We start from the raw sequence: 43066 nt of genomic DNA on the forward strand, positions 1-43066 counted from the left end.
AGACCCTCGCCGCCGCGCGGCGGGCCGCCGCGCCGCCGCCGGCCGCGCCGCGGGCCCGGTCCGCCGCCGAGTCGGCCTCCCGCTTCGGCACGTTCCGCCGCGCGGTACGTGGCGAGGAGCGCGCGGCACCGCCCGGCGACACCTCCGCGGAACCGCCCGTGGACACCCCCTCCCTCTCCTCTTCGCGCCCGAAGGACGACACCGAATGATCACCGACAGCACGCTCGACTGGCTGCTGGAGAACCTGCTCGCGAAGACCCCGGGGGCGCGGCACGCCCTCGTCCTCTCCCGGGACGGCCTGAAACTCTGCCGGACCCCCGAGTTGACGGTGGACCAGGCCGACCAGCTCGCCGCGATAGCCGCGGGCATCCAGAGCCTCTCCCAGGGGGCCTCGGTCGAGTTCGGGGACGGCACCGGCGGCGTCCGGCAGGCGATGACGGAGTTCTACGGCGGCGTGCTCTTCGTCGTCGAGGCGGGCGAGGGCGCGCATCTGGCCGTGGTGGCGTCCGAGGACGCGGACGTCGGCCTGGTGGGCCACAACGTGAACGAGCTGATCGAGCAGCTCGGCGACCACTTCAGCGCGCCGCCCCGCGGCGGCTCCGTGGGCGGCGCCGAGGCCCCGGCCGGTGCCGCCGCCGGTCCCGGCGCGGGAGACGGCACGACATGACCCCGCCGAGGTGGTCGCCGCGTGACGAGGACCCGGACCGGCTCTACACCGTCACCGGCGGCCGCAGCCGCTCCGCGGCCGCCGACGCGCAGGCGTTCGACCTGGTGACCCTGGTGGTGGCCGAGTGCGATCCGGCGCCGGGCATGCAGTCCGAGCACGTGGAGATCCTCCGGATCTGCCGCACCCCCACCGCGGTGGTGGAGCTCGCGGCCGATCTGCGGCTGCCGGTCTCCGTCGTCCGTATCCTGCTGGGCGATCTGCTCGCCGCCGGCCGGATCACCGCCCGCCACCCGCAGACCGCCGCGGCGGCGGACCGACTTCCCGACCCCGACATCCTGAAGCAGGTGCTCGTTGGACTCCGCAATCTCTGAGGACGGCGCCGGCGCTCCCGCGGAGCGGCCGCCGTTGCACGACTCCGCCGCCAACGGACTCAAGATCGTGATCGTGGGCGGCTTCGGCGTCGGCAAGACCACCATGGTCCGCGCGGTGAGCGAGATCCGTCCGCTGAACACCGAGGAGACCATGACCCAGGCGGGCGAGGGCATCGACGACCCGAGCGCCGTCCGGGAGAAGACCACCACCACGATCGCCTTCGACTTCGGCCGGATCGGCATCGACCACCGCACCGTGCTCTATCTCTTCGGTGCGCCGGGGCAGGAGCGCTTCTGGTTCCTCTGGGACCGGCTCTTCGCGGGCACGCTCGGAGCCGTGGTCCTGGTGGACACCCGGCGCCTGGAGGACTCCTGGTACGCCATCGACCGGCTGGAGCAGCACGGCACGCCGTTCGTGGTGGCCCGCAACGACTTCGGCGGGCCACGCCACACCCGCGAGGAGATCCGTGCGGCGCTGGACCTGGACGACGAGGTACCGCTGATCGACTGCGACGCCCGGTCCCGCGAGTCCAGCCGGGACGTGCTGGTCGCACTCGTCGACCACGTGTACGGGCTGGCCGCCGCCCAGGCGGAGCGCGCGGCGCTCCGGGCCGAGCCGCAGCCACAGTGAGCGGGCCGCCGGGGCCGTCGCAGCGCGCAAACATCCCCGGCCCGGTGCACTCGGCGGGCCCGCGGCCCGCGGCCCGGGGCTCGCGGCTCCGGCCCCGGCTCAGCGGGCCATGATCAGGCTCATCGCCTCCGAGCGGGTCGCGGAGTCCCGGAGCTGCCCCCGCACCGCCGAGGTGAGGGTCTTGGCTCCGGGCTTCCGGACCCCGCGCATCGTCATGCACATGTGCTCGCACTCGATGACCACGATCACCCCGCGCGGCTCCAGGATCTTCATCAGCGAGTCGGCGATCTGCGTGGTGAGCCGCTCCTGCACCTGCGGCCGCCGGGCGAAGACGTCGACCAGCCGGGCCAGCTTGGAGAGCCCGGTGATCTTCCCGGTGGAGGACGGGATGTAGCCGATGTGGGCGAAGCCCACGAAGGGGACCAGGTGGTGCTCGCAGGAGCTGAGCACCTCGATGTCCTTGACCAGCACCATCTCGTCGTGACCGAGGTCGAAGGTGGTGGTCAGCACGTCCTCCGGGTGCTGCCAGAGACCCGCGAAGATCTCCCGGTAGGCGCGTGCGACCCGGGCCGGCGTGTCCCGCAGGCCCTCGCGGTCCGGGTCCTCGCCGACGGCGATCAGCAGCTCGCGGATGGCGTCCTGAGCGCGCTTCTCGTCGAAGGTGCCTATGGAGCCCTCGCCGTCCAGCGTCACCGGATCGGTCATGTGTGCCTCGTTTCTCCTACCTGCGCAAAGCCGCGCCCCTCAGGGTAGAACCCGAGGGGCGCGGCAGGCATTCCGGCACCGGGCCGGAGCGCGGGTCAGCTCTCCGGACGCGGGTCCGGATGCGGTTCCTCCGTACGCTCGGCGGGCCGGGTGACCGAGTCCGAGGGACCGATCTCCTTGCCCTTCTCGATGGACGGCGGGGAGCCGTTAGCCGAGACCGCGGCCGGCACCGAGACCGGGGGCCGGGTCGACGGCGTACGACGCGTGGAGCCGGTCCACGCCGGGCGGGGCGGACGCTTGACCACCGGGCGGAAGATCTCGGCGATCTCCTCCTTGCCGAGGGTCTCCTTCTCCAGCAGCGCCAGCACGAGGTTGTCCAGCACGTCCCGGTTCTCGACCAGGATCTCCCAGGCCTCGTTGTGCGCCGCCTCGATCAGCTTCTTGACCTCCTCGTCCACCAGCCCGGCGACCTCCTCGGAGTAGTCGCGCTGGTGGGCCATCTCCTTGCCCAGGAAGGGCTCGGAGTTGTCGGAGCCGAACTTGATCGCGCCCAGCCGCTCGGTCATGCCGTACTGCGTGACCATCGCGCGGGCGGTCGCCGTCGCCTTCTCGATGTCGTTGGCCGCGCCCGTGGTCGGGTCGTGGAAGACGAGCTCCTCGGCCGCGCGGCCGCCCAGCATGTACGCGAGCTGGTCCAGCATCTCGTTGCGCGTGGTGGAGTACTTGTCCTCGTCCGGCAGGACCATGGTGTAGCCCAGGGCACGGCCTCTGGAGAGGATGGTGATCTTGTGCACCGGATCGGAGTTGGGTGAGGCCGCCGCGACCAGGGCGTGTCCGCCCTCGTGGTACGCGGTGATCTTCTTCTCCTTGTCGCTCATGATCCGGGTCCGCTTCTGCGGCCCGGCCACGACCCGGTCGATCGCCTCGTCCAGGAACTTGTTGTCGATGAGCTTGCTGTCGCTCCGGGCGGTGAGCAGCGCGGCCTCGTTGAGGACGTTGCTCAGATCCGCGCCGGTGAAGCCGGGCGTGCGGCGGGCCACGGCGCCGAGGTCGACGTCCGGGGCGACCGGCTTGCCCTTCTGGTGCACCTTGAGGATCTCCAGCCGGCCCTGCATGTCCGGCCGGTCCACCGCGACCTGCCGGTCGAAGCGGCCCGGGCGGAGCAGCGCCGGGTCGAGGATGTCCGGGCGGTTGGTGGCGGCGATCAGGATGACGCCGCCCTTGACGTCGAAGCCGTCCATCTCGACGAGGAGCTGGTTCAGCGTCTGCTCGCGCTCGTCGTGACCGCCGCCCATGCCGGCACCGCGGTGGCGGCCCACGGCGTCGATCTCGTCGACGAAGACGATCGCCGGGGCGTTCTGCTTGGCCTGCTCGAACAGGTCCCGCACCCGGGAGGCGCCGACTCCGACGAACATCTCCACGAAGTCGGAGCCGGAGATCGAGTAGAACGGCACCCCGGCCTCGCCGGCCACGGCACGCGCCAGCAGCGTCTTGCCGGTGCCGGGCGGACCGTAGAGCAGCACGCCCTTCGGGATCTTGGCGCCGACCGCCTGGAACTTCGCCGGTTCCTGGAGGAACTCCTTGATCTCCTGGAGCTCCTCGCAGGCCTCGTCGGCCCCCGCGACGTCGGTGAAGGTCGTCTTCGGCGTGTCCTTGGTGATGAGCTTCGCCTTGGACTTGCCGAAGTTCATCACCCGGGAGCCGCCGCCCTGCATCTGATTCATCAGGAACAGGAAGACGATGATGATCAGTACGAACGGCAGCAGCGACAGCAGCATGCCGACGAACGGGTTCTGCTCGGACGGCGCGATGGTGTAGCCGTCCGGGACGTCCTTGCTCTGGTATTCGGCCTGGAGCTGCTTGGCGAGGTCGACGCCCTGGTCGTCGATGTAGCTCGCCTTGATCTTGTCGCTGCCCTCGACCTTCTCGCCGTCCTTGAGCTCCAGCTTGACGATCTGCTCGTCGCCGGTCGTGAGCTCGGCCGACTTCACCCTGTCATCGTTGATCGCCTGGACGACCTGCGCGGTGTCCACCGTCTTGTAGCCGCCGGACGACCCGACGACCTGCATCAACACGACCACGGCGAGGACGGCCAGCACGATCCACATGACCGGCCCGCGGAAGTATCTCTTCACGTCCATCCACACGGAGCGGTTCGCGCCCCGTCCCTCCTGCCACAGTGAGTTGAAAAAGGCTTACCTTCGGACGGTACCTCAGCATTGTCACCCGGCGCGGCCGAGGACGGTCAACCGTCCGCTCTCCCACCCTCAACGCGGGGAGCGGCGGATCCGTTCCCGGTCCGTCCGAGTGGTGCCTGCGGCTCAGCCGCCGTAGACATGCGGAGCGAGCGTGCCCACGAAGGGCAGGTTGCGGTACTTCTCCGCATAGTCCAGACCGTAACCGACCACGAACTCGTTCGGGATGTCGAAGCCGACCCACCGCACGTCGATGGCGACCTTGGCGGCGTCCGGCTTGCGCAGCAGCGTGCAGACCTCCAGCGAGGCCGGCCCCCGGGAGCCGAGGTTGGACAGCAGCCAGGACAGCGTGAGCCCGGAGTCGATGATGTCCTCGACGATCAGCACGTGCTTGTCCTGGATGTCCGTGTCCAGGTCCTTCAGGATGCGGACCACGCCGGAGGACTGGGTGCCCGCGCCGTAGGAGGAAACGGCCATCCAGTCCATGGTGGCCGGCGTGGACAGCGCACGGGCCAGGTCCGCCATGACCATGACCGCACCCTTGAGCACCCCGACCAGCAGCAGGTCCCGGCCCGCGTACCGCTCGTCGATGGCCTCGGCAAGCTCGGCCAGCTTCGCGTCGATCTCTTCCTTGGTGATGAGCACCGACTGCAGGTCGTCGCCCATGTCTTTCTCGTCCACCCGTGCCGCTCTCGCTCGATGTCGGTGCCGGCCGCCTCGCCGCCGTCGCACGCGCGCCGGCGCCGGCTCAGCTCTGCCGGATGACCAGTCTGCCACCCTGCCGGCGGGCCTCGACCCGCCCGGGCAGGTTGATGGCCCGCTGGCCGCGCCAGGCGGTGATCAGCCGGTCGACCTCCTCCACGTGGCGGGCGAAGAGCGCCCCGGCGGGGGCGCCGGCGGCCACGGCGGCCCGCCGCAGCACCCGGCGCCGCACGGCCGCGGGCAGCGCGTACAGCCGGGCGACGTCCAGCTCGCCGGGCGCGCCCCGGTCGGTGCGCACGGAGCGCTCGGCCTCGTCGGTCCAGGCGTCCAGCGCGTCCGCGTCGTCCCGGGAGAGCCGCGCGGTGCGGGCGAGGGCCTCGACGACCCCCTTGCCGAGCGCCTTCTCCAGCATCGGCAGCGCCTCGTGCCGGACCCGGGAGCGGGTGAAGGCCGGGTCGGCGTTGTGCGGGTCGTCCCAGACGGGCAGCGACTGGACCATGCAGGCCTTGCGGGTGGTCTGCCGGTCCAGGGTGAGGAAGGGGCGGCGGTAGCGGCCGTGCGGGCCGGAGACCGCGGCCATGCCGGACAGCGAGCGGGTGCCGGAGCCCCGGGCCAGGCCCAGCAGCACCGTCTCGGCCTGGTCGTCCCGGGTGTGCCCGAGCAGCACGGCGCCGGCGCCGTGGCGCTCGGCGACGGCGTCCAGGGCGGCGTAGCGGGCGTCGCGGGCGGCGGCCTCCGGACCGCCGGACCGCCCGACGTGCACGGTCACGCACTCGACCGGGTCCAGGCGGAGGTCCTGGAGACGGTCGACGACCTCGGCGGCGCGGTCGGCGGAGCCGGGCTGGAGCCCGTGGTCGACCGTGACGGCGCCGGCGCGGACGCCCAGCCGGGGGGCCTCGAAGGCGAGGGCGGAGGCCAGGGCCATCGAGTCGGCGCCGCCGGAGCAGGCGACCAGAACGAGGGGGCCGGCAGGGGCGGCGGGGCGGCGGTCGGCGGCGGGGTCGTCGCCCGGACCGTCGGCGGCCCGCGGCGCTCCGTCGGGCAGGGCGTCGGGCAGGGCGGAGAGGACGTCGTGCAGAGTGCGGCGGACCGCCAGGCGTATCGCGGCGACCGCGGGATGGGGACCCATGTCCGATTCACTTCCTCGAGGAGAGTCTGGTCACGCTGAGTGTGTCGATGGTGACAGAGCCGAGTTGTGTTCCCCGAGCATCGCACGCGGACCCGTCGCTCACGGTCCCTCGGACGGGTGATTGAGACGTCCGTTCTGTGCAGCAATCCGTGCGGGAGTCCCGTGCGTTTGCGGCCCCCTCCCGGCACCCCGTCCACGCGGCCGCCTCATCCGCCTCGGCCGTCTCATCCGCCTCGGCCGTCTCATCCGCCTCGTCCGGTCTCGTCCGCCTCGGCCGGCTCATCCGCTCGTCCGGTCTCGTCCGCCTCGGCTGGCCCTACGGGCCCCGTCCGCCCCAGGCGCCCCCGCTCAGTCCGTCCTGCGGTGCACCCGGGCGATCCACCCGGCCGGCTCGGCGATCTCCGCCTTGGTGGGCAGGGTGTTCGGCGAAGTCCACACCTTGTTGAACCCCTCCATCCCCACCTCGTCCACCACGGTCCGTACGAACCGCTCGCCGTCCCGGTACTGCCGCAGCTTCGCGTCCAGCCCGAGCAGCTTCCGCAGCGCCTGGTCCAGCCGCCCGGCGCCGCTGGCCCGGCGCTTCTGGAACTTCTCCCGGATCTCCACCACCGTCGGCACCACGTTCGGCCCGACGCCGTCCATCACATAGTCGGCGTGCCCCTCCAGCAGGGACATCACGGCCGTGAGCCGCTGCAGGATCTCCCGCTGGGCGGGCGTCTGCACCAGCTCCACGATGCTGTGCTCGGTCCGCTCGCCCTCCTCGCCCTGCGGCCGGGCCCCGGTCAGCGACTGGGCGACCTCGCGCAGCCGCTCCAGCAGCGTGGAGGGGTCCACGTCCGTCTCGCTCAGGAAGGCCTGGATCTCGCCGCGCAGATGGTCCCGCAGCCACGGCACGGCGGTGAACTGCGTCCGGTGCGTCTCCTCGTGCAGGCACACCCAGAGCCGGAAGTCGTGCGGCGCGACGTCCAGCTCCCGCTCGACGTGTACGACGTTCGGTGCGACCAGCAGCAGCCGGCCGCCGCCGTCCGGGGCGGCCGGCAGCTCCCGCGTCGCCGGGGCGAAGGTCTCGTACTGGCCCAGCACCCGGGAGGCCAGGAAGGACAGCAGCATGCCCACCTCGACGCCGGTGACCTTGCCCCCCACGGCGCCCAGCACGGCCCCGCCGGGCATCCCGGCGCGGCGCTCCTGCATCTTGCCGAGCAGGGGGGACAGCAGCTCGCGGAAGCCGGCCACGTTGGCCCGGACCCAGCCCGGCCGGTCCACCACGAGCACCGGGGTGTCCTCGGCGCGCGCCGGCCGCAACCGGGTGAAGCCGCGCACGTGCTCCTCGGACGCCTCCGCGTGCCGCCGCAGCTCGGCGACCACCTCGCGGGCCTCGTCCCGGCTGATCTCGGGCCCCGGCCGCACCAGCCGGGTCGCGGTCGAGACCGCGAGATTCCAGTCGACCATCTCCACACCACCGAGGCTCGTCATGACTTCACGGTACGTCCCCGCGGCGCGCCGGGCCGGGTGAGCGACGAGACAGACCCGTTCCGGGGAGTCCGGTGCCCGCAGCCGGGCGCCGGCCGGTTCTCCGGGTGGGCGGGCACGTGGCGGCTCGTCGTGCCCGCGGGAGCCCTCGGGCCCGGCTACCGGTCGGCGGACCCGCCGGTGGACTCCCCGGTCTCTCCGCCGGCCGGCCGGAAGACGCACACCTGCACCCCCGTGCCGCTGGTGACCGTGGAGACCAGCTCCAGCGTGCGCAGCTCCCCGTCCTCCGGGAACACCTTCTTCCCGCCGCCGAGCAGCACCGGCATGATCATCAGCCGCAGCTCGTCGACCAGCCCCTCCCGCAGCAGGGTGCGCGCCAGCTCGGAGCTGCCCATGACGACCAGGTCCCCGTCACCGGCCGCCCGCAGCTCCCGGATCCGGGCGACGGCCTCGCCGCCGGGGAGGCGGGTGGAGTTCTCCCAGGTCAGGTCGGCGTCGGTGAGGGTGTCCGTGACGACGTACTTGCGGAGGGAGTTCATCCGGTCGGCGAACGGGTCACCCGCGCGCTCCGGCCACGCGGCCGCCATGGTCTGCCAGGTGCGGCGCCCGTAGAGCAGCCCCTCGGCCCCCTGCAGGGTCTCGTCGAAGGCGCCGCCCAGCACCTCCGGGTCGAAGAAGGGCTGCGTCCAGCCGCCGTGGGCGAATCCGCCGTCGGTGTCCTCGCCGGGGCCGCCCGGCGCCTGCACGACGCCGTCCAGGCTCATGAACTCGATGATGACGATGCGCACGGGACCGGCTCCTCTGCTCGCTCAGGTGAGTGTGCGACCGTACCGACTGCCGGACCCCCCGAGAATCATCGGTCCCGCGTCGCCCCGGGCTGTGACCCGTCTCACAAACCGGCCGGGCCGGGCGCCGCACCGCGCGCGCCGGGCACCGGCCCGGCTCAGCGGCAGCCGCAGTTCGCGAGGGCGGAGGCGAACCGGTCCAGGGCGGCCTGGGCGCCGTACCGGTCGGTGGTGCCGGTGGTGAGGAAGGCGAAGGCCAGCATCCGCCCGTCCGCGTCCACCACGGTGCCCGCCAACGCGTTCACCCCGGTCAGCGTGCCCGTCTTCGCCCGGACCAGGCCCGCGCCGCCCGCCCCGTCGTAGCGGCCGCCGAGCGTGCCGGTGAATCCGGCGACCGGCAGGCCGGTGACGGTCGCCCGCAGCTCCGGGTGCTCCGGGTCCGCGGCGACGCCGAGCAGCCGGGGCAGCAGCCGGGCGGTGACCTTGTCCGCCCGGCTCAGCCCGCTGCCGTCGGCGAAACGCGCCCCCTGCACCGGAAGGCCCAGCTCCCGCAGCCGGTGCCGTACGGCCTCGCCGGCGCCCGCGAAGCTCGCGGGCTCCCCCTCGGCCAGCGCGGTCTGCCGGGCCAGGGCCTCCGCCAGGTCGTTGTCGCTGTGCGTGAGCATCCGCTCGACCAGCGCGGAGAGCGGCGCGGAGCGGTGCACGGCCAGCTTCTCCGCCTCCTCGGAGGCGGTGACCTCGCGGGGCCGGCCGTCCGTCCGTACGCCGTGCCTCCCGAGCCGCTGCGCGAACTCCCGGGCGGCCTCGGCGGCCGGGTCGGCGGCCCGCGGCGCGGGCCCGTGCCGGCTGCCGTCCAGCCGCGCCTCCTCGACCATCAGCGGGCTGACGGGGGCGAGGTTGTTGTTCGGCCCGATGGTGTGCTGGACGGGGCCGCGGTAGAGCGAGGCGTCGTAGCCCAGCCGCACCGTCCCGCCGGCCCCCTCCGCGCGCAGCGCGCGGGCGGTCCGGGCGGCCAGCGCGTCGAGCTGCTCCTCGGTCACGGTGGGATCGCCGCCGCCGACCAGCACCACACGCCCGTCCCGGCCGGGCTCTCGCACCACCCGGGTGGCGATCCGGTGGGACGGGCCGCGGGCGTCGAGCACGGCCACGGCGGTGGCCAGCTTCACCGTGGAGGCCGGGGTGACCGGCCGGTCCGCGGAGGAGGCGAAGAGCTCCCGGCCGGTGACCGCGTCGACCACGGCGGCGGCCCGCACCCGTCCCAGCGCGGGGTCCTTCAGCAGCGGCCCGAGCGCGTCGGCCAGCGCGGAGGGGGTGGGGGGCGGCGGAGCGTTGTCCGCGGAGGTGCCGGGGTCCCCGGACGCGCCACCCGGCTCCGCGGCGGCCCCGAGCGCGGAGAGCACCTCCGGGGCGCTGGGCGCGGGCGCGGGCTCCCCGGGGGCGGCCGGGGTGTGGTCCTGGCCACTTGCGTCCCCCTCGGCGGCGGCGCGGGCGCGTTCGGCCGTACGCTGGCCCGAGTCCCACGGTCCCGCCACGGCCACCGCCGTGCACGCGACCGCCAGTCCCCCGGCGGTGGCACCCGCCGCCACCCGCCACGTCCGCCGCCGCTGCGGCGGAGTGGTCCGCCAGCGCCGCCGGACCACCCGTACGGAGCCGAGTACGGCGCGGCGCAGGAGGCGCGCCACGGTCTCGACGAACGCCCGGATCGCGGTGTCACGCACCTCGGACCAGCCCCTTTCGCGAGCACACACGTGCGTGGGGGACACTTAATCACCAGAACATGTGTTGATCACGGAGGAGCCTCCCTTGGAGTTCGACGTCGTCATCGAGATCCCGAAGGGGTCGCGGAACAAGTACGAGGTGGATCACGAGACCGGCCGCATCCGGCTGGACCGTCACCTCTTCACCTCGACCGTGTATCCCGCCGACTACGGCTTCGTCGACCACACCCTGGGCGAGGACGGCGACCCGCTGGACGCGCTGGTGCTGCTCGAGGAGCCGACGTTCCCCGGCTGCATCATCAAGTGCCGCGCCATCGGCATGTTCCGGATGACCGACGAGGCGGGCGGCGACGACAAGCTGCTCTGCGTGCCGGCGTCCGACCCCCGGATGGAGCACCTGCGGGACATCCACCATGTGAGCGAGTTCGACCGGCTGGAGATCCAGCACTTCTTCGAGGTCTACAAGGACCTGGAGCCGGGGAAGTCCGTCGAGGGTGCCAACTGGGCCGGGCGTGCCGACGCCGAGGCCGAGGTCGAGGCGTCCATCAAGCGCCTGGAGGCGCAGGGCGGCCACTGAGGTCTCCCCGGGGCGGCCTGGGGCCGCCCCGGAGACCGCAGCGCGGCCGGAGCGCCCGTGACGCTCCCGCGCCCGGTGCGGCACGCCGCACCGGGCGCGTGGTGCGTCAGGGCGTGACGACGTGCAGGGCGCCGGGGACGGCCTCGGCGGCGAGGGGCAGCGGACCCACGCGCTCGCCGTCGGCGAAGGCGCGCATCGACGGCGTGTGCAGCCGTACCCGCCGGGCCTCGTACGTCTGCACCCGGGGGTGCTCGACATGCGTCCCCCGGTACACCCGCGGGAAGACCCGCAGCAGCTCCGCCCGTCCCACCCCGGGCACCACCGTGATGCCGAGCAGCCCGTCGTCGGCCGCGGCGCCGGGGCAGATGCGCATGCCGCCGCCGTACGAGGCGGTGTTGCCGACGGCGATCAGGGCGGCCTCCAGCTCGTGCCGGACGCCGTCCACGTCGAGGGTGAAGGGGAGCGGGCGGAGCAGCCCCAGCTCGGCGAGGATCGCCAGGTTGTAGCGCATGCGGCCGCGGGGCCACCGCATACGGTTCGCCCGCTCGCTGACCAGGGTGTCGAATCCGCTGGTCAGCACGGTGCCGAACCACCGGCCGGAGCCGGCCGGCCCCGGGGCCCCGTCGACCCGGCCGAGGTCGAGCGTCCGCACCGCCCCGTCCAGCAGCAGGTCGGCCGCGGCGACCGGGTCGCGGCGGGGTATGCCGAGCGCGCGGGCGAAGTCGTTGCCGGTGCCGGCCGGGATCACCCCGAGCGCGGTCCCGGTGCCGGCCAGCGCCTGGAGCGCCAGGTGCACCATGCCGTCGCCGCCGACGACGGCGAGCACCTCGGTGCGCCCCGCGGCGACGCACTCCCGGGCCCGGGCGGCCGCGGCGCCGGCGTCGGGCGCCGCCAGCAGCCGTACCTCGGCGCCGCGGTCGCGCAGCCGCCGAGCCGTCGCCTCGGCGAGGCCGGTGCCGCGGCTGCGCCCGGCGACGGGGTTCACCAGCAGGGCTATGCGTCTGCCCGGTCCGGGAGCGGGGCGCGCGGGGGGCATCAGGCACCGTCCGGGATCAGCTTGCCCGGGTTGAGCACGCCCACCGGGTCCAGCGCCTGCTTGACGGCGCGCAGCATCTCCACCCCCACCTCGCCGACCTCCTCGGTCATCCAGGGCCGGTGATCGGCACCGACCGCGTGGTGGTGGGAGACGGTACCGCCGTGCGCGGCGACGGCGTCGCCCGCGGCCCGCTTGGCGGCGGTCCAGCGGGCGAGCGGGTCGTCGCCGCCGGCGGCGACGACGGTGAAGTAGAGCGAGGCGCCCTCCGGGTAGAGGTGGGAGATGTGGCAGGTCACCACGGGCGGCCCGGCCTCCGTGGCGAGGGCTCCGGTGAGCGCCCCGGTCACCTCGGCCCGCAGCTCCTCCAGCCGGGACCAGGTGGTGGCGGTCTCCAGCGTCTCGGCGAGCACCCCCGCGGCGAGCAGTGCGTCCCGCAGGTACGGGGCCGTGTACCGGCTGTGCCGCCAGTGGGCGACGGGCTCCTCGCCGAGGCGGCTGCCACCGGCCGCGGTGAGCAGCCGGGCGGTCTCCGCGTGGCGGGCGGCGACCTGCTCGGCGGTGCCCTCGTGGGAGACGACGGCGAGGCAGCCCCCGGTCGCGGTGGGCGCCTCCTGCGCCCCGGAGAGGGCGGCGTTGACGAAGGTCTCGGCCTCGTCGGAGAGCCGTACGACGGTGGGGAGCCCGGCGCCGTCCTGGGCCAGCCGCCGCAGCGCGGCGGCGCCGGTGGCGAAGTCGGGGAAGGACCAGGCCTCGTCGCGCTGCACCTCGGGGACCGGCACCACCCGGACGGTGACCTCGGTGACCACGCCGAACAGGCCCTCCGAGCCGAGCAGCAGCTGCCGCAGGTCGGGGCCGGCGGCGGAGCCGGGGGCCCGGCCGAGGTCGAGGGTGCCGCGGGGTGTGGCGGCGCGCAGCGAGAGCACCATGGCGTCGAAGCGGCCGCGCCCGGCGGAGGACTGCCCGGCGGAGCGGGTGGCGGCGTAGCCGCCGAGGGTGGCGTACTCGTAGCTCTGCGGCTGGTGGCCGAGGGTGAAGCCGTGCGCGGCGAGCAGTTCCTCGGCCTCCGGGGTGCGCAGGCCGGCCTGGAGGGCGGCCGTACGGGAGACCGGGTCCACGTGGAGCAGCCGGTTCAGCCGGCGCAGGTCGAGGGCGATCAGCGCGCCGAAGCGGCCGCGCAGCGGCTCGACGCCGCCCACCACACTGGTGCCGCCGCCGAACGGCACCACGGCCACCTCCTGCTCGGCGCAGACCCGGAGCACCGCCTCCACCTGCGCGTGGTCGGCGGGCCGCAGCACCGCATCGGGGGCGGCGGAGACCTCGCCGGCCCGGCGGCGCAGCAGGTCGGGCGTGCTCTTGCCGCCGGTGTGCCGGACACGGACGGCGTCGGAGGTGTCCAGGTGTGCCTCCCCGACCACCTCGGCGAGCGCGGCGCGGGCCGCCCCGGGCAGGGCGCCCGGCGGCACCCGCAGCTCCTCCTCGGCGGGCGCGGGCACGTCGTGCGGGGTGACGCCCAGCACGCTGCCGAGCAGGCCGCGGACGGAGTCGGGCAGTGCGGTGGCGCGGTCCGGGTCGCCCCAGGCGTACCAGGACATCTCGCCGACGGGGTGGCGGGGTCTTGTCATGCGTTACAGTCTTACATGTGATGTCAATCAGAAACGAGGGGTCGGACGCCGCCTCCGCAGGTTCCGCCTCGCCGGGGCCGGCTCCCCCGGGTCCCGCCGCGCCGGGAGCCGCCTCCGCAGGGCCGGTCACGGAGGCCGCGACCGCCGATGGGGCCTTCGAGCCGGCGCCGCGCGACCCGGTCGCCGACGCCCTGCTGGACGCCGCCCACCAGTGCATCGCCGCCTTCGGGCTGCGCCGCCTGACCCTCACCGACGTGGCCCGGCGCGCGGGGGTGAGCCGCCCCACCGTCTACCGCCGCTGGCGCGACATCCACACCCTCGTCGCCGACCTGCTCACCCGCGAGGTGCGGTCGGTCCTCTTGACCGCCGCCGAGGAGGCCGGCCGGCCCCCGCAGCCCGGCCGCACCCGGGAGCGGCTGGTCCGGCTCGCGGCCGGGCTGCTGCCCACCCTGCGCTCCCACCCGCTGCTCTCCCGGATCCTGGAGACGGAGCCCGAGGCCCTGGTCACGTACACCTTCCAGCGGCTCGGCTCCAGCCAGCGCGGCGCGCTGGAGCTGCTCCGGCCGGAGATCGCCGCCGGGCAGGCCGACGGGTCGATCCGCGCCGGGGCCCCGGAGGAGCTGGCCCGCATGGTGATGCTGCTGGTCCAGACGGCCGCCACCTCCTGGCGGCTGGTGGACGACGTGCTGCCGCTGGACCGGCTCACCGGGGAGCTGCGGCACCTGCTCGACGCCTACCTGCGGCCCGGCGGCACCGACGGACCGCCCCCGCCCGCCGAGGAGCCGACCCCATGACGACCACGCCCGCCCCCGCCTCCTCCCTGAACGCCGCACGCCGCGCCCGCGACCTCGACCGGCTCAGCGACCGCCCCGAGGTCGACCTGCTGGTCGTCGGCGGCGGCATCACCGGCACCGGCGTCGCCCTGGACGCCGCCTCCCGCGGCCTGTCGGTGCTGCTCGCCGAGCGGCACGACCTGGCCTTCGGCACCAGCCGCTGGAGCTCCAAGCTGGTGCACGGCGGCCTGCGCTACCTGGCCAAGGGGCAGCTCGGCATCGCCTACGAGAGCGCCCGCGAACGGCATCTGCTGCTGGCCCGCACGGCACCGCACCTGGTGCGGGCGCTGCCCATGCTGCTGCCGCTGCACGAGAGCGTCAGCCTGCCGCAGGCCGCGCTGACCCGTACCGGCTTCCTGCTCGGGGACGCGCTGCGGGTCGCCGCCGGCACCCGCCGCGGCACCCTGCCGCGCACCCGCCGGGTCTCCCGCGAACGGGTGCTCGACCTGGCCCCCGCCCTGCGCGCCCAGGGCCTGCGCGGCGGCCAGCTCGCCTACGACGGGCAGCTCGTGGACGACGCCCGGCTGGTGATCGCCCTGGCGCGTACGGCCGCCGCCCACGGCGCCGCCGTCGTCACCCGCTGCGCGGCCGAGGAGCTGCACGGGCGCGGCGCGGTGCTGCGCGACGGGCTGACCGGGGAGCGGCTCCAGGTGCGGGCCCGCGCGGTGGTGAACGCCACCGGCGTCTGGGCGGACCGGCTGGTGCCGGACGTGCGGCTGCGCCCGAGCCGGGGTTCGCACCTGGTGCTGCCCGGCGCGCTCTTCGGCGGACTGCGCAGCGCCCTCACCGTGCCGGTGCCGGGCGAGACCAACCGCTTCGTGCTGGTGCTGCCGCAGGACGGCGGCCGCGTCTACGTCGGCCTCACCGACGAGCCGCTGGACGGGCCGGTGCCGGACGTACCGGGGGTCCCCGAGGAGGACGTGACCTTCCTGCTGGACGTGCTCGGCAGCGTGCTGACCACCCGGGTACGCCGCTCCGACGTGTTGGGCGCGTACGCGGGGCTGCGCCCGCTGCTGGACGGCGGCCCGGGCCGCAGCGCCGACCTCTCCCGCCGGCACGCGGTGCTCACCTCCCCGGACGGCGTGGTCACGGTGGTGGGCGGCAAGCTGACCACCTACCGGCGGATGGCCGAGGACGCCGTGGACACCGCGCTGGCCCGCTCGGGCCTGACCGCCGGACCGTGCCGCACCACACGGCTGCCACTGGTCGGCGCCGGCTCCCCCGTCGCGCTGGCCCGGCTGCACGCCCCGGCACACCTGGTCGCCCGGTACGGCACCGAGGCGGAGGCGGTGGCCGCCCTGGCCGGCGTCGACAGCGACGGGAACAGCGGCCACAGCGGGAACGGCGGGGGCACCGAGGACGCCGGAGCGCTGCCGGAGGGGGTCACCGGCGCCGAACTGCGCTGGGCGGTCCGGATGGAGGGGGCCCTGGACGAGCAGGACCTGCTGGAGCGGCGCACCCGGATCGGCCTGGTCCCCGCCGACCGCGAACGCGCCCTGCCCGCAGCCCGCGCGGCCCTGACCGCCCCCTGACACCGCCGGCGCCCGTCACTCCGGGATGTTCTGCTCCGCCCACACCACCTTGCCGCGCGGCGTCCGGCAGGACCCCCAGCGGCGGCAGAGCATGTTGACGAGCTGCAGCCCGCGGCCGCCCTCGTCGCTCACGTCGGCGTGCTGGATCTGCGGCAGATCGGGGCCGGTGTCCGACACCTCCACCATCAGCCGCTCGTTCCGCAGCATCCGCAGCTCGCCGGGGCCCTGGCCGTACCGCAGCGCGTTCCCGACCAGCTCGCTGACCACCAGCTCGGTGACGTCGGCCAGTTCGGCCAGGCCCCACAGCCCGAGCTGCTCCCGCACCAGCCGCCGGGCGGTGGACGCCGCGGTGCCGCCCGCGGGCAGGTCCCAGACCCTCAGCTGCACGTCCGCCGACGGCTTGCACCCGGAGGCGATCAGCAGCACCGCCTCGTCGAACCGGCCGGCCCCGCCGGGCACCGCGGCGAGCAGCCCGCCCTCGTCCAGCCGCCGCCCGGAGAGCCCGGCGGTGGTCTCGCGCAGCCGCCGCAACTGCACGTCGACGTCGTCCACCCGGTTCTTCACCAGCCCGTCGGTGTAGAGCACCAGCCGGCTGCCGGCCGGCCCCTCCAGCCGCAGCGGGTCGTACGGGATCACGCCGGTGCCCAGCGGCGCACCGACCGGCACGTCCACGTACGCCGGGGTGCCGTCCACGTCCACCAGCAGCGGCGGCGGATGGCCTGCGCTGGCCAGGGTGTAGCCGGCGTCGGCGGGGTCGTAGACCGCGCACAGACAGGTGGCGACCTGATCGTCCTCCAGGTCACGGGTGGCCAGGTCCAGCCGGGCCAGCACCCGTTCCGGCGCGATGTCCAGGGTCATCAGGGTGCGGGCCACGGTACGCAGCCGGCCCATGGTGGCGGCGGCGGGCAGGCCGTGCCCCATCACGTCGCCGACCACCAGGGCCGTACGGCCGCTGGGCAGCGACACCACGTCGTACCAGTCGCCGCCCACGCCGTGCGCGTCGAACGCGGGAGCGTAGTCGACCCGCACGTGCAGGCCCGGCGTGTTGGGGGTGGCCCGCGGCAGCAGGCTGCGCTGGAGCGAGACCACGTGCTCGCGCTCGCGCCCGTACAGCCGGGCGTTGTCGATGGAGACGGCCGCCTTGGACGCGAGCTGCTCCGCCAGCGCGACATCGGTGGGGGTGAAGGGCGGGCTGCTGCCGGCGCGCACGAAGTCGGCGGATCCCAGCAGCACCCCGCGCGCGACGAGCGGCACCGCCATGTAGCTGTGCACGCCCTTCTGCCGCATCTTCGCGGCGGCGCTGGGGGTGGGGGCGACGCGTGCGTAGTCCTCGTCGCGCATCCGGCTCACCAGCACCGGCTTCCGGCCGCGCAGGCACTGGACCGTCAGCAGCGTCTCGTTCCGCTGGGTCTGCTGCACGAGCTCGCCGACCGGCGACGGCTCCAGCTCGGTGAGCCGGTCGATCGCGTGCACCGCCATCGCCCGGGTGACCGGGGTGTCCGCGCCCCTGCCGCGCTCGCCCTCGCCGCCGCGCAGCACGGACTCCAGCAGATCGACGGCCGCGCCGTCGGCCAGCCGCGGCACCGCGAACTCGGCCAGTTCCTGCGCGGTGCGCTCCAGGTCCAGCGTCGTGCCGATCCGGGTGCCCGCCGCGTTGAGCCAGCCCAGCGGGCTGCGGGTGCCGAACGCGTCGCCGTTCCCGCCCTCGCCGCCGTCCCGGAAACGGATCCTCCGGGCGACGACGCCCCGCCGCGAGGCGGCGCCCTGTGCGGCGAGCCGGGTGGTCAGGCGCCGTGCGCGGCTGCCACCGTCCACCGTGCCGGCCTCCCGTCGCGTGCTTCGACGCCTCGCTGCCACAAGTGTGCCCCCGGAACCGGACGATCGCCTGCTGAGGCGGCCATGCTAGCCAGACCGGGGCGTTCCGATCACCCGTTGTGCGGGAGCCGGTTGCGACCGGTCGGGACGACCCCGGCACGGGAGCGCTCCCCGGTGCGGCGCGGGCCGCGCGAGTCGGCCCGGCGTCCGGTGGACAGCCCGCCGCGACGGTGCGGCGGGCAGCCGGCAAGGACGCGGGCCGCGGGGCTGGTGGCGACGGCCTGCGCCGCGCGCGGCACGGACCCACGCACGGCACCGGCTGACGCGGCACGGACCCACGCACGGCACGGACCCGGACGGCCACGGCTGTGGCGGCTGCGGCGGCTAGAAGCCGCGGGTGCGCTTGGCCGCGCGCCGGCCGGGCAGCGGGGACTCGGCGCCGGGCGTCTTCATGAAGAGCCGGGCCAGCTCACCACCGAGGTTGACCCCGATGGCGATGGCCAGCGCCAGCGCGATCGCCCGGGCGATGTGGGCCATGCCCGGGTCCATGTTGCCCTGGGCGATGTTGAGCAGGCCGAAGTACGTGGCGCTGCCCGGGAGCAGCGGACCGATCGCCGCGGTGATGTACGGCAGGGACGAGGCGAACTGGTAGCGGGAGGCGAGCTGTCCGAAGAGACCGACCAGCCCGGCGGCGGCGAAGGTGGACGCCACCGGGTCGATCCCGCCGACATGGTCCATGGCCGCGTAGACCGTCCAGGCCACCCCGCCGTTCAGGGTCGCCAGCAGCACGGTGTGACGTTCCTGCTGGAGCAGCACGCAGAAGGCGAGCGCCAGCAGCATCGCCGCCATGAGCTGGATCCCCGGCGGCTGGAGGTGCGGCTGCGCCTCCGGGTCGGGCGCGGCGCCCAGTTCGGAGCCGACGTACAGCACGATCAGCACGCCGCAGACGATGCCGACGATCAGGTAGATGACCTCCAGCAGGCGGGCCGAGGCGGTGATGTAGAAGCCGGTGAGCCCGTCGTGCACGGCGGCGACCAGTGCCCGTCCCGGGATCAGCGCGAAGAGCCCACCGGTGATCACGGCGCCCTCTCTCAGCCCGGCCATCGGCCCGCTGTCCGCCAGCGCGACGATCACGCCGATCCCGGCCGGCGGCATCGCGGCGGCCACGAACTGGTAGAACTCCGGCAGCCCGCGCCCGGCGAAGAACCACGCCAGCCGGTCGCCCAGCATGGCGCCCAGCGCGGCGAGCACGAACACCAGTCCGCCACCGCCGACCAGCAGCGACGCCGAGCCCGCCAGCAGGCCGCTGGCGAGGGTGAGCGCGCCCTTGGAGAACGGGTGCCGGTTACGGCGGATCTCGGCGAGCCGCCGGTAGGACTCCTCCAGCGTCACCTCGCCGTGGGTGATGTCCGTCACCAGCCGGAAGACCGCCGCCAGCCGGGTGTAGTCGGTGCCCCGGCGGCGCACGGTCCGGCTGAGCGTGACCGGGTCGTCCACCAGCGAGGGCTGGTGGGTGATGGAGATCAGCGTGAAGGTGACCGTCGGCTCGCAGCGGTCCAGCCCGAAGGCGTGCGCCACGCCGAACATGGCGGCCTCGACGTCCTCGGCGCCCTCGCCCCCGGCCAGCAGCAGCTCGCCGATACGGAGCGTGAGGTCGAGGACGCGGGGCACGGAGGGCCCCGCCTCGGTCTCTCCGCTCTCGTCCCGCTGCGGCCGCTCCGGTGCAGGCCGCTCGGCGAGCGGCATCCGCACCATGGTGCGCATCCGGTCCTGCCACGGGCCCTTCCGGGACAGCGGCCCGATGACCGGGATGCCCTCGGGCGGCGTGAAGTGCTTGCCCGGCTCGTACGCCGGGCTCGTGACCAGGCCCTCGGGGACCTTGAACTCCGAGCTGGGGTGGTCGCCCTCCGGCGCAGGCGGCAGCGGAACGCCCTGAGGCGGGGTGAAGGCACTGTGCGCCTCGTCGGACTGAGGCTTGTGTTCCTCGGGACCCGGGTCGGATCCGTTCGCGTGCCATGCTCCGCGCCCGTGGGACTCGCCGGCCACTGTCCTCCTGCTCCTTCGTTCCGCTACAGCCCCCTTGGCTGGCGAGTAGCACAACGCCGGAGCCCGTGCCCGCCGTTCCCCGTAATCCTGCCGGGAAACTGCGACTTACGTCACAGGATCTCCACTGCGTGTGCGATGCCACGGAACAGCATGCAGCACACCGGGGCCATCCGCCGAACGGGCGTACCCGGTCGTCCGCCGGGTACGCCCGTTCACCCGCGGCCGTTCAGCCGCTCAGCCGTTCGACCACTCGGTGGTCCGGTCGTTCAGCTGCTCGGCCACTCGGCCGTTCAGCCCCGGTGGGCGGCGTTCGCCAGGATGGCCTCCCGCAGGTACGCGGCCAACCCCTCCTTCGCCTGGTCGATGTTCCGGGTGAACCGCTCGTCGGTGACGTACATCTCGGCCAGCCCGGTGTGGATCTCGTACGAGCAGGCGTAGAAGTGCCGGCTGATGTGCTGCCGGTGCTCCTCGGCCAGCTCCCGCGCCTCCTCCCCCTCCGGCGCGGCGCCGGCCTCCATCAGCGCGACGAAGCGGCGGTTGAGGTCGTCGGCCTCGGCGTTGATCCGCAGCCAGTCCTCCTTGGTGTAGGAGGCGGCGCGGCGCTGCGACTCCCGGTAGGCGTCGGTGCCGCCCCAGCGCTCCTCCGCCTCCTCGGCGTGCGCGTCGGGGTCGAAGTCCCCGAAGACCTCGAACTTCTCCTCGGGCGTGAGGTTGATGCCCATCTTCCGTGCCTCCATGGCTCGCTGGACGGCCTCGGCCATCTCCCGCAGCCGGTCGATGCGTCCGGTCAGCAGCGTGTGCTGCCGGCGCAGGTGCTCGACGGGGTCCGCGTCCGGGTCGTCGAGCAGTTCGGCCACCTCCTCCAGCGGGAAGCCCAGTTCCCGGTAGAAGAGGATCTGCTGCAGCCGGTCCAGGTCCGCATCGTCGTAGCGGCGGTGCCCGGCCGGCGTACGCGCGCCCGGCCGCAGCAGCCCGATCTCGTCGTAGTGGTGCAGGGTGCGCACCGTGACGCCCGCCACCCGCGCGACCTGGCCGACGGAGTAGCCCATTCGGCCTCCTTCTCTCGCTTGCGGGTCCACGCTGCCGCCTCACGCGACGTGAGGTGCAAGCCCGGCGGCGCGGCGTCCGTGCGGGACGGGACGGACGTGGACGGGCACGGGCACGGGGCGGGCGGAGGCCGGACCGGGCCCGGAGGAGCGGCGCCGGACGCGGCTACGCGTACGGGTTCTCCACGCCCGGCGGCAGGACCTCGACGCTGCGCTCGCCCTCACCCGCCATGACGTACGCCCCGGCCTCCAGCCGCTCGATGAGCCCGCGGGTCCACTCCGCACCGCTCCGCGCGGTGTGCACCCACAGCCTCATGATCTCGCCGATGTGCCCCCACTCCTCGGGCGCGCCCTCCGGCGTCCACTCCCGGGCGACCTCCGCGCTCCACTCCTCCAGTGCGGCGACCCGCCGGCGCAGCAGGGCGAGCGCCTCCTCCCGCGGCAGGTCGACGAGGAAGCCGACGCCGGAGGTGAGCATGTCCGGCTTCTCGTCCACGGCGGTGAGCGCGTGCCGCAGCATCCGCAGGTACTCCGCCTCGCCGGACGGGGTCAGCTCGTACTCGGTGCGCGGCGGGCCGCCCGCGGTGCTCGGGGCGGTGTCGTGGGCGCGGAGCAGTCCCTGCCGTGCCATCTGCTTCAGCGCGTGGTAGATCGATCCGGGCTTGGCGTTCGACCACTCGTGGGCGCCCCAGAACTCCAGGTCGTTGCGCACCTGGTAGCCGTGTGCGCGGCCGTGCTGGCGCACCGCGCCCAGCACCAGCAGCCGGATCGCCGACATTCCGTCCTGCCTCCCTGTCCCGGTACGCGCGGCGGCGCCCGGGGCCGCACGGCCCCGGGCGACCAGGGTAGGGCGCCGACGGTACGCCGCCCCGCCGTACCCGCCGTCAGCCCCACTCGGGCTCGGGCGCGGCGCCGGTCTCCCAGACCAGTTCGAACGCGGTCTTCCGGTCGATCGACTCCCGGATGATGTCCGCGTGGCCCGCGTGCCGCGCGACCTCGCTGATCAGGCTCAGCAGCATCCAGCGCCAGGAGCGCGGTTCCTTGGGGAACCAGGGCGCCTCGGGCAGCGTGAACGTGTCGTCCAGCGAGGGCACCGCACGCACCAACGCGTCCGTCTCCCGGGCCACCTCCTCGTAGTGCGCGAGCACGGAGTCCACCGTCTCGCCGCTCTCCAGCCGGAAGCAGCCGTCCCAGTTGGACTCGTCCCGCGCCACGGGGTGCGGCAGGCCGCGAGCGTCGCAGAGCCAGCCCTGCTCCACCTCGGCCACATGCTTGACGAGCCCGGCGAGCGAGAGCGCGCTGACGGTCGGCCGGCTGGTCGCCTGGTCCGCGTTCAGCCCGTGCAGGGCGCGACGGATCCCGCCGCGCTGGGCCTCCAGGTAACCGAGCAGGGCTCCGCGCTCGTCACCGGGGGTCTCGGCATCCACCAGAGTCGGCATGATCGTCACCTCTCGTCGGGGCCCGTGGGGGCCTTCCGGCTTCCGATGACCTCACGCTACGAGGGCATGCGGTCAGGTTCGGTCCGCAAGGGGTGGGCCGGGCGGGTGGCGCCGGCGGGTGGTGCCGGGCGGCGTCGCGGCCGGGTGGTGGGGGAATGGATGGGCGGGTGCATTGCGGCGTCGCGGCCGGGGTGGGGCGGTCGCGTAGCCGGGCGCGGGTGGCCTGTCGTTGCGGTCACTGCTTGGCGGGCTACGAGGGGAGGGGTGCCTCGCCGGGGCGCGCTCATGCTGCCGGTGGCGGGTGGGTGGTCGGCCGGCGTTCACCCGCCAGTGACGGGGCCGGCCCGCATGACCAGGTCGGTAAGCCGGAGACGGGCTTGCGCTAGCTGGCTGCTGCCGCGCGGTGGCCGAGGCATCGTCTTCTCGCTCCGCTCGTTCCCCGTGCGTGGCACTGCACGATCCGCCTGCGGGCCGTTCCGGAGTGGGGGTACGCCCACTCCGCGAGCGCACCAGGGGCTTGATGGCCGACGCGGAGCCCGGCAGGCGCGCGACGCCGTGGGTGAGGGGTCGGCCGGGCCCGCGCCGCAGGCCCCGCCCGCACCGTGATCTTGTACTGGTCCACGCTTTTGACAGATTTGGGCCGATTTTTGTCAATAGCGTGGACCAGTACAAGATCGTCGGAGATTTGTCAGGGGCGGTGCCCATTGGCGCCTCTTACGCCTGGCCCAGGCACCGCCTGGCGGGTGCTGGCCCGGCTCGCCAGGCCATGGGGCGGACCGGCAGGCCGCGCGCTGGATGCCCGGCCGCCGCGAGACTGCAGGGCGGAGCATGGGCACCCGCCGGGCGACGGCTCTGTCCACAGGGTGTGGGCGGGCACACCCCCACTCCGGAACGGCCCGCAGGCGAACGCCGCAGTGCCACGCACGTGACACGAGCGGAGCGAGAAGACGAAAGCTCAGGCACAGCGCGGCAGCAGCCCGCCAGGGCAACCCCGTCACCGGCTACCGACCGCCCCGCCGACCGGCCCCGTCACAGGCGGGTGAACCCCGGCCCACCACGCCACCTGCGCCCGCAGCATGAACGCGCCCCAGCAAGGCACCCCTCCCCCCGTAGCCCGCCAAGCAGTGACCTCGGCCGACGACGTGCCGCAGGCGGCAGCCGTGCTCGCCCCCCCAGGCCGCGAGGCCGGCCGCGCCCCGCACCCGGCGCCCCACACCCCGCGCCCCGCACCCGGCACCCGGCACCCGGCACCCGGCACCCGGCACCCGGCACCCGGCACCCGCAGCGTCGCCCCCCGGCAGGGGACGGCGTGTCAGAAGGGGAAGGCGCTGCGCCGGTGCTGGATGGAGATCCACTTGGTGGTGGTGAACGCCTCCACCATCTGCTCGCCGTTGAGCCGGCCCAGCCCGGAGTGCTTCTCGCCGCCGAACGGGACGATCGGCTCGTCGGCGACCGTGGCGTCGTTGACGTGGATCATTCCGGTGTCGATCCGACGGGCGACGGCGATGCCCCGCTGGATGTCGCCGGTGTGCACGGCGCCGCCCAGGCCGTACGGGGTGTCGTTGGCGACGCGTACCGCCTCCTCCTCGCCGTCGACGGGGATGATCACCGCGACGGGCCCGAAGACCTCCTGCCGGAGCAGCGGGGCGTCGGCCGGCACGTCGGTGAGGACGGCGGGCGGGACGAGGTTCCCCTGCGTGGTCCCGCGGACGAGGGCGGTGGCACCCTGCTCCACGGCCTGGTCGACGAGCGCGGTGACGCTCTCCGCCTGGTTCGCGTTGATCAGCGGGCCGATGTGGGTGGTGGCGTCGTCCGGGTTGCCCACCTTGAGCGTCTGCACCTTGGCCACGAACTTCTCGGTGAAGGCGTCCGCGACCGAGCGGTCCACGACGATCCGGTTGGCGGCCATGCAGACCTGCCCCTGGTGGACGTAGCGGCTGAAGACCGCCGCGTCCACGGCGTAGTCGAGGTCGGCGTCGTCCAGGACGATCAGCGCGCTGTTCCCGCCGAGCTCCAGGATGGCCTTCTTGAAGTGCGAGGCGGCGACCGTCGCGACATGGCGGCCGACCTTGTCCGAGCCGGTGAAGGAGATGACCTTCGGCACCGGGTGCTCGATGAGCGCGTCGCCGATCTCGGCGATGTCGGTGATGACGACGTTGAGCAGCCCCGGTGGCAGCCCGGCCTCCTCCAGCACCCGGGCCACCAGTGCCCCGCCGCAGACCGGGGTGTTCTGGTGCGGCTTGAGGACGACCGCGTTCCCGAGGGCGAGAGCGGGCGCCACCGACTTGAGCGACAGCAGGAAGGGGAAGTTGAACGGCGAGATGACGCCGACCACGCCGACCGGCACCCGGTAGACGCGGTTCTCCTTGCCGTCGACCGGCGAGGGCAGGATGCGGCCCTCCGCCCGCAGGGCGAGCTGGATCGCCTCGCGCAGGAACTCCTTGGCGAGGTGCAGCTCGAAGGCGGCCTTGAGGCGGGTGCCGCCGAGCTCGGCGATGATCGCCTCGGTGATCTCCTGCTCCCGGTCCTCGATCACGCGCACGGCGCGCTCGAACACCACCCGGCGGCTGTACGGATTGGTCTCGGCCCAGGCGCGCTGGTGCCGTTCGGCCGCGCGGTAGGCCTGGTCGATCTCGTCCGTGGTCGCGACGGTGATGGACGCCAGCTTCTCCCCGTCGTAGGGGTTGAAGTCGATGATGTCCCAGGAGCCGTTCCCGGGGCGCCACTCACCGTCGATGTACTGAAGCGCCAGGTCGGTGAAGTAGGACATGCCAATCCTTCGGGGGGTGGAGGGAGGCCGCTGGTGCCCTCTGTCGGCATGTCATCGTACTTCTGTTTCAAGGAAGTTGGCGGATCTCGTGGAGGAGGTGACGCGTCCGCTCCGGGGAGTGGCTGAACTCCGTCAGGCGGTCCAGCACCCGGTCGTAGCGCTCCACCTCCTCCCGCTTGTCCAGGTAGAGCGCGCTGGTGAGTTGTTCCAGATAGACGATGTCGGAGAGGTCGGACTCGGGGAAGCGGAGCAGCGTGAAGGCGCCGCTCTCGGCCGCGTGCCCGCCTCGCTCGAAGGGCACCACCTGGAGCGTGACGTTCGGGCGCTCGGAGACCTCGGCGAGGTGCCCGAGCTGGGCGTCCATCACCCGGCGGCCGCCGAACGGGCGGCGCAGCGCTGCCTCGTCGAGGATGCAGACCAGGTGCGGCGCGTTCTCCGCCAGCAGCAGCTTCTGGCGCTCCATGCGCAGCGCCACGCGGCGTTCGACCTCCTCCTCGGGGAGCTGCCCCTTGTGGCCGCTGGTCACCACGGCGTGCGCGTACTCCTCGGTCTGCAACAGGCCGTGGATGAACTGCACCTCGTAGGTGTGGATGTGCGAGGCGGCGCCCTCCAGTCCGACGTACGTCTGGAACCACCCGGGCAGCACGTCGCTGAAGCTGTGCCACCAGCCGGCCTTGTTCGATTCCCGGGCCAGCCCGAGGAGCGGCGCCCGCTCGGCCTCGTCGGTGACGCCGTAGAGCGTGAGCAGGTCCTCGACATCACGCGCCTTGAAACTCACCCTGCCCAGCTCCATCCGGCTGATCTTGGATTCGGACGCCCGGATCGAATAACCGGCCGCCTCGCGCGTGACGCCCCGCGCCTCGCGCAGCCGCCGCAGTTGTGAGCCCAGCAGGATCCGGCGGACCATGGACCCGCTCGCTCCGTTTGTGGCATCGCTCACACCGCTTGCCGGTTTTGTGTTCATTTCGATTTACCCTCCACCCCTGCTCGAGGGGCAGTCTGCCATCTCCGGGCTCCGTTGCGTGCCCATGCGGTTACACACAATCGAAAGTCTCTCGTGCACGTGCATCTGCCCTTGCATCTGCTCCGGGCATTGGGAACCATGGGGATCGCACAAGTGCACGCGCTGTCAAGGAAGTTGAAGGCTCTACAAACCACGTGGGCAACGACAGCCCGGCAGGGCGGCACGGGGGACCGGATCCGGCCAGGATCGTCGCGACCGCGAACACCAGGAGTGGCTCGTCATGGGGACCGAAGGATCGACCGTGCTCGAGCCGTTATGGCGAAAAATTCCCGCCCAGGAGGCCGGGATGCTCTCCGGATCGGCGTCCTGTGCGCTGCCCGCGCGCTATGAAGCGGTCCGCAGCGCGCGCGAGTTCACCCGGCGCACGCTGCGCCGGTGGAGCCTGGTGCAGGAGTACGACACCGTGGCCCTGGTCGTCTCGGAGCTGGTGACCAACGCCCTGCGGCACGGACTCGCCCCCGGGGACGGCCTGGTGCCGGAGCCGCCGGTGCGGCTGCATCTGATGCGCTGGTCGGCCCGGCTGGTGTGCGCCGTGCGCGATCCCAGCGGCGAGCCGCCCCGGGCGAGCGGGGCGGAGATCGAGCCGGACCCGTTCGGCACGGACCGCGCGGATCCGGGCGGCCTGGAGGGCCTGAGCGGCGTGGACGGCGCCGGCGGCGCGCCACGCACCGTCGACGGCTGCGGCGCCTTCGCGGCGGCGGGCCCCGCGGGTACCGACGACGCCGGGAGCCCGGACAACCTGTACGACCTGGACGCCTTCCGCGGCTTCGACGTCTTCGACGGCTGCCCGGAGAGCACCGCGGAGTCCGGGCGCGGACTGCGGCTGGTCGACTCCTTCAGCGACTGCTGGGGCTGGCACCGGCTCACCGGTGCCCTGCCGGGAAAGGTGGTCTGGGCGCTCTTCCGCCTGGGCCCGGTGTGAGCCGTCCCGCGCGCGCGTGCCGACCGTACGGGGGCCGGCCGGGGCGCGGCGCGGGACACGCACCGGCCGGCGAGGGCCGTTCACGCGCCGGCCGTCCGACCTGCGCCGGACGTCTGACCTGTTTCGGACGCCTGCCCGGTACCGGACTCGGTCCTGCGCCGGACGTCAGTCGTGCACCAGGTGGTCGAACTCGCCGGCCTTGATGCCGAGCAGCATCGCCTCCACCTCGGCGGGGGTGTAGACGAGCGCGGGCCCGTCCGGGAAGCGCGAGTTCCGTACGGCCACCTCGCCGTCCGGGAGTTTGGCGAACTCCACGCAGGTGCCCTGCGAGTTGCTGTACCGGCTCTTCTGCCAGGCGACCCCGTGGAGGTCCTTGGCGGCCATGCCGTTGTACGCGTGCGGCACTGGAATCTCCCGGGGGGTGGCACCGATGGACGGACGTGCCCGTTCGGCGTGGGCACGCCTCAACTGCCCCGGATCATAACCCTGTTGACGTGCAGTTGCATGTGCGGATGCACGTGCATTGCGGCCTGTCGTGAGGCCATCACAGCCGGTCAGAGCCTTGTGCATATGCCTTCGGCACAAGCGGAGGAGCCGCTGTCGCTCTCAGTGCAGTGCGCATGCATGCGATGACCCACGGTCGAGGACGCACGCTTCGGCCGGTGCGCCTTCACCGGAGAACACCCGTGAGGGCCGCCGGAACGACCGCACACATCGGAAGAGACGTTCTCCCGCCGGTTCGTGCCTGACTCGGGACGTGAGGTATCTCTCCCCGGCCGCTCCTCCGGGCCCGTCGGCCGCACCGCACGGTCGCCCCGGTCACCCCGCCCCGGTCACCCGCCCGGCGGTACGCGGACCGCTTCCGGTGGTCCGGCCGGAGACCGCTCGGCACAGTGCTGTGACGTTTCCGCGCAGGCGGGGTAGTCGCGGGGTGACGGTCGAACACCCGAGCGCCTGGGAGGTGGCTGTGGTGACGGTGAGGGCGGCACGGACCCGACGCCCGCCGGGGCACCGCGGGCCCCGGCGCGCGACCCCGTGGCGGACCGCGGGCCGGCCCGGGCGGCGGCCGCCCGGTGGACGGGCCCGCCGGGTACGGCGCTGGGCCGCGGCCGCGGCCGCGGCGCTGCTGCTGACGGCGGGCGCCTGCGGAGGCGGCGACGAGGAGCAGGGCGGCCCCTCCGGCGAGGAGGAGACCACCGCCCGCTCCCCCTTCACCGGCCGGACGGCGCAGCAGCAGCCGGTGCTGGCGGTGAAGCTGGACAACGCCCGGGTGGCCCGTCCGCACACCGGGCTGGCCGCCGCCGACCTGGTCTATGTCGAGCAGGTGGAGGGCGGGCTGAGCCGGCTGATGGCCGTCTACTCCTCCCGGCTGCCGGACCGCGCGGGGCCGGTGCGCAGCGCCCGCGAGTCGGATCTGGAGTTGCTGCGCCAGTTCGGCGAGCCGGCCCTCGCCTACTCCGGCGTACGGTCCGCGCTCCGCGACGACCTGCGGTCGGCGCCACTGGTCCGGGTGCCGCCGGCCGAGGCGGGCGACGCCTATGTGCGCTCCGGTGCCGCCGCCCCGCACAACCTGTACGTCCGCCCGGAAGCCGCGCTGTCCGCCGCCCCCGGGGCGAGCGAGCCGCGGGACATCGGCTTCCGCTTCGGGCCGGCGCCGGACGGCGGCAGCCCGGAGGACCGGCGGACCGTCCGCTACCCGTCGGCCCGCTTCGCCTTCTCCTGGTCCGGGGAGGAGGACCGGTGGCTCGTCACCATGGACGGCTCGCCGGCCCGTACCACCGACGGCACCCGGCTGGGGGCGCCGACGGTGGTGGTGCAGGAGGTGACCATGCGGCCCTCGCGGTTCCGGGACACCACCGGCGCGGTGACGCCGTACATCGAGTCCGTCGGCTCCGGGGAGGCCACCGTGCTGCGGAACGGCCGGGCGTACGACGTCACCTGGGAGCGGCCCTCGGCCGCGGACGGAACCGTCTTCACCCGGCAGAACGGGGAACGGATGCCGTTCGCCCGGGGCCCGGTGTGGATCGTCTACGCCGAGCGGTGACCCGGCGGGTCCGCGCGCCCCGCGCCCGTGGGGGTCCAGGGACGGGCGGCCCGTGGACGGACGGTCCGCCGTTGACTTGAAGTTGACTTCAACTTCTACCGTCGTCCCCGTCGGCACCCGGCCGTCCCGGCCACCCGCCACCACCGAAGGGGGACCCCCGACCCATGAGCATGGAGATGACGGCGTGGAGCGCACTGCGGAACGTGCGCGGCGCCACCGACGACCAGCGGCCGTTCTCCCGGGCCACGCTCGGCCGGATCGTCCGCTTCGCCCGCCCGCACCACCGGCGCATCCTGCTCTTCCTGCTGCTCAGTACCGTGCTCGCGATGCTCGCCGTGGCCACGCCGCTGCTCGCCGGGCGGGTGGTGGACGCCATCGTGGGCGGCGCGGACGGCGGCACGGTGCTCACCCTGGCCGGGCTCATCGCCGCCATCGCGGTGGCCGAGGCCGCCACCGGCGTCGGCAACCGGTGGCTCTCCGCCCGCATCGGCGAGGGCCTGATCCTCGACCTGCGCCGGGCGGTCTACGACCACGTGCAGCGGATGCCCGTGGCCTTCTTCACCCGCACCCGCACCGGCGCCCTGGTCAGCCGCCTGAACAACGACGTCATCGGCGCCCAGCGGGCCTTCAGCGACACCCTCTCCGGTGTGGTGAGCAACCTGGTCACGCTGCTGCTCACGCTGGCCGTGATGCTCCGGCTCTCCTGGCAGATCACGCTGCTCTCCCTGGTGCTGCTGCCCGTCTTCGTCCTCCCGGCCCGCCGGATGGGCGCCCGGCTCGCCGTGCTGGAACGGGAACGGGCCACCCACAACGCGGCGATGAGCATCCAGATGACCGAGCGCTTCTCGGCGCCCGGCGCCACCCTGGTCAAGCTCTTCGGGCGGCCGCGGGAGGAGTCCGCGGAGTTCGCCGACCGGGCCCGCAGGGTCCGGGACATCGGCGTGCGCACCGCGATGGTGCAGCACTACTTCATCACCTCGCTCACCCTGGTCTCCGCGCTGGCGCTCGCGCTCGTCTACGGCCTCGGCGGCTGGTACGCGCTGCGCGGCTCCCTGGAGCCCGGCGCCGTGGTCGCGCTCGCCCTGCTGCTGACCCGGCTCTACGCGCCGCTGACCGCGCTGGCCGGTGCCCGCATGGAGGTGATGAGCGCACTGGTGAGCTTCCAGCGGGTGTTCGAGGTGCTGGACCTGGAGCCGCTGATCGCGGAGCGCCCGGACGCGACGGAGCTGCCCGCGGACGGCCCGGTGACGGTGGAGTTCGAGGACGTCCGCTTCTCCTACCCGACTGCGGAGAAGGTCTCGCTGGCCTCCCTGGAGGAGGTCGCCACCCTGGACGCCCGCGGCGGCGAGGAGGTGCTGCACGGCGTCTCGTTCCGCGCCGAGCCGGGGCGGATGGTGGCCCTGGTCGGCTCCTCCGGTGCCGGCAAGTCCACCATCGCCCAGCTCACCCCGCGCCTCTACGACCCGGACAGCGGGGTCGTGCGGGTGGGCGGCACCGACGTACGGGAGCTGACCGCCGCCTCGCTGCGCCGCACCGTCGGCATGGTCACCCAGGACGGGCACCTCTTCCATGACACCATCCGCGCCAACCTGCTGCTGCCGCGGCCGGAGGCCGGCGAGGAGGAGCTCTGGGAGGCGCTGCGCCGGGCCCGGCTCGACGGGCTGGTGGCCGCGCTGCCGGACGGCCTGGACACCGTGGTCGGCGAGCGGGGCTACCGGCTCTCCGGCGGCGAGCGGCAGCGGCTGACCATCGCGCGCCTGCTGCTGGCGGAGCCCCGGGTGGTGATCCTGGACGAGGCGACCGCGCATCTGGACTCCACCTCGGAGGCCGCCGTGCAGGAGGCGCTGGCCGAGGCGATGCAGGGGCGCACCTCGGTGGTGATCGCGCACCGGCTGTCCACGGTACGGGCCGCGGACCTGATCCTGGTGCTGGAGGAGGGCCGCGTCGTGGAGCGGGGCACACACGAGGAGCTGCTCGCCGCGGGCGGGCGGTACGCGGAGCTGTACCGCACCCAGTTCAGCGAGGAGCCGCGCGCGGCCGGGGCCCACGGGCGCCCCTCGCCCGGGCGGAGCACTCCGGCAGGCGCGGCCGCCGCAACGGCCGCAGGCTGATCAGGGGGCCGCCGGGTGGGCGGTCCCGCGCCCGCCCGTACCCGCGCCCGGAAGGACCCGATCCACCGTGACGTTCAGCCCCCACCAGCTCCGCCGGTGCACCGTGGCCGTCGACATGGGCACCGCCCGGACCCGCGTGCACGTCCGGGAGGCCGGGATCATCGTCGACGCGCCGTCGGTCGTCGCCGTCAACACCTACTCCGGCTCCCTGATCGCGGTCGGAGCGGCGGCCGAGCAGATGGAGGGGCGCACCCCGGACCACATCCGGGTGGTGCGCCCGGTGGCGGGCGGCACCGTGGTGGACGTCGAGATGGCCCAGCGGATGCTCCGCGCCATGGTGGGCGAGAAGGTGCGCCGGGCCTGGCGGCGCCGGCCGATGCTGCGGGCCGCGGTGTGCGTGCCGCACGACGCCGACCCGCTCGCGCGGCGTGCGGCCGTGGAGACGCTGGCGGGCGTGGGCGCCAAGCGGGTTGAGCTGGTGGACGCGCCGACGGCGGCGGGCGTCGGCTGCGGGCTGCCGGTGGAGCAGCCGGAGGCCACGATGATCCTGGTGTGCGGGGCGACCACCACCCAGGTCGCGGTGCTCTCGCTGGGGTCCGTCGTCTCGGCGACGACGGTGCCGATGGGCGGCGACACCATCCACACCGCCCTGGTGCAGCACCTGCGCAACGAGCACGAGGTGCTGCTGCTCAGCCAGTCCGTACGCCCGCTGCACGCCGCGCTGCACGCGGCGGCCGGGAAGTCGAAGGCTCCGACCGAGGTGCACGGGCGCGACGTGCTGACGGGGCTGGCCCGCACGGTCTGGATCGACCCGGACGAGGTCCGGGCCGCCGTGCACATCCCGGTGACCGGGCTGATCGACGCCATCCGGACGGTGCTGCACCGGTGCCCGCCCGACCTGGTGGCCGACCTCGCCGACCGCGGGATGATGCTGGCCGGGGGGAGCGCCGTGCTGCCCGGCCTGGACGTCCGGCTGCGCGAGGCCACGGGCATGGCGGTGCACATCGCGGAGGACCCCGCCGGCTGTGCCGTACGGGGCCTCGCCGCGCTGATGGACGGCACCGCCCGGCCGCTGACCGTACGGGACGACGGGCCCGGCGGGGGCCCCGACGGCGACCCCGCGAGCGGGCGCGACGGCCGGCGCGCCCGCCGGCGGACCGCCGGATCCCGCACCGGACGGACCACCGGGCGCGGTGCCGGGAAGGGTGCCGGGAAAGGTGCCGAGAAGGACGCCGCCTGAGGCGCGCCCCCGCCGCCGCGCACGGCCGGCGGGGGCGTGCCGGCGCCGTCAGCCGCCGGCCACGGGCTGCCCGCCGTCTCCGGTGACAGACCCGGTGGTGAGGCCCGCCATCGCGCCGGTGGTGAACACCGACGGCGGCGGATACGGCGGCACGCCGGGCTGCTGGCCCCGCATGACGGCGCTCATCGCACCGATGCCGTAGGCCACTTCCCTGCACACGCGGAGCATGCCGTACCAAGGTGCGCGCATGGGGATTCCTCCTGCTGCCGGCCGGGACGCACCCGGCTTGGGGGATTACCGCCGATGGTGCCTTCCATGGCCCTTGAACACCAGCGGAATCCGCCCGCCGGGCCGACGGATTCCAGCCGGTACGGCGGGTGCTGACACAGCGCCGTCCGGACCGGAAGCGGAATCCCCAGCCCACCGTGCCGATCGCCCGGGTGACCGCGCCGGCGGCGCTGTCGATGCGGGTTCCGGAACGCTGGTCCAGTATGGGTGGCGAGGGGCGGGGCCGGCGCGTTCGAGGGACGGACTCATGGCAGCAGGACCGGCCGGGCCGCCGCAGGCCGGACAGCCGCGGGACGACGTCCTCCTGGGGTTGCTGACCTGCCCGGACGCCGGCCGCCTGGTCCGCGCCGCCGCCGCTGCGGCCGCCACGCCGGACGCCGCCCGGGTCGCCGTGCTCTACCGGCTCGACGGGTACACGCTCCGGCTGGCCGCGTCGGTGGGCCTGCCGGAGCGCGACGTGGAGCGCTACGCGGCCCTCCCGCTGGACGTGGACCTGCCCGTGGCGCAGGCGGCCCGGGAGCGCCGGGCGGTCTATGCGACGGCCGGGGACTTCCCGCGCATACCCGGCCCGCAGGGCGGCTGCGTCTGGCGGGCCACCGAGGAGTTCGCCTGCCTGCCGCTCACGGTGGACGGCGAGCTGCTGGGCGTCCTGGCACTGCTCCAACCGGGCGACGCGTCGCTCTCCGCCGGCCGCCCCCGGCAGTTGCACCTGCTGGCCACCGCCTGCGCCCTCCGCTGGGCGCGACTGCTGGAACTCGGCGACCGCGCGCCGCTGGGGCCGGAGTCGGTCCGCGGGGAGGGGCCGGAGGAGCCCGGCGCCACGGAGGCCCCCGGGGAGGGCGGCGGCGCGGAGGAGGCGGCACCGCCCCGGCCGCTGGCCACCGGCCGGGGCCGGGCGGCCATGCTGGAGCTGGCGATGTCCAACGCCCACATCGGCTCGTTCGACTGGGACTTCGCCACCGGCCGCCTCGTCTGGGACGAGCGGCTGTGCGAGCTCTTCGGGATCACCCCGGACGCCTTCGACGGCCGCGTCGAGACCTTCTACCAGGCCGTGCACCCCGAGGACCGGGCGCTGGTGGACGCGGCGGTGCAGGAGAGCCTGCACACCGGGCGCTACCACGTCGTCTACCGGGTCGTGCGCCCCGACGGCGCGGTGCGCTGGATCGACGCGGAGAGCCGGGTGGTGTACGCGGACGACGGCACACCGCAGGGCATGATCGGGGTGGCGCAGGACCGCACCGAGGGGCTGGAGCGGGAGACGGCGCGGGAGGCCCGGCGCCGGTTCGTGCTGGACCTGACCCATGCGCTCACCGCGGCACTCACCCCGGACGACGTCGTCCGCGCCGTCATCGACACCGCGATGCCCGCGCTGGACGCGGCCGCGGCCGCGGTCTACCTCCGGGAGGAGGGTGGCGGAGCCCAGCTTCTCGCCGCCCACGGCTTCGACGCCGAGGGCCTGCGCCGGCTGCGGCTGACGGCTGCCGCCATCGACGGCACCCCGCTGCTGCACCGGCTGCACGCGGGCCATCCGCTCTTCTTCGAGAGCCCCGAGGAGTACATCGCCGCGATGCCGGCCGGCGCCCCGCCCCCCGCTCCGTACGAACAGGCGTGCTGCCTGCTGCCGCTGACCTCCACCGACGGCTTCGTCGGCACCTGCGTGCTGATCCACACCCGGCCGCACGTCTTCGCGCCGGAGGACCGCACGATCCTCACCGCCGCCGGCGGCATCCTCGGCCAGTCCCTGGCCCGCGCCCGGCTCTACGACACCCGGCGCAGTCACCTCACGGACCTCCAGCGGCTGATGCTGCCCCGGCGGGTGCCGGAGGTGCCGGGCCTGGAGATCGCGGTCCGCTACGTGCCCGGCTCGGAGGGGCTGGACGTCGGCGGCGACTGGTACGACGTGCTGCCGCGCCCGGACGGCCGGGTCGGCCTGGTGATCGGGGACGTGCAGGGGCACAGCGCGCAGGCCGCGGCGGTGATGGGCCAGTTGCGCACCGCCATGCGGACCTACGCCGCGGAGGGCCACGGGCCGGTGACGCTGATGCAGTGCGGCAACACGGCGCTGCGGGACCTGGACACCGACCTCTTCGCCACCTGCTGTGTCGCCGAGATCGACCCGTCCGACGGCCGCGCGCGGATCGTACGGGCCGGGCACCCGTACCCGCTGCTGCTGGAGCCGGACGGCCGGGCCCGGGAGCTGGAGGTGCCGGGCGGGATGCCGCTGGGGACCTTCCCGGAGGACGCCTATCCGGTGACCGCCGTGACGATGCGGCCGGGCTCCACCCTGCTCCTCTACACCGACGGTCTGGTGGAGCGGCGCGGCACCGACTACACCGCCGCGGTGACCGAGCTGACCGAGCGCTTCGCCGCCACCGCGGCGGCGCCGTGCGGCCTCGCCGAAGTGGCCGGGCACATCGCGGCCCCGGCCGCCTCGCCGGACCGCCACGACGACATCGCCCTGGTACTGGTCCGGCGCCCGGCGGCCGGGGCCTGACTGCGGGCCGCGCCCCCGCGCGCTACCTCAGGGAACCGCAGTCCGACGAGGCGTCCCGGCCCGCGAAGCGGTCCTCCAGCCAGCCGAAGACCCGCGGGAACGCGGCCACCGCGCCACCCACATGGGTGGGTCCCAGGTTGGCGGCGAACGTCACGTCCGCGGCGCCCGCGGCGCACCAGCCGGCGGCCATCCGGCGCCCGACGCCGTACGGGATCACGTCGTCCAGCAGGCTGTGGGTGACCAGGGTGGGCACCGCGGGTGCCCGGGTGCCGATCCGCTGCCCGGCCACGATCTCCCGGAAGGGCTCCTCATCGAGGTAGGCGGTCAGCGGCCGGCCGTCCTCGGTGAGGGTGCTGGTGCGTACGAACGGGTAGCGGAGGATGGCCTCCGCCGTGCAGGCCTCGGCGACGCCCTCCATCATCCGCTCGCCCTTGCCGTTGAGATAGGGCCGCAGGTCGACGTCGTACCCGGCGGCGAGCCCGGCCACGGCGTAGCCGAGGAAGGCGGCGTAGAGGGAGCCGTCCAGGTTCTCCGCGACCCGGGCCAGGTCCGCCGGGACCGCGCCGGCCGCGACGCCCCGCAGGTCCAGTTCGGGGGCGTACTCCGGGGCGAGTTCGGCGGCGGCCGCGGCGGCGCCGCCGCCCTGCGAGTAACCGGTGACGGCGACCGGGCCGTCGTCGGGGAGGCCGGCCTCGGGCAGGTTCTGGGCGGCGCGGACCGCGTCCAGCACCGCGTGGCCGGACACCTCGCGGTTGACGTAGGTGTGCAGCCCGGGCGTGCCGAGCCCCTCGTAGTCGGTGAGGGCGACGGCGTAGCCGCGGGCGAGCAGCCCCTTGACGAACAGGCCCTCGTACTCGGTGCCGTTGGCGAGCTGCCGGGAGGGGGCGCAGTGGTCGCCGAGTCCCTGGGTGCCGGCGGCGTAGCCGATGACCGGCCGCTCCTCGCCGGGACCGCGCCAGGCCCCCTTGGGCGTGATCACGGTGCCGGTGACGGCGATCGGTTCTCCGTGGCCGTCGGTGGAGCGGTACATCACCCGGTGGACGTGGGCGTCGACCTTGAGCGCCTTGAGCGGGTCGAGGTAGTAGACGGAGGGCTCGGAGCGGACGAGGTCGCCGTTGTGGGCGGGCAGGGTGGCGGGCGGTTCGTAGAAGGGCGGTCTCTCCTCGGCCTGGGCGGAGGACGCGCCCACGACCCCGAGCGTGGCGGCGGTCGTCAGGGCCAGCAATGCGGTGCCGGCCCTGCGGAGCAGGCGGGACTTCACGGGCGACTCCTGGCGTGATGGGGGGTGCCTGGTGGAGTTGCGGCTTCTTACCCTCGGTAACCTACTTGAGAGTAGGTTCAGTGTGAGGAGCCTCACCCGGCGTGTCAATACTCACGAGTAAGTTTCGTCGGCCGCCGGACCGCCCCGGTCCCCTTCCGGCCGGGCCGGAAGGGGACCGTTCCCCCTGGGAGCCGCCCTCAGGGAGAACGGCCGGCGCACACCGCCCGGTGCACGCCGACCGCGCGCGCCTGCCGATGGACCGTCGGTCAGACGCGCTGCCAGAGCGCCGGGGTGACGTCCGGCGTCCAGCCCGGCTGGGCCTGGTGCCCCTGGAGGCAGCGGTACGTGGCACCGCCGTAGGTGACCGTGTCACCCGCCTGGTAGACCGTCCCGGCCTGCCAGGTGCCACCCGGGTCGCCCGGGTCGCCCGGGTCGCCCGGGTCCTGGCCCTCGGTGACCAGCGTCAGCCCGTACGCCTGCAGCGCCTCGTTGACCGGCTGGTAGAAGGTGGTGCCGCCGGAGCTGCAGTTGCCGGAGCCGCCCGAGGTCACGCCCTGCGCCTGGTTGCCGGATATGTAGGAGCCGCCCGAGTCGCCCGGCTCGGCGCACACCGTGGTACGGGTGACGCCGGTGACGGTGCCCTGCGGGTAGCTGACGCTGGTGTTGTGCTGCTGGATGGTGCCGCAGTGCCACGCCTGCGTCGTCGAACCGGAACGGCACACCTGTGCTCCGGCCATCGCCTGCGTGGAGCCCTGGACGGCGCGGTCGCCACGGCCGTAGCCGTTCACCACCGGCCGCGGGGTCCAGCTGGAGTTGGTGGCCACGTAGGCGTAGTCGTTGCCGGGGAAGCTGGAACCCTGGAAGGTGCCCTGGGCCTGCCGGTTGTAGCCGGTGGTGGAGGCGCCGGTGTTCCCGCAGTGCCCGGCGGTGACGAAGCCGCCCTGACCGCTCCGGGTCGCCGGGAAGCCGATCGAGCAGCGGCCCCCGCTGCCGATGTAGTACGCGTCGCCGCCGCGCAGGTCCGCATACGGCCGCGGCCGCACGGAGGACCGCTGCACGCGCACCAGATCGCGGTCCACACCGGCCGCGGCCACGAACTCCCGCGCGGCCGGGGGACGGGCGCTCTGCAGCACCACGCGGTTGGTCCGCACGTCGACGAACCACACCGGGGTGTGCTCCGGTGCGTCCTGCCGGGCGACCCGGTCCAGGGCCGCCTTGGCGGCGTCCAGTTCGGCCAGGCTGTGCTCGACCACCCGGGCGCGGGCGCCCTCGGCGGTGATCTCGCCCACGCGGCCGGCGTCCGTGGTGGCCACCGTGAGGGTGTCCGCGGTCGCGCCGCGCAGCCAGCTCCCGGCGAAGTCGCGGTCCAGCCCGGCGCGGAGTGCGCCGGCGGTGGCGCCCGCACGCCGCTCGTTGACCAGCCGTTCCCGTGCCTGACCGGCCGTCAGGCCGAGGTCGCGCTGCATGGCCCGCAGCACGGCCGGTGCGACGTCGGTCGCGCCGGCCAGACTGAACGACGACGCTGACGACGCTGACGACGCCGAGGACGCAGCTGAGGACGCCGAGGGGGACGGCTCGGCCGCCGCCGTCCCGGGCAGCCAGGCGAGGCCGAGCGCGCCGACCGCCGCGACGGCGGCACCGGCGCGCATGACACGTCTGTGGAGCATGTCGGGTCTCCTTGGTTTCGGGGGTGCGCCGAAACGCTAGGACGGACGACCGGCCCCGCAGGAGCTGTCAGCCGGCCCCCTGCATCGCGTTATGGCGCCCGCGCCGCACCGCGGAGACCCCGCGCGCGCCTGCCCGCAGGGGCACGGGTGTGGGCGTGGCCGGGGGCTCTCCGGGCCCCGACGACTGGGCGGTCCCCGGGGCCCGGGTCCGGGCAGGTCCTGCCCGGGCGGAGCCCCGGCCCACGCGGGCCCCGCTAGGCGGGGCCGCCGGGGTGCGCGGGCCGGCCGGCCTCGGCGTCGACGTCGTACCAGTCGTCGGCGCCCTGGGCGTCCGGGCCCGCGTAGTAGGGCTCGACCTGACCGATGCCGCGGGCGCCCTTGGCGGGGCGGTAGAAGAGCGCGTGCCCGGCCAGCTCGACGGGGCTCCCGTCGGGCAGGGTGGTCTCGCTCGGCTGGACCCAGTAGACGTACTTCCCGGGCTGGATCCAGCTCCGGCGGGACACGCGTCCGCCGGCTCGTATGCGACGCAGCGCTTCGGAGTAGTCCATGCGCTTCACGGTAGTCGCACACCGCGGGGCCACTTGACGGATCGCGGAGCGTCCACTACGCGGCACGGCACCCCGGCGGGCGACGCCCGGACGTCGCGGGCGCCGTCCGTCACACCGGCGCGGGGGCGTCCACGAAGCCCGGGTGCCGGTCCAGCCAGGCGTGGTAGCTGGCGCTGCGGGCGGCGGCCTCGGCGTGCGCCGCGCGGGCGTGCGCCACCACCTCCGGGGCGTGGGCGGCCGCAGGCACATCCGGGTGCCAGCCGACGAGGTGCCGCCACTGCAGCGGCGCCCCGGCCAGGGCCCGGGTCACCAGCCCCGGAGTGGCCGGGAAGGTGGCCCGGCACAGGCCCACCGCCCGGCCGACCTGCACCAGATGGACGCAGGACGCGGTGTCCGTCTCGTACACCGATCGCGGGGTGAACCCGGCTCGCGCGCAGGCCGCCGCGAAACAGTCGCCGAAGCAGCCGTCGCCGGGCACGTCCGTCCACGACTCGTGCGCCAGCTCGGCGAGTCCGATCTCGGTACGGCCGGCCAGCGGATGGTCCTGGCAGAGCATGACGAAGACGGGGTCCACGCCCACGTCCCGCCAGGCCAGCCGGTCGCCGGCCGGCGGTGGGCTCTCCCCGCAGGCGCCGACCAGGGCGAAGTCCAGGCGTCCGTCGGCGACCGAGCCCGCCAGCTCCCGCTCGGACCAGGAGGTGCGGGTGGTCACCCGGGCCGCGGGGTGGGCGCCGGCCAGCCGGTCGACCAGGCCGCCGAGCAACGGCCCGTGGGTTCCGCCCAGCCGGAAGCGCGGGACGCGGGCGGCACCCTGCCGGGAGTGGGTGGCGAACCGTACGGCCTCCTCCTGGAGCTCCCGCACGCTCGGCAGCAGGACGCCCGCCCGGGCCACCACCAGTTCGCCGAGCGCGGTGGGCCGTACACCGTGCCGGCTCCGTTCGAACAACTGCCCGCCCAACGCCCGTTCGATCCGCTTGAGCTGGGCGCTCAGGGCGGGCTGGGCGAGCCCGAGCGCCGTCGCCGCCGCGGTGAGGCTGCCCGCCTCGGCGATCGCCCGGATCGTCTTCAGGTGCCGCAGCTCCAGGTCCATACCATTCAGCTTGGAGCGACGGGACCGCCCCGGCAAGACGCGTGCAGCGACGAGCCGTTACGCCCGCACGGGGCCGGTGCGGTGCCGGTGCGGGCCGGAGGACCTCGGCGGTGCGGGTTGGTGCGGGCCGGGACCTCAGCCCCCCGCGCCGGTCCCGTCGCCGGGGTGGCCGTCCGGGGCGGACGGTGCGGCGCCGACCGGCTGGGCGTTCGCCACGGCCGGCTCGGCGTCCCGGGCGGCCGCCTCCGCCGCGCGCTCCGCGGCGCGGAGGCGCAGGTGCTCCCGGACCGAGTAGCCGACGGCAGCGGCCCAGACCAGGCAGAGCAGCGTGTAGACGGCCCAGTGGTCCGCGCCGGGCAGCCCCAGCCAGTCGCCGTGCAGCAGCGTACGGACGTTGGTGAGCACGATGACGCCGCCCACGGCCGAGCCCAGCACCCGCGGCGGGACGTGGCGCACCAGCCAGGCCGCGAGCGGCGCGGCCACGACACCGCCGGCCAGCAGCGCCCCGACCCACGCGAAGTCGACACCCGAGGAGCCCAGGGCGACCAGGAAGCCGAGACTGGCGGCGACGGAGATGAGGAACTCGCTGGTGTCGACGGACCCGATCACCTTCCGCGGCTCCATCCGGCCGCTGGCCAGGATGGCCGGGGTGCCGACCGGGCCCCAGCCGCCGCCTCCGGTGGCGTCGATGAAGCCGGCGAACAGGCCCAGGGGCGAGAGGAAGCGCTTGCGCAGCGGCTTGCCGAGGTTGCCGGTGGGGAGCCCGGAGACGGTGAAGCGGGCGAGCACATAGAGGCCGAGGGCGAGCAGGATCAGCGACATCAGCGGCTCGGCCGCCTCGGTGGAGAGCGCGGAGAGGAAGGTCGCGCCGACGAAGGCGCCGACCGCGCCCGGCACGCCGATCCTGGCGACCACCCGCCAGTCGACGTTCCCGAAGCGCCAGTGGGCGGTGCCGGATGCCAGCGTCGTGCCGATCTGGGCCAGGTGCACCGTGGCCGAGGCGGCCGCGGGGTTGGTGCCGGCGGCCAGCAGGAGCGTCGTCGAGGTGACGCCGTAGGCCATGCCGAGACTGCCGTCGACCAACTGCGCTCCGAGGCCGGCCAGTGCCAGCAGGATCAGCGTTCGCATCCGCGCTCCCAGGGTTCGCCCGTCGTGCTCCGCGTCCGTCCAGCTTCCCTAGCTTTCCTACCAGTCAGGCAGGAAAACATGGGAACAGCGTCCCGCAGGCCGCTCGGGCCGTCAACATCTACTCGCCATCCGGACCTCTGTCCGCATGGCGAGACGGAGACCGTGCCGGGGGGCGGGCGACGCGGTGGCCGGGGCACCGCCGGGCCCCGCACCCCGGAACGGCGGGTGCGGCGACCCCGGGACGGCTCAGTCCGGGTCAGCCGGGTCCGGCGGTGCACGCCGGGGCCCGCACCGGTCAGAGGGCGGCGCGGCACGCCTCGTGACCGGCTCCGCCCGGCCGCCTCAGCCGGGGGGACGGAGCCGGCACAGGCGCGGTGCCCGGCGCTGCACGCGCCCGCGACCGGGCCGCGGCGCAGGGCGGCACGGGTGCGTCGGGCTCAGGTCCGGCGCGGGGCGGTCAGGTCCGGCGCGGGGCGGTCAGGTCCGGCGCGGGGGCGGGGGCGGCTCGGCCGGCAGAACGCAGGCTCAGGGGTTGGTCCAGGCGGCCGGGTCCTCGGCCAGGGTGTGTACGACCGGGGGCAGCCGGTCGGCGGCGACGTCGGCGAGGGTCACCTCGCCCAGGATCCTGCGGACGTTCGCCCGGACGGCGATCCAGAGCGGCAGCAGCGCCTCGGCGGGGCCGCTGTAGGAGAGCTCGGGCGGCCGGGAGCCGCGCACCGAGACCAGCGGCCCCTCCACCACGCGGATCACGTCGGCGATGGTGATCGTGTCGGCGGGGGCGGCCAGCCGGTATCCGCCGTTGCCGCCGCGCTGGCTGCTGACCAGGCCGCCGCGCCGCATGTCCCCGAGGATGCCCTCCAGGAACTTGTGCGGGATGCCCTGGGCCGCCGCGAGGGTCTCGGCCTTTATCGGCCCGGTGTCGCCCGCCGCCGCCAGCTCCAGCGCGGCCCGCACCGCGTAGTCCGCCTTCGCCGAGATCCGCATGTCTCCATTATCCGGCACCCCGCCGGCCCCGGGGCGCACGGGCGGCACGGGGAGACCGGACCGTGATCCGGCCCGCACGGCAGCACGCGCCCGTACGGTCGGCGGTGACGGCCCGGCAGGTCCACCGGGGCGGCCCCGGGCGTACGGGACCAGCACCCGGACTTCGGCTCCCGGACACCGCGGCCCGCGCGGCACGACTCCCGGACGCGCCGCGGCCCGCGCCCGGCACAGAGCCGGCCGCGGGCCGCCGGGGGCCGCCGGGGGCACTGCGCGGGTCAGCCGCGCAGCACGCGCCCCTGCTTGTCGGTGCGCTCGTTGCTCACCAGGAAGATGATGCCGTCGATGAGCGCCCAGAGGCCGAGGCCGCCGCAGGTGAGGAGCTGGGCGACGGCCATGCCGGTGTGACCGGTGTAGAACCGGCCGATGCCCAGACCGCCGAGGAAGAGCTGCAGCACGCCGGCCACGATCTTCGACTTCTCGGAGTAGGGCTGACCGTTGGGGGCGACGCCGTACGGGGCGTCCGGGTTGGGCGGAGTGGCGGGCTGGGACACGGAGTTGCTCCTGCATCGGTCGTGCTGTTCGGGGACGGATGCCGCGCCCGCACGAGCCGTGCCGGGGCACGGAGACTGGTGTCAGGTCTGCGACAACGCTGAATCTGACTCATCGGTGGCCGGATTGGTTGCAGGAACGATCGATCGAGATCAACCCGTAGCCGCCCCGTGTCCGGTCTTCCGGGCCAATCGGCCCCGACCGGGCCTAACCGAGCACGTTCCGCGCCACGGTCCAGGTCACCGCCACGCACAGGATCGCCGCAGTGCCCCGTCGGCGCCACTCCGGCCGGTAGCGGCGGCCGCGCAGCCCCTCGCGCACCCGGCGCCACCACAGGTATCCGGCCAGCGGGGTCCCCAGGAGCAGCAGCGCCGCGTTGTCGTGGAAGGCGGCGGAGACGTCGAGGTGCAGCAGGTCGTACGCCATCCGCGTGCCGCCGCAGGCCGGGCAGAGCAGCCCGGTGGCCCAGTTGAAGGGGCAGCGCGGCAGCAGGTGGCCGCCCTCGTGGGGGTTGTGGTCGTAGAGGTAGACCGCGCCGGCCAGCCCGCCGGCGAGCAGGCCCGCGGGCAGCGCGAGCGGGTGCGCGGCGGCCCGGGCGAGCACGCCGCGCACCCCCGCGGGCGGCCC

At 74.6% G+C, this 43066-nt stretch carries 37 protein-coding genes and 1 pseudogene; 12 read left to right on the top strand and 26 right to left on the bottom strand.

Annotated features, from left to right (window positions below; translation table 11 throughout):
- The 4 genes and pseudogenes from HOY81_RS18160 to HOY81_RS18175 form a co-directional block, all read left to right on the top strand.
- A pseudogene (locus HOY81_RS18160) lies at nucleotides 1-209 on the top strand (hypothetical protein); the annotation flags it as partial.
- A complete protein-coding gene (locus HOY81_RS18165) occupies nucleotides 206-667 on the top strand; it encodes a roadblock/LC7 domain-containing protein (protein ID WP_237321499.1) in 462 nt (153 codons plus the stop codon). The pseudogene HOY81_RS18160 and the gene HOY81_RS18165, both read left to right, overlap by 4 nt.
- Entirely contained in the window at nucleotides 664-1038 is a 375-nt protein-coding gene (locus HOY81_RS18170) for a DUF742 domain-containing protein (protein WP_237321500.1), read from the top strand. The genes HOY81_RS18165 and HOY81_RS18170 overlap by 4 nt, the downstream gene beginning before the upstream one ends.
- The gene (locus tag HOY81_RS18175; RefSeq protein WP_237321501.1) at nucleotides 1019-1669 is read left to right on the top strand and encodes an ATP/GTP-binding protein; all 651 of its coding nucleotides are present in this window, start codon (nucleotides 1019-1021) and stop codon (nucleotides 1667-1669) included. The genes HOY81_RS18170 and HOY81_RS18175 overlap by 20 nt, the downstream gene beginning before the upstream one ends.
- A 99-nt stretch (nucleotides 1670-1768) precedes the next feature.
- Here the strand turns inward: HOY81_RS18175 and folE are convergent, their stop codons facing one another.
- The 7 genes from folE to dacB form a co-directional block, all read right to left on the bottom strand.
- Nucleotides 1769-2374: a GTP cyclohydrolase I FolE gene (folE, locus tag HOY81_RS18180; protein WP_237321502.1), complete on the bottom strand. Its 606-nt coding sequence runs from the start codon at nucleotides 2372-2374 to the stop codon at nucleotides 1769-1771.
- 95 nt (nucleotides 2375-2469) lie between these two features.
- A complete protein-coding gene (gene ftsH, locus HOY81_RS18185) occupies nucleotides 2470-4515 on the bottom strand; it encodes an ATP-dependent zinc metalloprotease FtsH (protein ID WP_237321503.1) in 2046 nt (681 codons plus the stop codon).
- A gap of 180 nt (nucleotides 4516-4695) precedes the next feature.
- Nucleotides 4696-5235 (bottom strand): hypoxanthine phosphoribosyltransferase, encoded by a 540-nt coding sequence (hpt, locus tag HOY81_RS18190; RefSeq protein WP_237321533.1) that lies wholly within the window; start codon nucleotides 5233-5235, stop codon nucleotides 4696-4698.
- An 82-nt stretch (nucleotides 5236-5317) separates the two neighbouring features.
- Nucleotides 5318-6400 carry a tRNA lysidine(34) synthetase TilS gene (gene tilS / locus HOY81_RS18195; RefSeq protein ID WP_237321504.1) on the bottom strand — a complete coding sequence of 361 codons (1083 nt, stop codon included), beginning with the start codon at nucleotides 6398-6400 and terminating at the stop codon, nucleotides 5318-5320.
- Between the two features lie 348 nt (nucleotides 6401-6748).
- Nucleotides 6749-7873, bottom strand: coding sequence for a zinc-dependent metalloprotease (locus HOY81_RS18200; RefSeq protein ID WP_237321505.1), 1125 nt, complete (start codon nucleotides 7871-7873; stop codon nucleotides 6749-6751).
- A gap of 155 nt (nucleotides 7874-8028) precedes the next feature.
- Nucleotides 8029-8658 carry a dihydrofolate reductase family protein gene (locus HOY81_RS18205; protein ID WP_237321506.1) on the bottom strand — a complete coding sequence of 210 codons (630 nt, stop codon included), beginning with the start codon at nucleotides 8656-8658 and terminating at the stop codon, nucleotides 8029-8031.
- 155 nt (nucleotides 8659-8813) lie between these two features.
- On the bottom strand, nucleotides 8814-10295 hold the full coding sequence (gene dacB / locus HOY81_RS18210) for a D-alanyl-D-alanine carboxypeptidase/D-alanyl-D-alanine-endopeptidase (RefSeq protein WP_237321534.1): 1482 nt from the start codon (nucleotides 10293-10295) through the stop codon (nucleotides 8814-8816).
- A gap of 163 nt (nucleotides 10296-10458) precedes the next feature.
- Between dacB and HOY81_RS18215 the strand changes: the two genes are divergently transcribed.
- A complete protein-coding gene (locus HOY81_RS18215) occupies nucleotides 10459-10950 on the top strand; it encodes an inorganic diphosphatase (protein WP_237321507.1) in 492 nt (163 codons plus the stop codon).
- 106 nt (nucleotides 10951-11056) lie between these two features.
- Here the strand turns inward: HOY81_RS18215 and HOY81_RS18220 are convergent, their stop codons facing one another.
- Together HOY81_RS18220 and HOY81_RS18225 are read right to left on the bottom strand one after the other, a co-directional pair.
- Complete coding sequence (locus HOY81_RS18220; RefSeq protein WP_237321508.1) at nucleotides 11057-11986, bottom strand: diacylglycerol kinase; 930 nt, start codon at nucleotides 11984-11986, stop codon at nucleotides 11057-11059.
- Nucleotides 11986-13608 carry an FAD-binding oxidoreductase gene (locus tag HOY81_RS18225; protein ID WP_237321509.1) on the bottom strand — a complete coding sequence of 541 codons (1623 nt, stop codon included), beginning with the start codon at nucleotides 13606-13608 and terminating at the stop codon, nucleotides 11986-11988. The genes HOY81_RS18220 and HOY81_RS18225 overlap by 1 nt, the downstream gene beginning before the upstream one ends.
- A 20-nt stretch (nucleotides 13609-13628) precedes the next feature.
- On the opposite strand from HOY81_RS18225, the gene HOY81_RS18230 reads away from it, so the two are divergent.
- Both HOY81_RS18230 and HOY81_RS18235 read left to right on the top strand, forming a co-directional pair.
- Nucleotides 13629-14402, top strand: coding sequence for a TetR/AcrR family transcriptional regulator (locus HOY81_RS18230; protein WP_237321510.1), 774 nt, complete (start codon nucleotides 13629-13631; stop codon nucleotides 14400-14402).
- Entirely contained in the window at nucleotides 14399-15973 is a 1575-nt protein-coding gene (locus HOY81_RS18235) for a glycerol-3-phosphate dehydrogenase/oxidase (protein WP_237321511.1), read from the top strand. Before HOY81_RS18230 ends, HOY81_RS18235 begins: the two co-directional genes overlap by 4 nt.
- A gap of 15 nt (nucleotides 15974-15988) precedes the next feature.
- On the opposite strand, the gene HOY81_RS18240 is transcribed toward HOY81_RS18235, so the two are convergent.
- The 7 genes from HOY81_RS18240 to HOY81_RS18270 all read right to left on the bottom strand — a co-directional run bounded on the left by HOY81_RS18240 (nucleotide 15989) and on the right by HOY81_RS18270 (nucleotide 25996).
- Nucleotides 15989-17788, bottom strand: coding sequence for a SpoIIE family protein phosphatase (locus HOY81_RS18240; protein WP_237321512.1), 1800 nt, complete (start codon nucleotides 17786-17788; stop codon nucleotides 15989-15991).
- Nucleotides 17789-18172: 384 nt separating this feature from the next.
- Nucleotides 18173-19834, bottom strand: coding sequence for a threonine/serine exporter ThrE family protein (locus tag HOY81_RS18245; RefSeq protein WP_237321513.1), 1662 nt, complete (start codon nucleotides 19832-19834; stop codon nucleotides 18173-18175).
- A gap of 290 nt (nucleotides 19835-20124) precedes the next feature.
- A complete protein-coding gene (locus HOY81_RS18250; RefSeq protein WP_237321514.1) occupies nucleotides 20125-20883 on the bottom strand; it encodes a MerR family transcriptional regulator in 759 nt (252 codons plus the stop codon).
- 163 nt (nucleotides 20884-21046) lie between these two features.
- On the bottom strand, nucleotides 21047-21658 hold the full coding sequence (locus HOY81_RS18255) for a PadR family transcriptional regulator (RefSeq protein ID WP_237321515.1): 612 nt from the start codon (nucleotides 21656-21658) through the stop codon (nucleotides 21047-21049).
- Between the two features lie 106 nt (nucleotides 21659-21764).
- Entirely contained in the window at nucleotides 21765-22319 is a 555-nt protein-coding gene (locus tag HOY81_RS18260) for a DinB family protein (protein ID WP_237321516.1), read from the bottom strand.
- 1312 nt (nucleotides 22320-23631) lie between these two features.
- Nucleotides 23632-25089 (bottom strand): aldehyde dehydrogenase family protein, encoded by a 1458-nt coding sequence (locus tag HOY81_RS18265; protein ID WP_237321517.1) that lies wholly within the window; start codon nucleotides 25087-25089, stop codon nucleotides 23632-23634.
- A gap of 67 nt (nucleotides 25090-25156) precedes the next feature.
- Nucleotides 25157-25996 carry a helix-turn-helix transcriptional regulator gene (locus tag HOY81_RS18270; protein ID WP_237321518.1) on the bottom strand — a complete coding sequence of 280 codons (840 nt, stop codon included), beginning with the start codon at nucleotides 25994-25996 and terminating at the stop codon, nucleotides 25157-25159.
- A 337-nt stretch (nucleotides 25997-26333) separates the two neighbouring features.
- Here HOY81_RS18270 and HOY81_RS18275 point away from each other — a divergent pair, with 337 nt between their 5' ends.
- On the top strand, nucleotides 26334-27035 hold the full coding sequence (locus HOY81_RS18275) for an ATP-binding protein (RefSeq protein ID WP_237321519.1): 702 nt from the start codon (nucleotides 26334-26336) through the stop codon (nucleotides 27033-27035).
- Between the two features lie 165 nt (nucleotides 27036-27200).
- Here the strand turns inward: HOY81_RS18275 and HOY81_RS18280 are convergent, their stop codons facing one another.
- Nucleotides 27201-27440 carry a DUF397 domain-containing protein gene (locus tag HOY81_RS18280; RefSeq protein ID WP_237321520.1) on the bottom strand — a complete coding sequence of 80 codons (240 nt, stop codon included), beginning with the start codon at nucleotides 27438-27440 and terminating at the stop codon, nucleotides 27201-27203.
- Between the two features lie 562 nt (nucleotides 27441-28002).
- On the opposite strand from HOY81_RS18280, the gene HOY81_RS18285 reads away from it, so the two are divergent.
- From HOY81_RS18285 to HOY81_RS18295, 3 genes are all read left to right on the top strand, one after another.
- Nucleotides 28003-29079 carry a DUF3048 domain-containing protein gene (locus tag HOY81_RS18285; protein WP_237321521.1) on the top strand — a complete coding sequence of 359 codons (1077 nt, stop codon included), beginning with the start codon at nucleotides 28003-28005 and terminating at the stop codon, nucleotides 29077-29079.
- A gap of 164 nt (nucleotides 29080-29243) precedes the next feature.
- Entirely contained in the window at nucleotides 29244-31190 is a 1947-nt protein-coding gene (locus HOY81_RS18290; protein WP_237321522.1) for an ABC transporter ATP-binding protein, read from the top strand.
- A gap of 67 nt (nucleotides 31191-31257) precedes the next feature.
- Complete coding sequence (locus tag HOY81_RS18295; RefSeq protein WP_237321523.1) at nucleotides 31258-32430, top strand: rod shape-determining protein; 1173 nt, start codon at nucleotides 31258-31260, stop codon at nucleotides 32428-32430.
- Nucleotides 32431-32478: 48 nt separating this feature from the next.
- Here HOY81_RS18295 and HOY81_RS18300 read toward each other — a convergent pair whose 3' ends face one another.
- Nucleotides 32479-32679, bottom strand: a complete 201-nt coding sequence (locus HOY81_RS18300) for a hypothetical protein (protein WP_237321524.1) — start codon at nucleotides 32677-32679, stop codon at nucleotides 32479-32481.
- Between the two features lie 286 nt (nucleotides 32680-32965).
- Here HOY81_RS18300 and HOY81_RS18305 point away from each other — a divergent pair, with 286 nt between their 5' ends.
- Nucleotides 32966-35212 carry a SpoIIE family protein phosphatase gene (locus HOY81_RS18305; RefSeq protein WP_237321525.1) on the top strand — a complete coding sequence of 749 codons (2247 nt, stop codon included), beginning with the start codon at nucleotides 32966-32968 and terminating at the stop codon, nucleotides 35210-35212.
- A 22-nt stretch (nucleotides 35213-35234) separates the two neighbouring features.
- Here the strand turns inward: HOY81_RS18305 and HOY81_RS18310 are convergent, their stop codons facing one another.
- From HOY81_RS18310 to HOY81_RS18345, 8 genes are all read right to left on the bottom strand, one after another.
- The gene (locus HOY81_RS18310; RefSeq protein ID WP_237321526.1) at nucleotides 35235-36473 is read right to left on the bottom strand and encodes a lipase family protein; all 1239 of its coding nucleotides are present in this window, start codon (nucleotides 36471-36473) and stop codon (nucleotides 35235-35237) included.
- A 266-nt stretch (nucleotides 36474-36739) separates the two neighbouring features.
- Nucleotides 36740-38140, bottom strand: coding sequence for an alpha-lytic protease prodomain-containing protein (locus HOY81_RS18315; protein WP_237321527.1), 1401 nt, complete (start codon nucleotides 38138-38140; stop codon nucleotides 36740-36742).
- A 254-nt stretch (nucleotides 38141-38394) separates the two neighbouring features.
- Complete coding sequence (locus tag HOY81_RS18320) at nucleotides 38395-38688, bottom strand: hypothetical protein (protein WP_237321528.1); 294 nt, start codon at nucleotides 38686-38688, stop codon at nucleotides 38395-38397.
- A 109-nt stretch (nucleotides 38689-38797) separates the two neighbouring features.
- Nucleotides 38798-39778 (bottom strand): LysR family transcriptional regulator, encoded by a 981-nt coding sequence (locus HOY81_RS18325; protein ID WP_237321529.1) that lies wholly within the window; start codon nucleotides 39776-39778, stop codon nucleotides 38798-38800.
- Between the two features lie 135 nt (nucleotides 39779-39913).
- A complete protein-coding gene (locus HOY81_RS18330) occupies nucleotides 39914-40906 on the bottom strand; it encodes a sulfite exporter TauE/SafE family protein (protein WP_237321530.1) in 993 nt (330 codons plus the stop codon).
- A 525-nt stretch (nucleotides 40907-41431) separates the two neighbouring features.
- Nucleotides 41432-41890 (bottom strand): Rrf2 family transcriptional regulator, encoded by a 459-nt coding sequence (locus HOY81_RS18335; RefSeq protein ID WP_237321531.1) that lies wholly within the window; start codon nucleotides 41888-41890, stop codon nucleotides 41432-41434.
- A gap of 275 nt (nucleotides 41891-42165) precedes the next feature.
- Nucleotides 42166-42441 carry a TM2 domain-containing protein gene (locus HOY81_RS18340; RefSeq protein WP_237321532.1) on the bottom strand — a complete coding sequence of 92 codons (276 nt, stop codon included), beginning with the start codon at nucleotides 42439-42441 and terminating at the stop codon, nucleotides 42166-42168.
- A 205-nt stretch (nucleotides 42442-42646) separates the two neighbouring features.
- Nucleotides 42647-43042 carry a DUF2752 domain-containing protein gene (locus HOY81_RS18345; RefSeq protein WP_237321535.1) on the bottom strand — a complete coding sequence of 132 codons (396 nt, stop codon included), beginning with the start codon at nucleotides 43040-43042 and terminating at the stop codon, nucleotides 42647-42649.
- Between the last annotated feature and the right edge of the window lie 24 nt (nucleotides 43043-43066).

It is taken from the genome of Streptomyces sp. JJ36 (genome assembly GCF_021696945.1).
Lineage (GTDB): Bacteria > Actinomycetota > Actinomycetes > Streptomycetales > Streptomycetaceae > Streptomyces.

Excerpts from the sequence above, each read along its gene's own strand:
- HOY81_RS18165 (WP_237321499.1), top strand. The coding sequence starts at position 206 with ATGATCACCGACAGCACGCTCGACTGGCTGCTGGAGAACCTGCTCGCG.
- HOY81_RS18170 (WP_237321500.1), top strand. The coding sequence starts at position 664 with ATGACCCCGCCGAGGTGGTCGCCGCGTGACGAGGACCCGGACCGGCTC.
- folE (WP_237321502.1), bottom strand. The coding sequence starts at position 2,374 with ATGACCGATCCGGTGACGCTGGACGGCGAGGGCTCCATAGGCACCTTC.
- ftsH (WP_237321503.1), bottom strand. The coding sequence starts at position 4,515 with ATGGACGTGAAGAGATACTTCCGCGGGCCGGTCATGTGGATCGTGCTG.
- hpt (WP_237321533.1), bottom strand. The coding sequence starts at position 5,235 with ATGGGCGACGACCTGCAGTCGGTGCTCATCACCAAGGAAGAGATCGAC.
- tilS (WP_237321504.1), bottom strand. The coding sequence starts at position 6,400 with ATGGGTCCCCATCCCGCGGTCGCCGCGATACGCCTGGCGGTCCGCCGC.
- HOY81_RS18200 (WP_237321505.1), bottom strand. The coding sequence starts at position 7,873 with ATGACGAGCCTCGGTGGTGTGGAGATGGTCGACTGGAATCTCGCGGTC.
- HOY81_RS18220 (WP_237321508.1), bottom strand. The coding sequence starts at position 11,986 with ATGCCCCCCGCGCGCCCCGCTCCCGGACCGGGCAGACGCATAGCCCTG.
- HOY81_RS18225 (WP_237321509.1), bottom strand. The coding sequence starts at position 13,608 with ATGACAAGACCCCGCCACCCCGTCGGCGAGATGTCCTGGTACGCCTGG.
- HOY81_RS18230 (WP_237321510.1), top strand. The coding sequence starts at position 13,629 with ATGTCAATCAGAAACGAGGGGTCGGACGCCGCCTCCGCAGGTTCCGCC.
- HOY81_RS18235 (WP_237321511.1), top strand. The coding sequence starts at position 14,399 with ATGACGACCACGCCCGCCCCCGCCTCCTCCCTGAACGCCGCACGCCGC.
- HOY81_RS18250 (WP_237321514.1), bottom strand. The coding sequence starts at position 20,883 with ATGGGCTACTCCGTCGGCCAGGTCGCGCGGGTGGCGGGCGTCACGGTG.
- HOY81_RS18255 (WP_237321515.1), bottom strand. The coding sequence starts at position 21,658 with ATGTCGGCGATCCGGCTGCTGGTGCTGGGCGCGGTGCGCCAGCACGGC.
- HOY81_RS18260 (WP_237321516.1), bottom strand. The coding sequence starts at position 22,319 with ATGCCGACTCTGGTGGATGCCGAGACCCCCGGTGACGAGCGCGGAGCC.
- HOY81_RS18265 (WP_237321517.1), bottom strand. The coding sequence starts at position 25,089 with ATGTCCTACTTCACCGACCTGGCGCTTCAGTACATCGACGGTGAGTGG.
- HOY81_RS18270 (WP_237321518.1), bottom strand. The coding sequence starts at position 25,996 with ATGGTCCGCCGGATCCTGCTGGGCTCACAACTGCGGCGGCTGCGCGAG.
- HOY81_RS18275 (WP_237321519.1), top strand. The coding sequence starts at position 26,334 with ATGGGGACCGAAGGATCGACCGTGCTCGAGCCGTTATGGCGAAAAATT.
- HOY81_RS18290 (WP_237321522.1), top strand. The coding sequence starts at position 29,244 with ATGAGCATGGAGATGACGGCGTGGAGCGCACTGCGGAACGTGCGCGGC.
- HOY81_RS18300 (WP_237321524.1), bottom strand. The coding sequence starts at position 32,679 with ATGCGCGCACCTTGGTACGGCATGCTCCGCGTGTGCAGGGAAGTGGCC.
- HOY81_RS18305 (WP_237321525.1), top strand. The coding sequence starts at position 32,966 with ATGGCAGCAGGACCGGCCGGGCCGCCGCAGGCCGGACAGCCGCGGGAC.
- HOY81_RS18315 (WP_237321527.1), bottom strand. The coding sequence starts at position 38,140 with ATGCTCCACAGACGTGTCATGCGCGCCGGTGCCGCCGTCGCGGCGGTC.
- HOY81_RS18320 (WP_237321528.1), bottom strand. The coding sequence starts at position 38,688 with ATGGACTACTCCGAAGCGCTGCGTCGCATACGAGCCGGCGGACGCGTG.
- HOY81_RS18325 (WP_237321529.1), bottom strand. The coding sequence starts at position 39,778 with ATGGACCTGGAGCTGCGGCACCTGAAGACGATCCGGGCGATCGCCGAG.
- HOY81_RS18330 (WP_237321530.1), bottom strand. The coding sequence starts at position 40,906 with ATGCGAACGCTGATCCTGCTGGCACTGGCCGGCCTCGGAGCGCAGTTG.
- HOY81_RS18335 (WP_237321531.1), bottom strand. The coding sequence starts at position 41,890 with ATGCGGATCTCGGCGAAGGCGGACTACGCGGTGCGGGCCGCGCTGGAG.